Here is a 55,587-nt window from a genome sequence, read left to right as displayed (position 1 = left end):
TTGTCCTTGAGCGTTAAACCCGCGGTATCTTATGTCGGTGGCGACAACACCCGGATAGGCGATGGTGACGCCCACGCCGTGCGGCGCCATCTCGACACGCAAGGATTCGAAAAATCCGGTCATCGCGAACTTGGTGGCGCTGTAGGCCGTGCGGCCAGGCACGCCCACCAGCCCGGCCAGGCTGGAGACGGCCACGATCAGGCCGCGGCTGGCCTTGAGGTGAGGCAGGGCGGCGCGGGTGCACCAGGCGCTGCCCCACAGGTTGATGCGCATCAGGTGTTCGTACCAGTCCATGTCCTGCACTTCGTCGAGCAGGGCGTGGGCCGACATGCCAGCGTTGTTGACCAGCACGTCGATGCGGCCGTAGCGTGCCACGGTGTCGGCGATCAACCCTTCGCAGTCCGCCTGCTGGCCCACGTCGGTGGGGCGCACCAGCACATGCGCGCCATGGGCCTCGCAGGCGCGGGCCACCTCGGCGAGCTTGTCCTGGCTGCGGGCGGCCAGGACCAGTGCCGCGGTGGCGCCATCGCGTGCGGCGATCTGGCGGGCCAGTTCGGCGCCGATGCCGTCAGAGGCACCGGTGATGATGGTGACGTGTTGGTTCATGGTGTTCTGGATGCATCAGGGAGATGAAGCGCGTTGACATGTTCTGAACCTCATACCGATACGCAGGCGGCCCACCACGCGGCGAGGTCCAGCAGCAGGTCGGCGCGAAAGTACCATGCAAACGTGCCGGCCAGTATCAGCAGCAGCACGAGGTGCAGCAAATGGCGCTTGATGCGACTCATCGCATGACGCGCATCAGGCCAGCGCCTCACCCAGCCGCCCCTTGGGAGGCTGGTGCTCGCGCACGGGCAGGTTGAGCACGGCGGCCGTCACGCCCAGGGCGATGGCGATCCACCAGACCACCTGGTAGCTGCCGGTCAGGTCATACAGATGGCCGGCCAGCCACACGCCGCAGAACGAGCCCAGCTGGTGCGACAGGAACACCACGGCGCCCAGCATGGACAGGTGGCGCACGCCCAGCATCTGCGCCACGATGGCGTTGGTTGGCGGCACGGTGGACAGCCACAGCACGCCCATGGTGGCGGCGAACAGGCCCACGCTCAGGGCGCTGGGCGGCACGGCGATGAACGCCACCATGGCCACGGCCCGCAGCGCATAGATGCCGGCCAGCAGGTAGGGCTTGGACCAGCGCTGCCCCAACTGGCCAATGCCATAGGTGCCGAAGATGTTGAACAGGCCAATGAGCGCCAGCGCCGTGGTGGCCACGTGGGCGGGCAGGGCGTGGTCCTTGAGGTAGCTGGGCAGGTGCACGCCGATGAAGGCCAGCTGGAAGCCGCAGACAAAATAGCCTGCCGTGAGCAACTGGTAGCTGGGGTGGGCCAGTGCTTCGCGCAGGGCGCCCAGGGCCGACATCGGGCCTTGCGGGTCAATGGCAACGGTCACACCCGGCTGCGCGGGCGCCGCCGACGGGCGCGGTGCGGGCCGGTCGGCGCGCAGGCCCCACCCCAGCGGCACGATCAGCAAGGCCGTGCCCGCCAGCACCCACAGGGCGGTCTGCCAGCCCACGCCCGAGATCAGCGTGCTGGAGAGGGGCACCATCAGGAACTGGCCGAAGGAGCCGGCCGCGGCCGTGATGCCCATGGCCCAGGAGCGTTGCTGAGCGCTCACGTGGCGTCCGATCACGCCATAGACCACGGCATAGGTGCTGCACGCCTGGGCGCAGCCGATCAGCACGCCGGTGCTCAGTGTGAACAGGCCCAGGTGCGTGCTGGTGGCCATGCCCAGCAGGCCGGCCGCATAGAGCAGGGCCCCCAACCACAAGGGTGCGGTGGCGCCTCGGCGATCGGCCCACCAACCCACCAGAGGGCCGGAGAGGCCCCACACCAGGTTCTGGATGGCAAGCGCGAAGGAGAAGGATTCCCGACTCCAGCCGCGCTCCATGCAGATGGGTTGCAGCCACAGGCCGAAGCCATGGCGGATGCCCATCGACAAGGTTACGACAAAGGCGCCGCAGAACAGCAACTGCCACAGGGGCAGGATGGGCGACAGGGGCGCGGGTGCGTGCACCTGCGAGGGGGTGGGCTGGCTCAAGGGGGCTCCGTCAGGATGTGGATCTGACTGGGATTCCCGGACGTGCGCCCGAATGCAATGCCTGGTAAATCTGGTGATCGGTGGGCGAGGGCGTCAGACCTGCATGTTCATGATATCGGTATACGCCTGAACCAGCTTGTTGCGCACCTGAACGGCCGACTGGAAACCGAGTTGCGCCTTCTGCATGGCGATCATGGTTTCTTCCAGGCTGACGGTGGGGTTGTCGAACTGCACCTCGCGCTGCATGGAGGTGGCCTGGTTCTGCGCCTGGCTCACGCCCTTGAGCGCGCTCGAGAACGCGGTCTGGAAGCTGGGGCCGTCCACCTTGGCACCCGCATTGCCTGCCGCCTCCAGGCGTGTCTTGGCCTGCACCCGCTGTGCCACGTCGGCCATGCCGGCGCGGGACGCGGCCTGGGCGAAATCGAAAGGCTTAAGTTTCAGGTCCATGGTGTCGATACCGCTGAAGACGACAAGGTGTGATGGATCTCACCACGATTGGCATCCTAGCCGGGGTGACCCGTGTCCGATGGTGCGAAGTGGTCCCCATTTGACTGGCTGTTCCCGGCACTTTTTACCGCCGGCTTCCCAATAATGGGCCCCGTACTTGAAGGGTTTGCGGCATCGTGTGATCTCGATGCGCGGCCCTCGCGCAGATCAGCTCATGGATGTCACCGTCGCTCAAGCTCAGAACCTGACTTCGCCAGCTCCCGGCTCGGCGGCCGAGGCCGCGCCCCTGGGATTTGTCCAGCGTGTCCAGTCCCTGCCCATGCAGCGCAAGCTGATGCTGGGCGGTGGCATCGCGGCCCTGCTGGCCATCCTCGTGGCCATGACGATGTGGAGCAACCAGGCAGAGTACCGCGTGCTGTACAACAACCTGTCCGACAAGGACGGGGGGGCCATCCTGGCCCAGTTGCAGCAAATGAATGTGCCCTACAAGTACACCGACGGCGGCGCCGCCATCATGGTGCCCTCCGACAAGGTGCACGATGTGCGCCTGAAGCTGGCCTCGGCCGGCCTGCCCAAGGGCTCGGTGGCCGGCTACGAGCTGATGGAAACCCAGCGTTTCGGGGTGACACAGTTCCAGGAGCGCCTGAACTTCCAGCGCGGCCTCGAAGGCGAGCTGACGCGCTCCATCCAGACCCTGTCGGGCGTGGAATCTGCCCGCGTGCACCTGGCCCTGCCCAACCAGAACGGATTCTTCCGGGAGCAGCAGAAGGCCTCGGCCTCGGTGATCCTGAGCATGTACGCTGGCCGCACCCTGGACAAGGGACAAGTGGCGGGCATCGTGCACCTGGTGTCCTCCAGCGTGCCGGAGATGTCGCCCAAGTCGGTGAGCGTGGTGGACCAGAGCGGTTCGCTGCTGTCGGGGCAGGCCGAAGGCGCCAACGTGGACCAGGCCGGCCTGGATGCCCAGCAGCTTCAATATGTTCGCCAGATGGAAACCGGTTTCACGCAGCGCATCCGCGACCTGCTCGAGCCCGTGGTCGGCAAGGACAACCTGCGGGCGCAGGTGACGGCCGACCTGGATTTTTCACAGGTTGAATCGACGGCCGAAGAGTTCAAGCCGAACCAGACGCCCACCAGCGCCGCCGTGCGCAGCCAGCAGACCAGCGAGCAGAACAGCGGCGCTGGCGGCTCGAACGCCCAGCCCACCGGTGTGCCCGGCGCGATGAGCAACCAGCCGCCCACCCCGGCCACGGCCCCGGTCAATGGCGCCTCGCAGCCGCTGCAGGGCACCCAGGCCAACGGCGCTGCTGGCGCAGGTGGCTCCAGCCGCCGCGATGCGGTCACCAACTACGAGGTCGACAAGACCGTCCGCGTGACGCGCAACCCCTCGGGCAGCATCAAGCGCCTGAACGCCGCGGTGGTGATCAACAACATCACCAAGACGGATGCCAAGGGCAAGACCACCACGACGCCGCTGAGCCAGGAAGATCTGGATAAACTCACGGCCCTTGTGAAGGAAGGCATTGGCTTCAACGAGCAGCGCGGCGATTCCGTGAAGGTGATCAACACCCCATTCCAGTTGGTGAAAGAAGAAACGGCCGACACGCCGTTCTGGAAGGACCCGAGCACACAGGAGTGGATGCGTTCGCTGCTGGTGCCTGGTGCCATGACCCTGCTGGCCCTGATCGTGGTGTTCGGCGCCATTCGCCCTGCCATCAACGCGGCCAAGCCCCCCAAGGATGAATCGAAGTCCAGACTGAATGCTGTGGTGGATGACGAGCAGCAACTGCCCGGTCTGGAAAGTGCCAGCGAGGTGCTGCCCGCGCTCGAAGCGCCCAGCGGCCCCGACCGCCGCCTGGAAGCCGCACGCCAACTGGCCAAGGACAACCCCGTCGCGATGGCTGGCATCGTGCGCGGCTGGGTGAACAAGGAATGACGCCGCATCATGGATGAGCAAGGACTAGAAGACGCCGCCATCTTGCTGATGTCCCTCGGCGAGGACGAAGCCGCCGAGGTCTTCAAGCAACTTGAGCCCAAGGAGGTTCAGAGCCTGGGCGAGACCATCGCGCGCCTCAAGACCGTGACACGCGAGCGCGTGGACTCGGTCTTGTCCCGTTTTGCCAAAGAAGCGGCCGAAGTCGGGTCCCTGGTGTCCGACACCGACGAATACGTCAAGGCCGTGCTGCGCCGCGCCCTGGGCGAGGAGAAGGCCAACCTGCTGATCGATCGCATCATCCAGACCAGCGATGTGGCGGGCATCGAAAGCCTGAAGTGGATGGACCCGGCCTCGGTGGCCGAACTGCTGCGCAACGAGCACCCGCAGATCGTGGCCGCGATCCTGGTGCACCTGGATCCGGACCTGGCCTCCGGTGCCCTCAAGTACTTCAGCGATCGCCACCGCAACGAGGTGATGATCCGCATCGCCACGCTGGACGGCATCCAGCCGACCGCTTTGCGTGACCTGAACGAAGTGATGTCGCGCGTGCTGGCCGGGGGCACCCAGGTGCGCCGCCAGTCGCTGGGCGGTGTCAAGCCCGCGGCCGAGATCATCAACCTGATGGGCTCTTCGGTGGAGACCTCGGTGCTGGACTACATCCGCGAGGCCGATGGCGACCTGGCCCAGAAGATCATGGACAACATGTTCGTGTTCGACGATCTGGCCAAGCTGGACGACAAGGGCTTCCAGGCCCTGCTCAAGGAAGTGCAGACCGAATCGCTCATCATCGCGCTCAAGGGCGCCTCGACGGACATCCGCGACAAGGTGTTCCGCAACATGTCCAGCCGTGCTGCTGAAACGCTGCGCGAAGACCTGGATTCGCGTGGCCCCGTCAAGTTGTCCGAGGTCGAGGGCGAGCAGAAGGAAATGCTGAAGATCGTCCGCCGCCTGGCCGATGAAGGCCAGATCGTGCTGGCCAGCGGAGGCGACGATGAGTACGTCTAACAAGACGCAGCCGCCTCGCGGTGGAGCGCCGTCCGGTGCCGACGGCGGGGCCGGTGCAGGCGGGCAGGCAGGTGCGCCCAACAGTTACACCCGTTTCATCCCGCGCGAAGAACTGCGCGGGTTTTCCGCCTGGGCGCCCGAATCTTTCGAAGACCCGAGCGTGAGCAAGTCGGCGCCGGGGCAATCGCCGGCCGGTGGTGGTGTGCACAAGGCGCCCTTCGCCGTGCGCGCTGGCGTGGCCGGGGCCCAAGGGCAGGGCGCGGCCCGCACCGAGCCCCCCGGCCCGGTCGGTGGCGTGCCTGGCCAGGCACCCGCGCCTGCCAAGGCGCCCGAGCCTGAGCCTGCCCCGGTGGACATGGACGCGGTGGTGCGCGATTCACGCCAGGCCGGCTACCAGGATGGTTACCGCGACGGCCTGTCTGCCCTGGAGAGCTACAAGCAGACCCAGGCGGCGCAGATGGCCGCCTTCATGAGCGACCAGGTGGGCGCGTTGGTGAACGACCTGCACGCCCGGCTGGAGTCGCTGGAGCAACAGCTTTCGGGCCGCATCGCCGGCGTGGCGCTGGAGCTGGCCCGCCAGGTGGTGCGCAGCGAGATCACCCAGCGCCCGGAGCTGGTGCTGTCGGTGGCCGATGACGCCATGACCACCTTGCTGGCCTCGGCCCGCCAGGTGGTGCTGCGCCTGAACCCTGAAGACCATGCACTGGCCCAGGGGGCCCTGGAAGAGGTGCTGCAAGCCCGCGGCGCCCGCATGGTGGCAGACCCCCACGTCAGCCAGGGCGGGTGTATCGTGGAATCGGACATCGCCGTGGTCGACGCGACGGTGGAGGCCCGCTGGCGCAAGGTGGCTGCGGCCATGGGCGTGGCCACCGAATGGGATGGCAGTTTCACGCCTGGTGCCGATGCCGACGCCCAGAGTCAGTGGCTGGACGACATGGATCCGTTGAGCAGCACCGGCAACTGACGGAACGAACACCATGAACATGCCCCTGCAGACCCGGCGTGACGTTTCCATGGACAAGTGGAAGCGTTTCCTGGAAGACTTGGATGCCTGCGCCGCGGCCCCACAGCCTCTTGAGAACCAGGGCAAGCTGGTGCGCGTGGCCGGACTGGTGCTGGAGGCCGCTGGCCTGCGCCTGCCCGTGGGCGCCGTCTGCGAGATCCACTCCGAGATGCGCCTGGAGGCCACGCCTGTGCTGGCCGAGGTGGTGGGTTTTGCGGGTGACCGTGCCTACCTGATGCCCACAGCAGAGGTGCATGGCCTGGCCAGCGGCGCCCGCGTGGTGCCACGTGCCTTGCCCATCAACCCGCCGCTGCTGGGGCGGCCCAGCCACCCCTGGCGCCGCAGCGAAGACCGCACCCGCCATTTGCCCATTGGCAGCGGCCTGCTGGGCCGTGTGGTGGATGCGCAGGGCGAGCCGCTGGACAAGCGGGGCCCGCTGACCCACACGCGCAGCGAGCCCCTGGTGCGCCGCTCGATCAACGCGATGGAACGTGACCCGGTGCGCCTGCCGCTGGACACGGGCGTGCGCGCCATCAATGCCATGCTCACCGTGGGCCGCGGCCAGCGCATCGGCCTGTTCGCCGGCTCCGGCGTGGGCAAGAGCGTGCTGATGGGCATGATGGCCCGCTACACCCAGGCCGATGTCATCGTTGTCGGGCTGATCGGCGAACGGGGCCGCGAGGTCAAGGAGTTCATCGAGGACATCCTGGGCGAAGAGGGCCTGGCCCGCTCCGTCGTGGTGGCGGCGCCCGCCGATGCGCCGCCGCTGACCCGCATGCAGGGTGCCGCTTACGCCACGGCCGTGGCTGAGCACTTTCGCGATGAAGGACTGCACGTGCTGCTGCTGATGGATTCCCTCACGCGGTATGCCATGGCACAGCGTGAAATCGCGCTGGCCATTGGCGAGCCTCCTGCCACCAAGGGCTACCCACCGTCGTGCTTTGCCAAGCTGCCGCAACTGGTCGAGCGCAGCGGCAACGGCCTGAATGGCCATGGCTCGATCACGGCCTTCTACACGGTGCTGTCCGAGGGTGACGACCAGCAGGATCCGATCGCGGATGCGGCCCGTGCCATCCTGGACGGCCACATCGTGCTTTCGCGGGATCTGGCCGAAGCCGGCCACTTCCCGGCCATCGACATCGAGCGTTCCGCATCGCGGGTGATGAACAACGTGGCCTCGCATGAGCACCTCGATGCGTCCAGGCGATTCCGCCAGCTGTGGTCACGCTACAGCAAGGCACGAGACCTGATCCAGCTGGGCGCCTACACCCCTGGGGGCGACCCGGAGCTGGATCTGGCGGTGAAAGTCCACCCCTACATGGTGGGCATGCTTCAACAAGACATGCATACACCCGCTACTTTGACCGACAGTGTGGGACAGTTGCGTGCCATCGTACAGGGGTGAAGAAAAGCCTATTGCCGCTTGATCGGAGCCTATCGTGAGCACCTCTCAGCAACCCTTGATGACCCTGCTGGGGCAGGCCGAAGAGGCCCGTGATGCCGCGCTCGCGCAGTTCGAGCTCAGCCGCAAGGCGCATGAAGGCTCACGCCAGCAACTGCAATCCCTGCAGGATTTCCGTGACCAGTACCAGAGCCGCTGGCAGACGCAGTTCCGCCAGGCCGGCGGCATGGAGATCATGCGCTGCTACCAGGATTTCATGGCCCGGCTGGGCGATGCGGTCGACGACCAGCGCAGGCGCAGCGAGCAGTTCAACCTGTCCATGGAGCGTTGCCGCGCCGAGCTGATCGAACGCGAGCGCAAGGTGGCCGCGGTGACGCAGTTGCTGGAGCGCCGTGAAAAAGAACAGCTTCAGAAGGAAGTGCGCCGCGAGCAGAAGGCCACCGACGAGCTGGCAGCCCGGCTGATGGCCTCGGCTCCCCCCGGCCCGATGTCGGCCAAGAGCAACCTGCCGCCGTCCTCTCACTGACAACGAACAGACAAGCGAGAACACCGATGAGCACCAATCTACAGAATCTGCCCTCCCTGCTGAACAAGCCGGGCTCGCAGACGTCGGGCGCGACCTCCGGTGTCGCGGGCGGCTCGCTGGCCGATGTGCTGGGCAAGGGCTCGGGCAACGACAGCCAGACCTTCGCCAAGCTGATGTCCCAATACCAGAACCCGCAAGCCAGCGTCCAGGGCAGCCTGTCTGCCGGGGTGGGGGCCCAGGCCAACGCCGCGGCACAAGCCCTGCGTGCCAAGGCTGCTGCGGCACAGAGCACCGCCCATCTGCAGCAGAGGCAGCAGCCGCCCACGCCGGCCAAGCCTGAAACCCAGGCCCAGCCTGCCAAGCAGGCCCAGAAGACCAACACGCAGCAGAACAAGCCGAACAACGAGGCACGCGCCAAGCCCAAGCAGGCCGATGGGGCCGAGAGGCAGCAATCAGCCAAGGCAGACCAGGCGGGCAAGGCCGACCAGGTGGATGCCAAGGGCGAGGCAGATCACGGCAAGGACGACGTGAAGTTCTCCACCGCCCAGGGTGAGGGTAGTGCCCAGGTGCGCGAGTTGCAGCCTCCTGCCGATGTGGCGACCTCCGACCCGGCCTCGATGATGGCCTGGTTGGCCTCCTTGTCGCAAAGCGGTGACGCGGCCCAGGCCACGCAGGCCGATGGCGCCCTCACCGAAGGTGGTGCCGGTGCCGCCAAGCCGTCCGATGCGGCGGGGGCTGGCGCAGGCAAGGGTGGCCCGGGGGCGCTGCCCACCGGCACGGCCGCCCTGACCACGCAGTTGCTGGGGCAGCAGCAGGCGCTCAAGGGTGATCCCAAGATGATGGCGGCCGAGGGCCAGGGTGCGACCGCCGCGATCGCGGCCCAGGATGCCTCTTCTCCGCTGGAGTTCAATGCCCTGATGGCCCGTGAGCTGGCCCGTCCGGCCGGTGCAGGCGCCTCGGCCACCGAGTCGACCGCACATGCCTCCGCCACGCTGCCGACGCCGGTCGACAGCCCCGATTTCAAGAATGCCCTGGCCGAGCGCGTGGGCATGTGGGTGTCGGGCACCCCCGCCAATGGCCAGATGACGGCCGAACTGCGGCTGAACCCGGAGGACATGGGCCCCGTGCACATCCGCATCGTGATGGACGGCCAGAACGCCCAGGTGGACTTTGCCGCGGCCCACGCCGAGACGCGCCAGGCCCTCGAAGCCAGCCTGCCAGCCCTTTCCAGCGCGCTGGAAGACGCCGGGCTGAGCCTGTCGGGTGGCGGTGTGTCCGATCAGGGGGCCAGCCAGGCCTGGGCCCAGCAGCAACAAGGGCAGGGCGAGGGGCAGCCACGCGCCATGGCCTGGTCCGGCCGTGGCCTGGGCGCCGAGCAGGCCGACATGGACGCACAAGCTGGCCTGGCGCCCATGCCCCGGCCTGCCGCGCGTCCGGGCGGGTTGGACCTCTACGCCTGATCCAGATCGCCAGGCGTCCGGAGGAATCAACCGGCATTAAGGGCGGCTTATTCGCACATTGCAAAAAGCTCCGCCTCGGAATAATCGAGGCACAGACTGAAACGGAGATTCATGCATGGCCGCCGCCCCCGCCCCCGCCGCTGATGCCGCCCCCAAGGGCGGCTCCAAGAAACTGATCATCATCATCGTGGCCGTGCTGCTCCTGGTGGTGGTCGGTGGTGGTGCTGCGGCCGTGCTGCTGATGAAGAAGAACACCCATGCCGAAGCCGGCGAAGAGGGTGACGAAGAGCACGAAGCCCCCGCCGAGAAGGCCAAGCCCAAGGAGCACAAGGCCGACGGCCACCCGCCCACCTTCGTGCCGCTGGATCCCTTCACCGTGAACCTGTCCGACAAGGATGCCGACCGCTATGCGCAGGTGGGCATCAACCTGCAGGTGGAAGACCCCAAGCTGGGCGACGAGATCAAGAACTACATGCCGGCCATCCGCAACGGCATCCTGCTGATCCTGTCGCACAAGAGCAGCGAAGACCTTCTCAGCCCCGAGGGCAAGCAGAAGCTGGCCGAAGAGATCCGCCGGGAAACCGCGCGCGCCATGGGCTACGAAGTGCCTGATCCCGACGAGGAAGAGGACACTGCGGAAGACGAAGCGCCGAAGAAGAAAAAGAAGAAGAAAAAGAAGGTCGAGGTGTACAACCCTATCGTGCATGTGCACTATTCGAACTTCATCGTTCAGTGATGCGGCCGACGCGCAGTAGAGTGAGTCGCCATGAATCAGCAAATCCTCTCGCAAGATGAAGTCGATGCCCTGTTGCAGGGCATCACCGGTGAAAGCCAGAAGCTGGAGCAGGACGATGCGCCGGTCGAGGGCATCCGCGACTACAACCTGGCCAGCCAGGAGCGTATCGTTCGTGGGCGCATGCCCACGATGGAGATCATCAACGAGCGTTTTGCCCGCAACATCCGCATCGGCCTGTTCAACCTGATTCGCCGCTCGCCCGAAGTGTCCGTGGGCGGCATCAAGGTGCAGAAGTACAGCGCCTTCCTGCGCGAGATCGTGGTGCCCACCAACTTCAACATCATGGCCATCCGCCCTTTGCGCGGTTCGGGCCTGGTGGTGTGTGACCCGACCCTGGTATTTGCCGTGATCGATGCCTTGTTCGGCGGAGCCGGCAAGTTCCACACCCGGATCGAAGGCCGTGATTTCTCTCCCACCGAGCAGCGCATCATCCAGCGCCTCATTGAAGTCATCACTGTCGAGTACAAGAAGGCGTGGAAGGGCATCTACCCGGTCGAGCTGGAGTACCAGCGCTCGGAGATGCAGCCTCAGTTCGCCACCATCGCCACGCCCAGCGAGATCGTGGTGTGCACCTCGTTCACGCTGGAGATCGGCGAGACCAGCGGCACCGTCCACATCTGCATCCCCTACGCCGCGCTGGAGCCCATTCGCGACATCCTGTATTCGTCCATCCAGGGTGATTCGGCCGAGCCTGACCGCCGCTGGGTCAAGCTGCTGCAACAGCAGATCCAGTCGGCCGAGGTCGAGGTGGTGGCCGAACTGGCCAAGGCCCCGGCCACCGTCGAACAACTGCTGTCCTTCAAGCCAGGCGACTTCATCGAGCTGGATCTGAACCAGCTGCTGGAGGCCAAGGTCGACGGCGTACCCATCTTCGAGTGCTATTACGGCACCTCTAACGGCAAATACGCCTTGAGGGTCGAAAAACTGCTCACCCACAACACCGCCGACATGGGTTGGCTGGGAGAAAAGAATGTCTGACACCGCCGCCGAATTTCCGCCCGACGAAGCCAAGGGCAATGAGGAGCAGGACGCGATGGCCGCGGAATGGGAAGCTGCATTGGCTCAACAGTCCTCATCGTCGGGCACCGCGTCCGAAGTGACCGATGCCGCCCCCCAGATGACGCCCGCCACTTTCGCGAACTTCTCGCCTGCGCCTGCCAACCCGGCCGGCAACGACCTGAACATGATCCTGGACATCCCCGTGCAGCTCACGGTGGAACTGGGTCGCACGCGCATCCCCATCAAGAACATCCTGCAACTGGCACAGGGGTCGGTGGTGGAGCTCGATGCCATGGCCGGCGAACCGATGGACGTGCTGGTCAACGGCTTCCTGATCGCGCAGGGCGAGGTGGTGGTGGTAAACGACAAGTTCGGTATCCGCCTGACCGACATCGTCACGCCGTCCGAGCGCATGCGTCGCCTGAGCAAGGGCAACTGAGCCAAGGACACGACCCATGCAATCCACCGGACTGATGGTGTTCTGGCTGCTCATCGTGCTGGCACTGATCCCCGTGTCGCTTTGGCTGCTCAAGCGCTCCGGCATGGCCACGGGGCTGCAAGGCGAGGGCGCTGCTGCAGTGCTCAAGCCTGTCGCCCAGGTGAGCCTGGGCAATGGTCAACGCGTCGTGACCATCGAGGTCAACAGCGGCGAGCAACGCACCTGGCTCGTGCTGGGTGTGACGGGCCAGCAGATCAACACCTTGCACACGATGGATGCGCCGGCCGCGCAGCCTGGCGCGAACAATGTTCGGCCCCTGCCGCCTTTCGCCCAGTTGCTGCGCCGAGTGGCCGATCGGCAGGGGGCGTCGTCAAGCGCAACCGGCTCGCCACAAGATCCGCGCGCCTGAAGGCGCGCTACCCATCGCAAAACCAGGTTCCCCCCATGTCGATATCGGCACGTTGTTGCTCAAACCAAAGCTCCAGGGTTCTGCGCCTGGGTGCCCTGGTGTTGCTGTCCACCCTGCTGCCGGCCCTGGCCTGGGCCCAGGCGGGCGGACAGATCACCCCGGCCCCGTCGGGTGGCCTGCCCTTGATGGTGGGGCAGGGCGCCTCGGGCAACAGCTACTCGGTGCCCATCCAGACCCTGCTCTTCTTCACGGCGCTGAGCTTCTTGCCGGCCGCCGTGCTGATGATGACGGGCTTCACCCGCATCGTGATCGTACTGAGCCTGACCCGGCAGGCCCTGGGTGCCCAGACGGCGCCGCCCAACCAGGTCATCGTGGGCCTGTCGCTGTTCCTGACCCTGTTCGTCATGGGGCCGACCATCGACAAGGTCTACAAGGAAGCCTACGAGCCCTTTGCCGCCAACCAGATCAGCTTCAATGAGGCGCTGGACCGTGGGCAGGGCCCGTTCCGCGAGTTCATGGGCAAGCAGACACGCCAGTCGGACCTGATGCTGTTCTCCAAGCTGGCCAAGTACGAGGGCAAGATCACGCCCCAGGACGTGCCCTTTCGGGTGCTGGTGCCTGCCTTCGTCACCAGCGAGCTGAAGTCGGCCTTCCAGATCGCCTTCCTCATCTTCATCCCCTTCCTGGTCATCGACATGGTCGTGGCCAGCGTGCTGATGAGCCTGGGCATGATGATGCTGTCACCTGTGATGGTGGCGTTGCCCTTCAAGCTGATGCTGTTCGTGCTGGCCGATGGCTGGAACCTGCTGCTGGGCTCTCTGGCCGCCAGCTTTGCCACCTGAACCACGCAAGACCATGGATCCGCAACAAGTCCTCACCATTGGCCGCGACGGCCTGCTGACCCTGCTGATGGTCTGCGCCCCCATCCTGCTCGTGGTGCTGGGTGTGGGCCTGGTGATCAGCATCCTGCAGGCGGCCACTCAGATTCACGAACAGACCTTGTCCTTCGTGCCCAAGCTGCTGGCTGCTTTCGCCATGTTGGGCCTGGCCGGCCCCTGGATGATCAGCACGCTGGTGGATCTGATCCGCACGACGCTGGAATCCATTCCCAGCGTCGTGGGCTGAGCACGGCCCATGGTCACCTTCAGCGAGGCCCAGGTCATGGCGTGGATCTCGCCGTGGCTGTGGCCTTTCTTCAGGGTGCTGGGCCTGTTCACGGCCGCGCCGGTGTTCTCGATGCGCACGGTGCCGCGGCGGGTGCGCGTGGGCCTGGCCATCCTGATCGTGCTGTGCGCCCAGCCCTCCTTGCCCGAGATGCCGGTGATCCCGCTGGATTCGCCCATCGCGCTGATGGTGGTGCTGCAGCAGTTGCTGATCGGCGTGACCATCGGTTTTGCGGCCCGCGTGATCTTCGCGGCCATCGAGTTCGCCGGTGAAATCATCGGTCTACAGATGGGCTTGAACTTCGCGGCCTTCTTCGATCCGATGTCCGGTTCTCAGGCCACCGCCGTCAGCCGCTTCTACGGCACCATCGCGGCCTGGCTTTTCGTGGTGATGAACGGCCACCTGCTGCTGACCTCGGCCGTGGTGGGCAGCTTCACGGTCTTTCCGATCGCGCCCGAGCCGCTGGCCTTCATCCGTACCTTGCAGCCGCAGGTGTGGGGTGCCGAGGTCTTCCGCCTGGGCTTGTGGGTGTCCCTGCCCATCGTGGCCATGCTCACCCTGGTGAACATCGTGATGGGCCTGATCGCCCGCGTTGCGCCCCAGATGAACATCTTCTCGGTGGGCTTTCCAATGTCCATCGGCGTGGGCATCACCGGGCTGTGGCTCACCCTGCCGATGATGCAGGCGCCGTTCACGGCGGCGCTGGAGCGCATGCTGGGCTTTTTCCGGTAGGTGCGCGGGCTGCGCGGGCATGAAAAAACGGGCCCGTGGGCCCGTTTTTCATCTGGGTGCCGCGCGATCAGGCTTGCCCGGATCCGCTGCGCACCTTCACGCGGCGGCGGGCAGCCACCGTACCCAGGATGATCAGGCCGCCAGCCAGCATCGCCTGTGTGCTGGGTTCGGGCACGGCGGTGGGGATGCTGAACTTGGCGATGTAGGCCCCGCCACCGCCAAAGGTGCCGCTGAGCAAGCCACCCGCGATCCCGCTGACCGTGGCGGTGTAAGTACCGGCATTCAGCGAGCCGCTCCAGAACAGCGACTGGGCGGGGTCATACCCCGCCGCCTTCAGGGTGAGCGCGTAGGCCGCCGTGGCCGGGTCGCTGTAAAGGTTGATGCCCAGTTGTGCGGCAGTCTTGCCGGAGCCGACCAGGATGTTGGTGCTGTCGAACAGGCTGACCTGCACGCCATGGGTGCCTACCCACAAGGCAGAAATATCCAGCGGGTTGTAGGGCAGCACCCAGATGAACGAGTCGGTGGTGGCCGCTACCGAGAAACTGAACGTGTCGGAGAATGCGCCGGCACCCTGGATGATCGGATCCGTCTTGTAGTACGGCTCGGCGGTGGGCGTGTCCACGGTGTAATTGGCGGCCAAAGCGCTGGAGGCAAGGGCCAGCGCGCCCAGGCCGGCCGCGAGGGGCCGTGCGATCGTCTTTAGCATGGGATGCTCCGAAGGTGCTGCAGCTTGTAAGTTGGTATAACCAACACCGTTAAATTAACACATTCGTAAAAACCTGTATCCATCGATATGGTGGGACCAGGTGCCTACAATCCCGGCCCATGGCCACGAAACCTCTGTCTGCTCCCAACGCCGGTTACGGCGAATCGTCCATCCGCGTTCTCAAGGGCCTGGAGCCCGTCAAGCAGCGCCCGGGCATGTACACCCGCACGGACAATCCGCTGCACATCATCCAGGAGGTGATCGACAACGCCGCCGACGAGGCCCTCGCAGGTTTTGGCAAGCGCATCGCGGTCACCCTGCACACGGATGGATCGATCAGCGTCGAGGACGAGGGGCGGGGCATCCCGTTCGGCATGCACCCTGAAGAAGGCGTGTCCGTGGTTGAGATCGTGTTCACCCGCCTGCACGCGGGGGGCAAATTCGACAAGGGTTCGGGCGGTGCCTACAGCTTCTCCGGCGGCCTTCATGGCGTGGGTGTGAGCGTGACGAATGCGCTGTCCACGCGACTGCAGGTGACGGTGTGGCGCGACAAGCAGGTGGCGCAACTGGCCTTCGGTGGCGGTGACGTGATCGAGCCGGTCACAGTGCGGCCCGCAGCCAGCGGCGACCGCAAGAACGGCACGGCCGTGCGTGCCTGGCCCGATCCCAAGTACTTTGAAAGCGCAGAGCTGCCCAAGGGCGAGCTGGTGCACATGCTGCGCAGCAAGGCCGTGCTGATGCCCGGCGTGACCATCACGCTCACGCACGAGAAAACCGGCGAGACGCAGACCTGGCTGTACAAAGGCGGCCTGCGCGACTACTTGACGCAGACGCTCAATGCCGACCCGGTGATTCCGCTGTTTGAAGGCGAACAGTACGCCAGTGGCAGCGAGACGGAGAACTTCGCAGAGGGCGAGGGCGCGGCCTGGTGCGTGGCCTTCACGGAAGAAGGCGCGCCGATGCGCGAGAGCTATGTCAATCTGATTCCCACGGTGGCCGGCGGCACCCATGAATCGGGCTTGAAGGACGGGCTGTTCCAGGCTGTGAAGGGCTTCATCGAGATGCACGCGCTCAGTCCCAAGGGTGTGAAACTGATGCCCGACGATGTGTTCTCGCGCGCCAGCTTCGTGCTGAGCGCCAAGGTGCTCGACCCTCAGTTCCAGGGCCAGACCAAGGAACGCCTGAACAGCCGTGATGCGCTCCGCCTGGTCAGCACCTACGTGAAGCCGGCGCTCGAGCTGTGGCTGAACCAGCATGTGGATCACGGCAAGAAGCTGGCGGATCTGGTCATCAAGCAGGCGCAGGCGCGGCAGCGCGCTGGCCAGAAGGTGGAAAAGAAGAAGGGTTCCGGCGTGGCCGTGCTGCCCGGCAAGCTCACCGATTGCGAGAGCCGCGACATCAGCCTGAACGAAGTCTTCCTGGTCGAGGGCGATTCAGCAGGTGGCAGTGCCAAGATGGGCCGTGACAAGGAAACTCAGGCCATCCTGCCGCTGCGCGGCAAGGTGCTCAATGCCTGGGAAGTCGAGCGGGATCTGCTCTTCAAGAACAACGAGATCCACGACATCTCTGTGGCCATCGGTGTTGATCCACATGGCCCGAACGACACACCGGACCTGTCCGGCCTGCGCTACGGCAAGGTCTGCATCTTGTCGGACGCCGACGTGGACGGCTCGCACATCCAGGTGCTGCTGCTGACGCTGTTCTTCCGCCACTTCCCCAAGCTGATCGAAACCGGCCACATCTACGTGGCGCGCCCGCCGCTCTACCGTGTGGATGCGCCTGCGCGGGGCAAAAAGCCTGCAGCCAAGATCTATGCGCTGGACGATGGTGAATTGCACGCCATCCTGGACAAGCTTCGCAAGGAAGGCTGCCGCGAAGGCGCCTGGAGCATCGGCCGCTTCAAGGGCCTGGGCGAGATGAACGCCGAGCAGCTGTGGGACACCACGCTGAATCCCGAGACGCGCCGGTTGTTGCCGGTGGCCTATGGCGAGCCGGGTTTCGAATCCACCGAAGGTTCGTTCAACAAGCTGATGGGCAAGGGTGAGGCTGCCTCGCGCCGCGAGCTGATGGAGCTGCACGGCGACGCGGTCGAGATCGACATCTGACCGGGGCGGGCTGGCGCCGCACGTAGGCGCTGGCCTACAGCACGGCGGGTGCTGTGCTGATGTCGGGGGGAGATGGGCAAGCCTACAGTGTGGACTGTCGTCCACCAAGGAGCCGATCATGATTCAGAAGTCAGCCAGCGTGCACTGGGAAGGCCAGGGCAAGGCCGGGCAGGGCCAGATCTCCACCGAGACCGGTGCCCTTAAAAACCACCCCTATGGCTTCGGGTCGCGCTTCGAGGATGACCGCAAAGGCAGCAATCCTGAAGAGTTGCTGGGCGCAGCACACGCCGCCTGCTTCACGATGGCGTTTTCGTTCGCCTGTGCCGCCAAGGGCTTTGACACGCGCCAGGCAGACACCAAGGCCACCGTGCATCTCAACAAGGTGGGCGATGGCTATCGCATCGACCGGATTGATCTGGAACTCAACGCTCGCATCCCGGGCATCGACGCACAGACGTTCCAGCAATTGGCGGTGCAGGCCAAGAACACGTGCCCGCTGTCACGGGCCCTGGCTTCGGTTCCGCAGATCACCCTGATTGCCAACTTGCTGGCCGACGAGTGAGGCGGCATGGCTGAATGGCCATGGTTGGCTCTTCATGTAGGTCATAGCGCAGCGTGGAGCCGATGGTGCTCCTGAAGGTACTGCAATCGAGCGAGCAGGCTAGCTTCGAGGGCATCCGCATGTCCTCGGACCAGTTCGTCAACCGGTGCATGCCGGGACATCATGACCTTCTCCGCGACGCCAGCAAGTTCATTCCGCTGGCGCGCACGCGGACCCGGACGGTTCGCTCAGCAGTGGACATGTCTGCGTACGCCCGCATGGTGGATGACTCCGGCGCTTGACCGTGCCAGGGGGGCGCAGTGGGTGGTCGCCGTAACAGGCAAAATACGCCTGCCCGCGAGAGGGCCCCCAGGCGGCATCATTGCCGCCGCCCCCCGAGGGATGATCAACTTGGGGTGGCCCGGCGTTTCCTCATGAGCCGACATCCATGTCCGAACAAACGACACTTGAATTCTCACAGCCGCCCAGCGATGGTGGCGAGTCCCTGACCCTGTCGCACTACGCCGAGCGTGCCTACCTGGAGTACGCGCTGAGCGTGGTCAAGGGCCGCGCCCTGCCCGATGTGTGCGATGGCCAGAAGCCCGTGCAGCGCCGCATCCTGTACGCGATGGACCGCATGGGCCTGGGCTTCTCCGGTACCAGTGGTCCCAAGCCGGTCAAGAGCGCCCGTGTGGTGGGCGATGTGCTGGGCAAATACCACCCGCACGGCGACACGGCCGCCTACGATGCCATGGTGCGCATGGCGCAGGATTTCGCGCTGCGCTACCCGCTGATCGACGGCCAGGGCAACTTCGGCAGCCGCGATGGCGACGGGGCTGCCGCGATGCGTTATACCGAGGCGCGCCTGGCCCCCATCGCCCGGCTATTGCTCGACGAGATCGACATGGGCACGGTCGATTTCATCGCCAACTACGATGGCTCGGCCGAAGAGCCGCGCCAACTGCCCGCTCGCCTGCCCTTCGTGCTGCTCAACGGCGCCAGCGGCATCGCCGTGGGCCTGGCCACCGAGATTCCCAGCCACAACCTGCGCGAGGTGGCCGCGGCGGCCGTGGCATTGATCAAGAACGACAAGCTGCCCGACGAAGAGTTGTATGGCCTGGTGCAGGGCCCCGATTTTCCGGGCGGCGGCCAGATCATCTCCAGCCCGCAGGACATCCAGGATGCCTACCGCACGGGCCGCGGCAGCCTGAAGGTGCGCGCCCGCTGGAAGATCGAGGACCTGGCGCGTGGCCAGTGGCAACTGGTCGTCACCGAGCTGCCGCATGGCACCAGCAGCCAGAAGGTGCTTGAAGAGATCGAGGAGCTGACCAACCCCAAGATCAAGACTGGCAAGAAGGCGCTGACAGCCGACCAGACCCAGCTCAAGACCACGATGCTGTCGGTGTTGGATGCGGTGCGTGACGAATCCAGCAAGGATGCCGCCGTGCGCCTGGTGTTCGAGCCCAAGACGCGCACCATCAGCCAGCAGGAGCTGATCACCACCTTGCTGGCGCACACCAGCCTGGAGAGCTCGGCCTCTGTCAACATGACCATGGTGGGCGCCGACGGCAAGCCCACGCAGAAGGGCCTGCGCCAGATCCTGCTGGAGTGGACGGGGTTCCGCATGCAGACGGTCACGCGCCGCACGCGTCACCGCCTGGGCAAGGTGCTCGACCGCATCCACATCCTTGAAGGCCGGCAGCTGGTGCTGCTCAACATCGATGAAGTGATCCGAATCATCCGCGAGAGCGATGAGCCCAAGCCCGCGCTGATCGAGGCCTTCAAGCTCAGCGAGCGCCAGGCCGACGACATCCTCGACATCCGCCTGCGCCAGCTGGCCCGGCTGGAGGCGATCAAGATCGAGCAGGAGCTGTCCGAGCTGCGTACCGAACAAGGCAAGCTCGAAGAGATCCTGGGCAACCCCGCCACGCTCAAGCGCACGGTGATCAAGGAAATCGAGGCTGATGCCAAGCAGTATGGCGATGAACGCCGCACCCTGATCCAGGCCGAGAAGCGCGCCGTGGCCGAGGTGAAGGTGATCGACGAGCCCGTAACCGTGGTGATCAGCCTGAAAGGCTGGGTGCGCGCACGCACGGGCCATGGCCATGACGCGGCCAGCTTCGCCTTCAAGGCGGGTGATGGCCTGTACGGTACCTTCGAGTGCCGCACGGTCGATCCCATGATCGTGGTGGGCACCAATGGCCGTGTCTATAGCGTTCCCGTGAGCAGCCTGCCGGGTGCGCGTGGCGATGGACAGCCCATCACCACGATGATCGAGCTTGAATCGGGCACGCAACCGCTGCATTACCTGGCGGGCAACCCCGAACAGGTCCTGCTGCTGGCCAACACCGCGGGCTTCGGCCTGATGGCCAAGCTGGGTGATCTGGTGACACGCCAGAAGGGCGGCAAGGGCTTCCTCACGCTGGACGAAGGCAGCGTGGTGCTGGCCCCGGTGCTGGTGCAGGCGAAAGACACCCAGGTGGCCTGCCTGGCGCAAGACGGCCGTTTGCTGGTGTTCAGCCTGGACGAGCTCAAGCTGCAGTCCAACGGCGGTCGTGGTCTGACCCTGATGGACGTCGATGCCCAGAAGTCGCCGCTCGTGTCGGTGGCCACGGTGCACAACGGTGTGCGCGTGATCGGCTCCGGCCGCGGCGGCAAGCCCAAGGAAGAAGACGTGCGCAACAGTGCTTACACGGCCCACATCGGCAAGCGCGCCCGCAAGGGCAAGCAGGTCGATGGGCTGCAGAAGGTGATGCGCGTGGTCCCGATCACTGGCTGAGGCAAGCATCCGGAGATCCGGGTGTTTGGCGATCCCTCGCCCTAGGGGGGCGGTCGCTGGCGTGCGTTGGTATAAAGCCCTCTTTCCAGATCATTCAGGGGATGCCATGCGCACGTCTTTACGCTTATCGGCCTCGTTCTGGGCCTTGTTGACCACGTCCCTGGCTGCGCATGCCGACGCCCAGTTCACCTGGGGCGCGACGGCTGAAGAGAGCGCTTCCGGCACCTACAACTACCTCCAGGCCGAGTCCCCGTACACTGACTTCTCCACGGGTGGCACGCGTGGCGTGATCTCGGGCCAGGTATCAGCCACCGTCGATGCGTGGGCCAACCCAGGCACGGGGCTGTTCAAGGCCATCACCTCCGCCACCACGGGGGCAGGTGGCATCAACGACATCGCCGAGTCGTACGCCCGCCTGGATGTGACGGACACGATCCGTCTGAGCGGCCCTGGCGCAACCGCCACGCTGACCATCACGATGGACTACGACACGGTGATCTCGGGGCTCGGGCTCAACGGCAGCCAGACCGCTGGTGATCCTCCGCGCTTCCAGCAGACCCAGTCAAGCCGGGCCGTGTTTCTCAGCTACGAGAAGATCAACCCGGATTACGATCCCACGGCCACCTGCATCGACTACGGCTCGGAAGGCACCTGGTGCCCTCCAGAGGCTCAGCAAACCTTGACCATTGATGAGGCCGCGGGCAAGGAGGTCTTCCGCGAGTGGGCCCTGGGCGGACCGAACGGCAGCTACTCCAACGGCGATGCGGTCAATGGCCGCACCAGCGGCCAGGTCACGCTGACCCTGGAGGTGCCCACCGACACGGACATCTCGCTGCTGTTCCAGCTCTACAACGGATCACGGTGCTTCCGCCTGGCCGGATGCTCCGTGACCACCGATGCGAGCCATTCCGACTACCTGGGCATTTCCCTGGCCGATGGCTACAGCTTCACATCCTCAAGCGGTTATCGCTACCTGGGCCTTGCCGCTGCCGTGCCCGAGCCGTCGTCTTGGGCCCTGACCTTGACAGGACTGGCCGCGGTTGGCTGGTGGGCACGTCGCCGCCGCGCTGCTGTCACGCCCGCACCACGGTGACCGAGCATTGCGCCTCGGCCACCACCTGGGCGCTCACGCTGCCCAGGTAGCGCCGCAGGCTGGAGTTGCCGCGTGCGCCCATCACGATGTGGTCCACCTGGTTCTTGGTGGCGAAGTCCACGATGGCCACGGCCGTGTCGGGTGATTCGAGCACGTGAAAGGTCAACCGCTGTTCGTCCATGGCCAGCGCCTGCTGCAATGGCCTTGCCCAGTGGCGTATGGCCACCAGTTGCTTGACGTGCAGGCTGTGGCCCTCGTCATCGGTCAGCTTGTCCATGCCGACGCGGTTGATCTTCATCACGCTGACGCAGGCCAGGCGTGCGCCGGGCTCGATCATCAGGATGCGCCGGACGGTCGCCAGCAACTTGGCATCCAGCGCAGGCGTTGAATTGCGCACCCCGATGGCGACCATGATGATGGGGCTGCGCTCCAACTGCTTGGCCACCGAAGTCTCGGGGGCAGGCTCATGGCCAATGGCCTTGAACCAACGCCTTAGTTTGCCCAGCCTGCCGGTGGTGCGCACTTTCTCTGCGCGTGGGGTCAGGGGGATCTGAGCCGGGTTCTGCAGATCCAGAGCCAACTGGGCTGCGCTCTGGTAGCGCCGTTCGGGGCTCACTTCCAGGCAGCGCAGCACCACCTCCTGGAACCAGGCGGGCAAGCTGGGCACCAGCGCCCTGGGCGGCACCGGCTCGGTGTACAAGCGCTTGCGCAAGCCCGACACGCTGCTGGGCTGGCCGAAGGGTCGCTCGCCGGTGGCCAGGTGGTACATCAGCACCCCCAGGGCAAACAGGTCGCTGCGCGGGTCGTTGCGCACGAACTGCACCTGCTCGGGTGACATGTAGGGACCGGTGCCCATCGGCAACTCGAACTCTTCTTCCAAGAGGTCGGGCAACTGGTCGTGGCGTGACAACCCGAAATCCACCAGCACAGCCTCTCCGCTGTCGCGGAACATGATGTTGCTGGGCTTGATGTCGAGATGCACCACATGCTGGGCATGCACGGCGTGCAGGGCCTGGGCCACTCTTGCACCGATGCGGGCCACCTCGTCAACGGGCAGTGGTGCCATGTCAAAACGCGGCTTGAGCGTGTCGCCTGCCACGTGCTCCATCACGATGTAGGGCTGGCGGGTGAAATCGCCTCTTGCGACGTAGCATGGGACATGAGGGCCGGTCAGGCGCGGCATGATCATCTGCTCGACCTCGAAGCCGACGATGGTGGCCGGGTCCTCGCCGCCCTTGAAGCGGGGCACCTTCATGATCAGGGGCAGGCCTTGCTCTTCAGCGGGCACGGGCCCGATGCGTCGCACGGACCACAGCGTGGCCATGCCGCCCTGGTGCAGGCGTTCGATCAGCTCGAAGTCATCAAGCTGCATGCCCGCCTCCAGGCGAAGCCTGGGGCCTTGCGATTCACCGGCCATGGTGCAGTCGGTGCGCCATCATCTCGGGCAGGCCCGCCTGGATGATGCGCTGGGCAGCCTCTTCATGGTCATAGGGTACCCGCTGGAAGGTCAGTGAGTCCTGCTCGTCGTCGTAGAGCGCATAGCAGGCGGCGGGGTTGCCGTCCCGTGGCTGCCCCACCGAGCCGGGGATGGCCAACCAGCGCCGGGCCCGCGAGAGGGGGATGGCAACGCCTGGCACCGGCTCGAACTCACCGGCCTTGCCGGTGCCCGACAGGTGATACAGGCGAGGCTCGTGCATGTGACCGCAGAACACCAGGTGCGCCTCGGTGGCGTACAGGCTGCGCATGGCCTCCATGCGCCCGTGGATGTAGCCCCATTCGGCCGGGGCGTGTGCGTTGGCATGTGCTGCCAGGCAATCCCCGAAGGAGGCCATCAGGGGCAGGCTGGAAAGAAAGGCGCACTGTTCGGCGCTCACCCGCTGGCGCGTCCAGTTCAGGCTGAGCTGGACCTGGCCATGCATGCCCTCGTGAGCACCCACCACCACCGCATCATCGTGGTTGCCTCGCACCGCCACGGCGCCTTCGGCCACCCGCTGCTGCACGAACTCGATCGTCCAGCCAGGGTCGGCGCCGTAGTCCACATAGTCGCCCAGCAGCACGAGCCGGTCGAAGCCCTCCGCCTGCGCATGCTCCCAGACAGCCTCTGTGGCTTGGCGGTTGGCGTGCAGGTCAGAAAACAGGGCGAACTTCATGGCAGGGGACACGAGCGGTGTGGTCCGCCAGTGTAGACATGCCTGAGGTCAGCCGTGCGGTGAAGGGTGGTGCAGCCTCAGATCGTCTCCCAGTCGCCCTCCGGCACCGGCTGCTGCGCACGCGCGTCGGTCACGGCGGGCTGCGCACGGTTGGGGGCCAGGGCCTTGGGCCGCGCCGCCTGTGGCCGGCTGACGGGAGCTGGTGCGAGCAACGGGGGCTCATGGTGGCCGCTGCTGGCCTGCTTGGCCTGCCGTCGCAGCGCCACTGCATCGGGCATGGCCTGTTGCTGATGGGCATCGATGCGGAACACCTGCACCGTGGACGACACCACCTGGGCGCGGCTGGCCAGGGCCATGGACGAGGCCGAGATCTGCTCCACCGCTGCCGCGTTCTGCTGCGTGATGGTGTCCAGCTGCGCGATGGCGCTGTTGATCTGCGAAATGCCGGTGAGCTGTTCGCTGGCCCCGTGGCTGATCACCTCGACCAGCGAGCCGACCTGCTCGACCGACTTCAGCGCCTCGGCCATGGTCGACTTGGCGGTTTCCGTCAGGCGGCTGCCGGCGCTGATCTTCTCAGCCGAATCGGTGATGAGCTGCTTGACCTCCTTGGCTGCCGAGGCGGTGCGTTGCGCCAGGGCCCGCACCTCGGAGGCCACGACCGCGAAGCCACGCCCCTGCTCGCCGGCCCGGGCGGCTTCCACCGCAGCATTGAGCGCCAGGATGTTGGTCTGGAACGCGATGCTGTCGATGACCTGGATGATTTCGTTGATGCGCCGGGAGGAGTCCTCGATCGCCGCCATCATCTGCGTCACGTCGTCCACGGCGGCGCTGCTGCGCTGCGTGACGGCGGTGGTCTCGTGCGCGAGCGACGCGGCCTGCCTGGCCGTGTCGGAGGTGGTGCGCACGGTGCCGGTGATCTGCTCCATCGAGGCCGCGGTTTGCTGCAGGTTGCTGGCCTGCGTTTCGGTGCGGGCGGACAAGTCCTGGTTGCCGGAGGCGATCTCTTCCGTGGCCACCATCATCTGGTTGACCTCGTTGCGGGCATCGCGAACGATGGAGCGCAGGTTCACGTTGAGCTGGTTGAGCGACTGCGCGAGCTTGCCCACCAGGCCCTTGCCACCCGATTCGATGTCGGCGGTGAGGTCGCCGGCAGCCATGCGATTGGCGCGTACCAGCAAGCCTTCGAGCGGCTTGAGCATCAACGTGCGGATGACCAGGCTGGCGATCACGCCCAGCGCGACGACCAGCAGCGCCCCGATCAGCACTTCGATCACATTGAGCTCGGACAGGCCGCCAGCCGACACCGCGCCTGCCGCGTAGGCCACCACGGCCGTCAGCAGGCTGATCAGCATCATCTGGCCCAGCAGGCCCAGCCGGGTGCCTTCACGCAGCTTGCCCAGTGCATCGGAGCGCACCACGTGGCCGCTGTCCAGCCGGTGGAGCAGGCTGCCGCTTTCCTTCTCCGCGCGCATGGTGGTGTAGAGCTGCTCTGCCGCCTGTACATCAGCTCGGGCGGGTTGCGTGCGCACCGACATGTAGCCCATGGGTCGGTCGTTTTCCATCAAAGGGGTGACGTTGGCCTTGACCCAGTAGAAGCTGCCGTCCTTGCGGCGGTTCTTGACCATGCCCGACCACGGCTGCCCCGAGGCGATGGTGGACCACATGTCGCGGAAGGCTTCTTCCGGCATGTCGGGGTGGCGGATCATGTTGTGGGGCTGGCCCAGCAGTTCTTCGCGCGTGTAGCCACTGACCAGGATGAACGCGGGGTTGCAGTAATTGATGCGCCCCTTGAGGTCTGTGGTCGATACCAGTGTTTCACCAGGCGGAAAGGGATACTCGTGCTGAGACACGGGCAAATTGACGCGCATAGGGCCTCCTGAACATCGTTGACATGACGCAGGGTTTACGGCGTGTGTCGTCCCTGCTGCGACCTGCCTATTAAAAGGCACCTTTGGAAGATAGGGCTTCCGGACAATGGGTATTGTGTGCTGGATTGCCATGAAAAGGTGGCAATTTCGGAGATTCAAAACCAGGTTCATCTCCCGGCTTTAAAGCTCGTTCACAATACTAGAGTGGTTGCTTGGCAACTTCCATCGCAATTTCTATCGCAATTGCACACCCAACGTGAAGACCCCAGAACAAGAAGCGGTGCTGCGCTCCATCCGCAAACTGATCGATTTTTGGCGCATTTCCCCTGAGGAACTCGAATTTGAGGCATCCGGCATGCCGTCGGTTCTGCCCGAAGTCGTGATGCCCGCCGGGCCGAAATACCGCCACCCGGTGTCAGGCGATACCTGGGATGGTCAAGGCTCACAGCCTGAATGGTTGAAAGAGGCCTTGACCCGGGGCGGCTACACCGTCGATGAATTGCGCTGTGCCAGTCCTGAATCATTCAGGCTCGAGCATTGATCGCGCGCCCGCCGCATCACTTTGAGAACCCTTGACCCGGGGTTTTACAAATCGTCACACCCTGCCGTGCGCCAGGGTGGGGTGAAATACGCTTTTTTGACGGTGTGGTAAGCCCCGGGCATCAGGGGTTCGGGTCTGTATGCGCTACAAAAATGACCGATCGATCCTGGCTTGGTGGACCATCCTGGGCTTGGGCCTGGGATTGATCGTTCTGTCGGCCTTGCTGTGGGTCACTCAAGGGAGTCCGGAGGCCCGACACCGAGCCCTGGAACGTGATCTTGAACGGCTGGCCCCGATCGTGTCCGAGCTCAGTTCGGGAATGGTGCCCGACGCGGAAATGCTGCAGCGGGTCGATGACAGCGGACTGGCGCCGCTGCTCCAGGCCCTGATGGATGCTTCCCGGCGACGCCAGCAGGCGCTGCATGCCTACCAGACGCAGATCGAAGCCGTGGGCTTGGGCGACGGGCTGACGCCGTCGACCCTGGTGGTGCCATCCGGGCGCCACAGCGTTCGCCAGAAACTCGATCAACTGCGTACCGCGCTCGACGACCTGAATCGCCAGAACATCGCCATCCAGTCCCGGCTGGACGAATCCCTGGCGCAATGGCTGGCGCAGGCGCCCGGTTGGGACGAGCCCGAGAGGCGCCAGGCCCTGCTGCACACGTCGGCCGGCGCGCAGTCCACGATGGAGGCCTTCTTCGAGGTGGAGCGCGGCATCGTGGCGCAGGTGGACGGTTTGCTGGCGCATCTGGACAAAGTGGGCTCGGGCGTGACGCTCGAGAATGGCGTCCAGCAGGAGCTGGTGTTCAGCAAGTCGGCCGATCTGGGGTTCTACCGGGCCACCTTGCTCAAGCTGGGCGAACTCGGGCGCCAGGAGCAGCAGTTGCTGGCCCAGGCCCAGCAGACGGGCGGCCAGCATGCACGGCAAGTGGCCCACTGGCTGACAGCAGCCTCTGCGCATGCTGCTCGCTGATCAACTGGCACGGCGGGCTCATTGCTCAATCTGAGCGACAGGGCTGCTCAACCATCGCCCAGATCCGGGAACAAGGCCTTCTTGATGATGGCGTGCACACCAAGATTGCCATCGACCACCTGGGTGATGCCGAAGTCCACGCCCACGGACATCAGCGAGACGGCCTCGTCCTCACTGAGCGCGTGGGCCTGCATCAGGTAGTGGCGCGCCTTGCGGAAGGCGTCCAGCATGGCCGCGTCCAGCGATGACTTCTGGTAGACCTGGGTCTGCGCCTGCGGGCCCAGCTCGGCGAAGTGATCAGGAAAGCTGAAGCCGTGCAGCACCCATTCGTCGGGCGTTTCCAGGAAGGGGTAGTGCAGGTCGGCCATGAAGCTGCCCGCCAGTTCGGCCTTCTTGTGCAGCACCAGCTGGAACACGCCGGTCAGCGAGCATTCGATGGCGGTACCGCATACCTCTGAATCGCCCTGCGAGGCATGCGGATCACCCACCGAGAACAAGGCGCCCTCGGCCGACACCGGCAAGAAAAGCTGTGTGCCCTTGCCGGCGCGCCAGTTGTCCAGGTTGCCGCCGAAGTAGCCGGGTGGCACCGAATCAACCAGGCCCTGCTCGCGCGGGGCCACGGCCAGCACACCGAAGTGCGGCCGAATGGGCACGCGCACCTTGGCCAGCACGCCGTGGTTCTTCGTCACCGTGGCCGGGTCCACCAGCACGCCGGGGTAGTCGATGGTGTCGTGGCGCACGCCGAACGGGTCGGTCTGGGGTGTCCAGCGGTAGTTGTAGACGGCCTTGGCGTGCGGGTGCTCGGGAGACGGGTCGATCTCGTAGATGGTGACGACCTCGCGCTGCTTGGGCTCGGTCAGCATGTCCTTGTAATGGAAGCCCCACCAGGCCGCGGCGTTGCTGCCGAAGATGCGGCCATGGTGGTTGGGGTGGCAGCTGGCGCGCGGCACGATGTCCAGGATGCGCACCTCCAGCACATCGCCAGGCTCGGCCCCATGCACGTAGATGGGGCCGGTGCAGATGTGCACGCCAAAGCCTTCACCGGCACCACGCCCGTAGATGGAGGCGTCCATGGGGCCGGCGCCACGACGGTCCACGGCTTTTTTCTCGGCCGTCCAGTGGAAGACGCTTTCGGCGCCCGGGTCGCCATCGATCATGCGTTCGCGGTCGTCGCTGGCGTGCTGGGTGAGTGTCTCGATGGTGACGATGTCGCCCGAGCGCACGGACAGCACCGGCTTGATGCCACGGCCGAAGTAGCCCCAGTGCACGGTCTTGTCGGACACCGGCACGTAGTAGTGGTTGGGCAGGGGCTCGCCTGGCGACGCGGCCGTGCTTTGCAGCGGCGCGGCACGCTTGGGCGACAGGGCCAGGGCCGTCGCGTATCGGGCGTGGTCGCTCAGCACGTTCTGGAACTGATGGCGGCGCGCGTCGCTGCCTTGTTCATCGGTGGGCGGCAGCGCAGCCGGGGCCTTGGCAGTGTCACGCAACGCGGGTCTGGGCGCGGGCGGCTGGGCTGGTCGGCCTCGGCGCAAGCTGTCATCGGCCTCTTTGGGTGGTTCGGCCCGGTAGGCCTTGGGCGTCTGGCCGTAGCGCGTGCTGAAGGCCCTGCTGAAATGCGCGGCGTCCTTGAAGCCCCAGCGGAAGCACAGCTCCGAGATGGTGATGTGGGCCAGTGACGGGTTGGCCAGGTCCAGCCGGCAACGCTCCAGCCGGCGTGATTTGAGGTAGTCGCTGAAGGTGGTCGAGCCCACCTGGAACAGCTTCTGGATGTAGCGGATGGACAGGTCCTCCAGCCGCCCGATGTCGTCGATCTGCAGTTCGGCATCGCCCAGGTGCGATTCGATGGCGCGGCACACGCGGCGCAGGTGGCCCAACTGCACGGAAGTGCTGTCTTCCGTCTGCCCGGCCTGGGCGCGGTGCTCCTGGCGCGACAGGCAGGCCACCAGCAGTTCTGTCAACGTGGCCTCCAGCGGCGGCAATTCGTTTCGGCCCAGGTGCTCCAGCTCATCTGCGATGGAGCGTGTGAGGGTGAGGCAGACCGCGCCCACCCCGCTGCGCGTGTCGATCTTGTTGAGCTCCTGGCCGCAGGTGCGCACCAGGCGCAGGATGAAGCTGGCCGACTCCAGCCGTGCGATCACGGCACGGAAGTCGGTGTGGAGCTCCACGCGCCAGGCGCGAGTCGGGTCCAGCACGATGATGTCGCCGGGCGAGAGGGCGATGCTCTCGTTGGCGTCGGCCACCAGGCCGCTGCCGTCCAGCAGGGTCAGCACCAGCACGGCATGGCCGTAGCGGCGCGCGTTGGCCGGGTGGGGCAGAAGCACCTGCGGCGACGAACTCAGCTTGGCGAAGACCGAGTCCAGCGCCGAGGTGCTGGTGGACACGTGCCCGTCCAGGGCCGGCTGGGATCGCCCGCCGGGGGCGCTGCTCAGCAGCACCTTCTCCAGCACCTCCGACCAGGCCGCCTGGCGCAGGTTGTCCGGAAAGGCGCTGGTCGAGAAGCGGCGCAGGTCGTTGAGCATCATGCGCTCCTTGCAAGCGATCCGTGTGCCAGCAGGAAAGGGCTCAGGTGCCGCGCGCCGGGAAGATGCTCTTCTTGACCAGGGCGTGCACCCCCCAGTTGCCGTCGACCACCTGCGTGATGCCGAAGTCCACCGCGATGGACATCAGCGAGATGGCTTCGTCCTCGCTGAGGTTTTGCGTGGTCATCAGGAAGTGGCGCATCTTGTGATACGCGTCGCGCAGGGCCTTGTCGACGGATGATTTGCCGTAGATGTCTTGCTGCGCGCCGGGGCCCAGTTCGGCCAGGTAGTTGGCATAGCTGAAGCCATGCAGCAGCCATTCGTCCTGTGTTTCCAGCAGCGGGTAGTTCAGCTCGGCCAGGGGGGTGCCGGGCAGGCTGGCCTTCTTGTGCAGGATCAGCTGGAAGGTGCCGGTCAGCGAGCACTCGATGGCCGTGCCGCACAGTTCCGAGTCGCCCTGCGAGGCGTGCGGATCGCCCACGGAGAACATCGCGCCCTTCACGGCCACGGGGTAGTAGATGGTCGCGCCCTTGCCGATGCGCCAGTTGTCGATGTTGCCGCCGGTGTAGTTGGGCGGGATGGAGGTGACGAACTCGGCCTCGGCCGGGGCCACGCCCATGGTGCCGAAGTGCGGCCGCACCGGGATGCGGATGTTCTTGAGCACGTTCTCGTTCTTGGTGATGGTGCGGTGGTCCACCGGCACACCGGGGTAGTCGATGGTGGGGTGCACGACGCCGAAGGGGTCGGTCTGCGGCGTCCACTTGTAGTTGTAGACGGCGCGGGCCCAGTTGCGCTCGCCCGTGGCGTCCACCTCGTAGATGGTGACGACCTCGCGCTTCTTGGGCTCGGTCAGCGTGTCGCCGTAATGGAAGCCCCAGTTGGCGGCGGCGTTACTGCCGAACGAGCGGCCCTTGTACAGCGGGTTGGCGCTGGGACGGGGCACGCAGTCGATGATGCGCACCTCCAGGATGTCGCCGGGCTCGGCGCCCTTGATGTAGACGGGGCCGGTGCAGATGTGGACGCCCTCGCCGCCACCCGCGCCCACCTTGGCGTCCATCGGGCCGGCGCCGCGGCGGTTCACGCCCTTCTTCTTGCTGTCCCAGTGGAAGACGCTCTCGGCGCCAGCGTCGCCCTTGACCATGCGCTCGGCATCGTCGTTGGCGTGGTGGGTGAGCGTTTCGATGGTGACGAAATCACCGGATTCCACCTCGACCACCGGCTTGGCCGACTTGCTGAAGTAGCCCCACAGGATGGTGTTGGCGCTGGCAGGGATGTAGTAGTGGCTGGTCATGCCCGACCCGGGCTTGGCGCTTTGCGCGAAGGCGCTGGGCGTCATCGACGCGGTCAGCGCGCCGGCCGACACGGCGGCACCGCTGGCGGCCATCGCGTCGCGCAGGAAGGAACGACGCGCAACCTTGAACTCTTCCTTGATCTCTTTTTCGGCTTCGGGCGTGACGCCGTGGGTGCAACCTGGGCCGCAGATGTGGCTGGACATGGGGTGTAAACCTTGTGATGCAGTGGATGTGAAGGCATGAGCACCCCCGCAGCCCTTGGCGACAAGGTCTGTGCATGGAGAAAAAGAATGGGTGGGGTGCCGGGAAATTATTGGAGCCAGGGCCTGGATCGGGCTTGTCTGGCGACGCACAAATGCTTGCGCCGGGCGTGGGCGCAGCGCTTGCGATACATTCGCTGTCCATGAACGTGCGCCCGCCCGAATCCCCCCCGTTGTCGATCCTGATGTACCACCAGATCGGCCGTTACCCACGGCCGGACGCGCACCGGGCGCTGTTCTGTCACATCGACCGCTTCCGCAGCCAGCTGCGCTACCTGAAGTTCGCCGGTTTCAAGGTGCTGAGCCTGGAAGAAGCCCGCCGCTGCCTGTTCGAGGGCGAGCCGCTGCCCAAGCGCTCCGTGGTGATCACGGTGGACGACGGTTACGACGATTTCCGCGAGTTCGCCTGGCCAGCCCTCAAGGAATACGACTGCCCGGCCACGGTGTTTTTGGTGAGTTCATTGATCGGCAAGGCGGCCGACTGGCTCACCGACCGGCCGGAACTGCCGAAGTTGATGGATGGCGCGGCGATCCGCGAACTGCACCGCGAGGGCGCGCATTTCGGCTCGCATGCGATGACGCACCCGCGGTTGTCGAAATTGTCGCCCGAGGCGCAGCGCGAAGAGATATTCGGCAGCAAGGCGGCGCTGGAGGATCTGCTGGGCGCCGCGGTACCGGATTTCTGCTATCCCTATGGCGATTACGACCAGCGCTCACGCGACCTGGTCGAAGAGGCGGGCTACCGCACGGGCCTGACCTGCATCCGTGGATCGGCCAACACCTCGCACAACCCGTTCGAGCTCACACGCAAGGCGATCTCCTATGGAGACAACCTGGTCGGGTTCGGGTGGAAGGTGCACTTCAAGCACGAGCGCAAGGGCTGACTGCAGCAGCAGAGGTGGCGGCCCCGACAGGAATCGAACCTGTACTTGACCCTTAGGAGGGGTCCGTGATATCCATTTCACCACGGAGCCGGCACGGCCGTGATTGTGCCTCAGGTCTGACCCAGGTCTGAGGCCTCACATCACACCAGGGCCGTTACCAGGCCCTTGATGCCATTGGCCAGGGTGATCATCTCCTTCGCCTCGGCCACGATGGTGGCCTTGTCGAGCTTCTGGATCGTGGTCTTGTCGTCGATGGTCAGGCGATGACGCTTTCGTACTCGTCCAGAGTCCAGCGCGCAGCTTCTTCCAGGCGCTTCATGGCGGCCGAAGGCACCTCGGAAACGGACAGCAGCCCCTTGGTGGTGACGTCGATCTGCACGTCGACCCGGTAGGCGAGAATCACCAGGTACTTGAGGTTGGGCTTCTTGCGGATCAGGTCGACCACATAGAACTTGTGGGTCATCACCTTGGTCTTGGCCCGCCGAATTAGAAGGGTGGTTCACCCCTAAAGAGGGATTTGCAAAAAAACGTGCGCTGCAGACAATGGCGGGATGCCCCGTTCTTCTCGAATTCATCTGCTGATCCTGAGCCTCACCTTGGGCACGCTTGCCGCTGTGCTGCTCTGGGGCATTCTTCAGCTGGCGCCCGATGATTCGATGATGGCCACGCCCACCAGCCCCGCGCTGGCCAGCCTTTACCACCCGCTTCAGTGACTCCGCGGATCTCGCCCGCTTGACTGGGCTGCGGCGCTTCAGTCCGCCGCCGACACCAGCCGCAGGTGCGTGATCTCGGAGGGCGCGCCAAAACGCTTGGGCGGCCCCCAGTAGCCGGTGCCCCGGCTCACATAGATCGACAGTTCGCGCAGGCGGTGAAGGCCAGCCGTGTAAGGCTGCTGCATGGGCACGAAGAGGTTCCAGGGCCAGAACTGGCCGCCATGGGTGTGCCCCGACAACTGCAGGTCGAACCCTGCCTCGACAGCCAGGGTAGCGCTGCGGGGCTGGTGTGCCAGCAGCACCTTCACGCCCGCATGCGCCGGTGCATTGGCCAGGGCCTTGGCAGGATCGCTGCGGTGCGCCGGGTCGAAGTGGTGCGCGCCATGGTCGGCCACGCCCGCCAGCACCAGGGCTGCGCCGTTTCGCTCCAGCACCACGTGCTCGTTGAGCAGCACCGCCACGTCCAGACGGCGCAACTCGTCGATCCAGGCATGGACGCCGGAGTAGTACTCATGGTTGCCCGTGACGAAGAAGCTGCCGTGGCGTGAGCGCAGCGCGGCCAGCGGAGCCACGTGCTCGGCCAGTTCCGCCACGCTGCCATCGACCAGATCACCCGTGATGGCCACGGCGTCGGCCTGCAGCGCATTGACACGGTCCACGATGGCCTGTAGATAGCCTCGGCGGATCGTCGGGCCCACATGGATGTCGCTGATCTGCGCAATGGTGAAGCCGTGCAGGGCCTGGGGCAGGCCGGCGATGGGCACGTCCACCCGGACGACGCCCGCGGTACGGCGCGCGTTCAGGAAGCCGAGCAGGCTGGCCAGCAGGGCGAGGAGCGGAACGGCCTGCGCCGACAGCGAAGCAAATGGCGCCAGGAGGGCCCGGCCGGGCCAGCCCGATGTCATCCACTGGATCCCGTGCGCCAGCCCCAGCAGCAGATCCCGCCCCAGCGTGAGCACGAACAGCGATGAGAACAAGCCCATGAACAGCAGACCGCTCCAGGACACCCAGGCCTTGGCGCGGCGGTCGCGCAGGCGGAAGGCGACCAGGGAGAGGGGCACCAGCAGGGCCGAGGCTGTCAGCACGGCACCCAGGCCCCAAAATCCCCAGAGGGGCAAGTATGGCGCCAGGCGCCAGCCCACGTAGGCATGGACGAGGGCTGACAGCGCGAAGAGAAAACCAAGGCTCATGGGCGCAGCAGATGGTGGCGCCCGCCAGCTTTGCAAGGGCTGATCAGGCCGCCTTCAGCATGCCCTTGGTCTCGATGAAGCTGACCACCTCGGCCAGGCCGTCGCGGGTCTTCAGATTGGTCATGGCGAAGGGACGGGTGGGGCGCATGCGCTTCGTGTCGGCCTGCATGATGTCCAGGTTGGCGCCCACGTGCGGAGCCAGGTCCGTCTTGTTGATGACGAACAGGTCGCTCTTGGTGATGCCGGGGCCGCCCTTGCGCGGGATCTTCTCGCCGGCCGCCACATCGATCACGTAGATGGTCAGGTCGCTCAGCTCGGGGCTGAATGTGGCGGCCAGGTTGTCGCCGCCCGATTCGATGAAGACGATGTCGGCGTTGGGGTACTTGGCCAGCATGCGGTCTACGGCCTCCAGGTTGATGGAGGCGTCTTCGCGGATGGCGGTGTGCGGACAGCCGCCGGTTTCCACGCCCATGATGCGGTCGGGGTCGAGCGCGCCGGCCACGGTCAGCAGGCGCTGGTCTTCCTTGGTGTAGATGTCGTTGGTGATGACGACCAGGTCGTACTGCTCGCGCATGGTCTTGCAGAGCATCTCGAGCAGGGTGGTCTTGCCGGAGCCGACGGGGCCGCCCACGCCCACGCGCAGGGGCGGAAGCTTCTTGGTACGGCCGGCGATGTTGTGCAGGTTGCTGCTCATGATCTGAAGAGGCGTGAGTACTGGGTTTCGTGCTGGCTGCTGAGGATGGCCAGCATGGGGGTGAAGGCCTGGCGCTCGCTGTCGTGCAGCGCCATGGCGTGGTCGATGGCGAACGGGATGGCGTCGACCAGGGATTGCAGGATGCGCTGGCCGGCGCTCTGGCCCAGCGGTACGGCCTTGATGGCGGCCTGGGCCATGTTCTCGGCCCAGCCGAAGGTGAAGCTGACCAGGGCCTCACGCACGGAAGCTGCGCTGGCGGGGCCGCCTGCGGGCAGGCACTGGGCCACGGCCAGTGCGAAGGCGATGGGCCACGTGGGGGCGGGGGGCAGGGTGGCGCAGGCGATCAGGCGTGGGTCAGCGTCTGCCGCGGGGGCTTGATGCGCTGTGCGGGCGGGGGCCTGTGTGCCATCCAGGCGGCGGTTGCGCAGCCATTCCACCAGCGAGCGGCCCATCTGCTCGGCCTGCAGGCGCAACTCGCTGGTCTCGCGGGTCTGGATCACCCACTGGTTCAGCTCGGCGATGCGCGCCAGATCATGGCGCTGCCAGGCGGGCACTGCCCGGGCCAGCACGGCCAAATCGGCACGGGCCAGGCTCAGGTGCAACTGGTCACGCAACCAGGCGCTGGCACTGGCTTCGTCCTGCACCAGGCCCCGGTCGATGGCGGCTTCCAGCCCTTCGGAATAGCTGAAGCCGCCCACCGGCAGGGCAGGCGAGGCCAGCCACATCAGTTGCAGCCGCGTCGCATCGGTGACCGGCGGTGCGGTGCGGCGCTGGCGGTGGGACAGAACGCGAGGCATGGGCTTATGGGGTGCTGGAGCGCCGACAGGGCGAAGTGGTTTCAATGGTCGTGGTTGCAGCCGGGGCCATGCACGTGCGGGGCCGGCGCAGCCTTCACGGCAATGCCAATCGGCTTGCCCCTTGCCGGTGCTGCATCTTGAGGCGCATGGTCATGATCATGCGAGTGGTCGTGTGGCTTTTCATGGGTGTGCCCGTGATCGCCGTGCCCATGGTGCTCGTGCCCATGTGCATGGCCATGGCCGCCGGCCGCATAGGCGCCGCCTTCGGGCTCGAACGCCGCCTGTGTCTCATTCACGGTCAGGTGCATGGCGCGCAGCATGTCGGCCAGCACATGGTCGGGTTCGATCTTCAGGTGGTCGGGCTTGAGCTCGATCTGCACGTGACGGTTGCCCAGGTGATAGGCCGCACGCACCAGGTCGAAGGGGCTGCCGTGTTCGGCACAGGGTGTGATCACCAGCACGGGTTGCGGCGCGGCCAGCACGCGAACCATGGAGCCGTCCTCGGCCACCAGCACGTCGCCACCGCGAACCAGTGTGCCGCGGGGCAGGAACACGCCGAGGGTGCGGCCGGCGCTGTCGGTGGCATCGAAACGGCTTTTCTGGCGCACGTCCCAGTCGAGTTCGATGGTGGCGGCGCGCTTGAGCAGCACGGAGGCCAAGCCCTGGCCTTGGGGGAGGATCTTGTTGACGGTCAGCATGTCGAACTCATTTCAGTGCCTGTGCGGAGCCCGCCAGTGTAAGGACAGGGTCTTTGTGCTGCGGCGATCATGGCTTCATCACCCTTCACCATCCACATGAGCAGATCCATGGAACGCTCCGAGAGCGGCGCTGGTCGCTGCAATGTTGGCACGGCGGGTTGGCCCTTGCCGCCACCCATGCGCGAGGCGTTCGGCCCTGGGGCCAGCCTTCTGGAGCGCTACGCCACCCGCATGACCGGGGTGGAGATCAACTCCAGCTTCTACCGCCCGCACCAGCCGGCCACGTATGCACGCTGGGCCGCGGCCGTGCCGGGGGGCTTTCGCTTCTCGGTCAAGTTGCCCAAGGCCATCACACACGAGCGCCGGCTGGCGGAGGCCGAGCCCCTGCTGGATGACTTCCTGTCGCAGGCAGGGCACCTGGGAGACAAGCTGGGCTGCGTGCTGGTGCAACTGCCACCGTCCCTCGCCTTGAACGAGGCGCAGGCCGCACACTTCTTCTCGGCCCTGCGTCAGCGGCATGAGGGCGCGGTGGTGCTGGAGCCACGGCATCGCACCTGGTTCAGTGATGCCGGCCGGGCGCTGCTGGCGAGCCATGGCATTGGATTGGTTCGCGCCGATCCGCTGCCGTGCGTCGATGCAGGCTGGCCGCTCGAACAATGCACGCCCGTGGGCGGCACGGTGTACTACCGGTTGCACGGTTCGCCCCGCATGTACTACTCGGCCTATGAGGAGCCCTGTTTGCAGACGCTGGCGCGGCGCATGGCCGGCGATGCCCGGCAGGCTGAATCGGTCTGGTGCATTTTCGACAACACGGCCGAGGGCGCGGCCACGGCCGATGCGCTGAGGCTGCTGGGAATGCTTGAACTGCAGAGCCATGCGCCAGCGGCTCAGAACAGGAAGTAGCGTTGCGCCATCGGCAGTTCGGTGGCCGGCTCGCAGGTCAGCAACTGCCCGTCGGCGCGCACGTGGTAGGTCTGCGCGTCGATCTCCATCCTGGGCATGTAGTTGTTGAGCACCATGTCCTTCTTGCTGACGCTTCGGTTGCCCTTGACGGCAGACACCTGCTTCTTCAAACCGTACTGCTCATGCATGCCCGCGGCGATGGCGGCCTGGCTCATGAAGGTGATGGACGAGCGCGACAGCGCCCCTCCATAGCTGCCGAACATGGGCCTGAAGTGCACCGGCTGCGGCGTGGGGATGGAGGCGTTGGGATCGCCCATGGCCGCCGCGGCGATGAAGCCGCCTTTCAGGATCAGGCTGGGCTTGACGCCGAAGAAGCCGGGGCGCCACAGCACCAGGTCGGCCCACTTGCCCACCTCGATGCTGCCGATCTCATGTGAGACGCCGTGCGACAGGGCCGGGTTGATCGTGTACTTGGCCACATAGCGCTTGACGCGCGTGTTGTCGTGGCGGTTGGTGTCGCCCGGCAGGCTGCCGCGCTGGGCCTTCATCTTGTGGGCGGTCTGCCAGGTGCGCATGATCACCTCGCCCACACGGCCCATGGCCTGCGAGTCGGAGCTGAACATGCTGATGGCGCCCAGGTCGTGCAGCACGTCTTCGGCGGCGATGGTCTCGCGGCGGATGCGGCTTTCGGCGAAGGCCAGATCCTCGGCGATGGAGGCATCGAGGTGGTGGCACACCATCAGCATGTCGAGGTGCTCGTCGACCGTGTTGACCGTGTAGGGCATGGTCGGGTTGGTCGACGAGGGCAGGAAGTTGGCCTCGCCCACCACGCGCATGATGTCGGGCGCATGGCCGCCGCCGGCGCCTTCGGTGTGGAAGGCGCACAGGGTGCGGCCCTTGGTGGCGGCCATCGTGTCTTCCACGAAGCCCGACTCATTGAGCGTGTCGGAGTGGATGGACACCTGCGTGTCGGTCTCTTCGGCCACGCCCAGGCAGCAGTCGATGGCCGAGGGCGTGGTGCCCCAGTCCTCGTGCAGCTTCAGGCCGATCACGCCGGCATCGATCTGCTGGCGCAGGGCGCCGGGCTGGCTGGCGTTGCCCTTGCCCAGGAAGCCCAGGTTCATCGGAAAGGCCTCGGCCGCCTTGAGCATCATCGCGATGTTGTCGGGGCCGGGCGTGCAGGTGGTGGCGAAGGTGCCGGTGGCCGGGCCGGTGCCGCCGCCGAACATCGAGGTCACGCCGCTGTTGAGTGCCTCTTCGATCTGCTGCGGGCAGATGAAGTGGATGTGCGTGTCGATGCCGCCGGCCGTGACGATCATGCCCTCGGCCGCGATGATCTCGGTGCCGGGGCCGATGACGATGTCCACGCCGGGCTGCACATCGGGGTTGCCGGCCTTGCCGATCTTGACGATGCGGCCTGCCTTGATGCCGATGTCGGCCTTGACGATGCCCCAGTGGTCGATGATGACGGCGTTGGTGAGCACGCAATCGTGGGCGTCCATGGGGCCGGGGCCGTTGAGGCGCTGGCTCTGGCCCATGCCGTCGCGGATGGTCTTGCCGCCGCCGAACTTCACTTCTTCGCCGTAGCCGCCGGCCTGCAGGGTGTAGTCCTTCTCGATCTCGATGACGAGGTTGGTGTCGGCCAGGCGCAGGCGGTCGCCCACGGTGGGGCCGAACATCTCGGCGTAGGCCCTTCGCTGGATCGTTGCCATGGGGTGGTTTGTCCTTCGGATCAGAGTTGGCCTTGGATCAGGCCGCGAAAGCCATGGACCACGCGGTCGCCGGCGTAGTCGACCAGCTCGACGGTGCGCTGCTGGCCTGGTTCGAAACGCACGGCGGTGCCTGAGGCGATGTTCAGGCGCATGCCTCGCGAGGCTTCACGGTCGAAGCCCAGGGCCGCGTTGGTTTCGAAGAAGTGGTAGTGCGAGCCGACCTGGATGGGGCGGTCGCCGGTGTTGTCCACCACCAGGGTCAGGGTGCGGCGGCCAGGGTTCAGGTCGTGGTCCGGGCCGTCGGTGAGCAGTTCGCCGGGGATCATGGGAGGGCTCCTGCTGTGGGTGTCAGAACGCTGCGGCGAGGGCGGGCGTGAGCAGGGTGGCGCCGAAGGCGGCCACGCCCAGGCCTGCGGCACGAGGCGCCCAGAGGCTCGCGGTGGCCTGGTCACGGCGGCGCAGCGCCATGCCCATGGTCAGGCCGACAGCATGGAGCGCCGCGGTCGACAACACCATGCCCGTCAAGGCTGCGGCTGCCTGACCGCCCGCCAGTTCAGCCCCGTGGGCCAGGCCGTGGAACAGCGCGAACAGGGCCACGAGCGCACCGCCCGCCAGTGTGGGCAGCGCCGTGCGGGTGCAGACCAGCAGGCCCATCACCAGAAGCGAGGCAGCGATCATGGGTTCGATGCCCGGCAGGCTCAGGCCACCCAGCCCGAGCAAGGCGCCCAGCAGCAGGGTGGCAGCGAAGGCGGCGGGTGCGGCCGACATCGACGAGGCGGCACGGCCGGCTCGGGCGGGGGCGGCGGTCAACGCGCTCCACAGCCCCACGCTCACCATGGCGGCCAGGTGGTCCAGGCCGGTCAGTGGGTGCAGGGCACCCTGGAAGAAGCTGCCGGCGGCGCCGGCGCCATGCACGTGCCCAAGGTCGCCGGTGTGCGCCAGCACTGCGGTGGAAGCCAGCCCGGTGGCAGCGGTGACGGTGGCCATGATGGTGCGTCGGATCAATGTCTTGCGCATGGTTGGGGTTCCGAAGAGGGTGTCTGGATTCAGTAAGGGAAGATGAGGCGACTGCATGGCGGTTCGGAGTGCACTTAATTGGTGCATGTGTGGGCCGCCATCTCGTTCATGCAATGGGTTGGTGCACTGTCACCAATTTGGTGCCATCCGGGAAGGTGGCCTCGATCTGGATCTCCGGGATCATTTCGGCCACGCCGTCCATCACATCGGCACGGCTCAGCACCGTCTTGCCGTCGCTCATCAGCGCGGCGACGCTCTTGCCGTCGCGGGCGCCTTCCATGATGGCTGCGCTGATCAGCGCGATGGCCTCGGGGTAGTTGAGCTTCAAGCCGCGGGCCTTGCGGCGCTCGGCCAGCAGGGCGGCCGTGAAGATCAGCAGCTTGTCTTTTTCGCGTGGGGTCAGATCCATTGCGTTTTTCTCTGTGCGAAGCAGGGGGCAGCGGCACCGAATTTGCGATGATGGCGCGGCTCGAACCTCCATCATGCAAGACCCAGACCAAAACCGTCCAGAGGCGGCTTCCCTTTCGCAACAGGCCACCGGCCGCACGTCTGCGGACGACCCATCAGGTGGCCAGGCCCTGCAACGGGTGGTCAAGGTGCGCCGCGACTACAACAGCTGGGTGGCCAGCGAGACGCTGGAGGATTACGCGCTGCGTTTCACGCCGCGTTCGGCCCGCCGCTGGAGCGGCATGCGGGTGGCCAACACGGCTTTCGGGGCGGCCTCCTTCCTGGTGTTGGAGGCGATCGGCGCAGCCCTGCTGGTGGAGCATGGCTTCATCAATGCCTTCTGGGCCATCCTGGCCACCGGACTGATCATCCTGCTGGCCGGTTGGCCCATCAGCGTGTACGCGGCCCGCCATGGCGTGGACATGGACCTGCTGACGCGCGGTGCGGGCTTCGGCTACATCGGGTCGACCATCACCTCGCTGATCTACGCGTCCTTCACCTTCATCTTCTTTGCGCTGGAAGCCGCGGTGATGGCCTATGCGCTCGAGTTGGCTTTCGACATCCCACCAGCCTGGGGCTACCTGGTGTGCGCGGTGGTGGTGATCCCGCTGGTGACCTACGGCGTGACCATGATCAGCCGGCTGCAGGTGCTCACCCAGCCGCTGTGGCTGGCGATGCTGATCCTGCCCTACATCTATGTGTTCCGCGAGCACCCGGGCATCCTTCATGACCTGGCCGCGTTCGGCGGGCCATCGGGCCAGCTGAGCAGCTTCAACCTGGTGGCCTTCGGATCGGCCATGACGGTGGGCATCGCCCTGATCACGCAGATGGGCGAGCAGGCGGACTATCTGCGCTTCATGCCCGAGCAGCGTCCGGGCAACAAGGGCCGCTGGGCCTGGTGGGCGGCGGTGTTCGTGGGCGGGCCCGGCTGGGTGATCCCTGGCGTGCTCAAGATGCTGGGCGGAGCCTTGCTGGCCTACCTGGCCATCAGCTTCTCGGTGCCCGTGGAACGTGCGCTCGATCCGAATCAGATGTACCTGATCGCCTACGAAAAGGTGTTCCACAACCTGAGCTGGGCGGTGGCGGCCACGGCGCTGTTCGTGGTGGTGTCCCAACTCAAGATCAACGTGACCAATGCCTATGCGGGTTCGCTGGCCTGGTCCAATTTCTTCGCGCGGGTGACGCATAGCCACCCGGGGAGGGTGGTGTGGATGGTGTTCAACACCCTGATCGCGTTGCTGCTGATGGAGCTCAATGTGTTCCAGGCCATGGGCAAGGTGCTGGGGCTGTACTCCAACATCGCCATCGCCTGGATGATGGCGGTGGTGGCGGACCTGGTCATCAACAAGCCCATGGGCTGGTCGCCACCGGGCATCGAGTTCAAGCGCGCCTACCTGTACGACATCAACCCGGTGGGCGTGGGCGCGATGGGGGCGGCGTCCTTCCTGTCGGTGCTGGCGCACCTGGGCTGGCTGGGCGATGTGGCGCAGGCGTTCTCAGCCCTGATCGCGCTGGTGACGGCGCTGCTGGTGTCTCCGCTGATCGCCTGGGCCACGAAAGGGCGCTATTACCTGGCGCGCGCACCGCACAACCAGACGGCCGGGCCGCTGACAGGGTGGATGCCGTCCGAGCCGCCGCCGGTGGCCACGCAGGACGAAGGCCGCCCGCTGGGCAAGGTGATTCGCCTGCGCGCCTTGTACCGCTGCACGGTGTGCGAGCGTGAATACGAATCCGACGACATGGCCACCTGCCCGGCCTACCAGGGCTTCATCTGCTCGCTGTGCTGCTCGCTGGACGCCCGCTGCCAGGATCTGTGCAAGCCTCAGGCGCGCTGGTCGGTGCAGTGGCGCGCGGTGGGCCAGAAACTGTTGCCGGCCGCGGTGTGGCGCCGGCTGGACACCGAGCTGGGGCATTTCCTGCTGCTGATGTCGGTCATCACGCCCTTGCTGGCGCTGCTGTTCGTGCTGATCTTCCAGCACGAGTGGCGCACCCTGGCCGGCGACAACCCCTTGCTGGGGGCTACGCTGGCCGACACCTTGCGCAATGGCTTCGTCAAGGCCTTCGCGGCCTTGCTGCTGATCTCGGGCGTGGTGGGCTGGTGGCTGGTGCTGGCACACAAGAGCCGCAAGGTGGCGCAGGAAGAATCCAACCGTCAGACCCACCTGCTGGTGCGAGAGATCGAACTGCACCGCCGCACCGATGAAAAGCTGCAGCAGGCCAAGCAGGTTGCCGAGCAGGCCAACCAGGCCAAGAGCCGCTACATCTCCACCATCAGCCACGAGCTGCGCACGCCGCTCAACGGCATCCTGGGCTATGCCCAGTTGCTCGATGAAGACCTGCGGCTGCCCGAACATGTCAAGCATGCGGTGGGCGTGATCAAGCGGGGAGGCGACCATCTGCTCTCGCTGGTCGAAGGCACGCTGGACATCGCCCGCATCGAAAGCGGCAAGCTCACGCTGGATTCCAAGCCTGTGCGCCTGGACGAGCTGCTGCGCCAGATCACCGGGCTGATCGAGCACGAGGCCCGGGCCAAGCACCTGCGCTTCGTGGCCGATCTTGACCCGGCCCTGCCCGAGGCCGTGCGGGCCGACGAGCGCCGCGTGCGCCAGATCCTGATCAACGTGCTGGGCAATGCCGTCAAGTTCACGACCACCGGCCAGGTGATCTTCAAGGTGCGCTATGCCCGCGAGATCGCGCAGGTGGACATCACCGACACCGGTCCGGGCATCGCGCAGGCCGAACTGGACAAGATCTTCGAGCCCTTTGCGCGCGGGTCGTCCGCCGCGGGCAACGCGGCCAGCGGCACGGGCCTGGGGCTGACCATCAGCAAGATGCTGACCGACCTGATGGGCGGCGAGATGAGCGTGACCAGCACCCTGGGGCAGGGCACCACCTTCCGCATCCGCCTGTTCCTGCCGCAGGTGCGGGTGGCCGGTGAGCGCTCACTGGTGGTGTCGCGCGGGCAGCGCACCGGCTACGTGGGCGAGCGCCGCCGCATCTGGGTGGTCGACAACGAAGAGGCCGATCGCGGCCTGCTGGTGCGCATCCTGGAGCCGCTGGGCTTCGAGGTGACGCCGTTTGCCTCGGGGGTGGACTGCCTGGCCAGTCTGCGCGTGTGCCCACCCGCGCAGCAGCCGCATGCGCTGTTCATGGACCTGGCCATGCCGGGGCTGGACGGGTGGGCCACGCTGAGGGCCATCCAGGCCGAGGCGCTGAGCAGTGCGCCCGCGGCCATCGTGTCGGCCAATGCCTTCGACAAGGCCCTGGACAACGATGTGGGCATCACACCGGATGACTTCATCGTCAAGCCCGTGCGCGTGGCCGAGCTGCTGGACTGGCTGGGGCGGCGCCTGGCCTTGCAGTGGATCGAGGTTGAACGGCCTGACCGGCCGGGCGCAGGGGGGGCAGCCCCGGATGCGCCGGTGGAAGACGGATCCCTTCCCTCGTCAGAGGCCTTGCGCATGCTGGAAGACCAGGTCCACACCGGCTACATCCGCGGCGTGCACAAGGTGCTGGACCAGATTGCTGCGGCCGAGCCCCAGTGCGAGCCTTTCGTGCAGCGCCTGCGCGGCATGGCCAAGCAGTTCCAATTGGATGCCATGGCCGAGGTGCTGCGCGAGGCGCGGGAAAGTCGCGAGGGCATGCCCGAAGGCGATGCGCCGCCCGTGCAGGCACAATCCGGGACCTGACACCCCGCCTGACCGCATCCGCCGCACCGCCACCATGTTCGACCGACTCGACCGAAGCCGCACCGATGTCGTGCTCATCGTCGACGATGTGCCGGACAACCTGTCTCTGCTGCACGATGCGCTGGACGAAGAAGGCTACACCGTGCTGGTGGCCACGCACGGCGAGGCCGCGTTGCAACGCGCCACGCAGGCCGTGCCCGACATCATCCTGCTCGATGCGCTGATGCCGGGCATGGATGGCTTCGAGGTGGCACGGCGCCTGAAGGCTCTGCCGGAGACCAGCCACATCCCCATCGTCTTCATGACGGGCCTGAGTGAGACGGAGCACGTCGTGGCGGCCTTTCAGGCCGGCGGCGTGGATTACGTGGTCAAGCCGATCCGCCCGCGGGAGGTGCTGGCCCGCATCGAGGCCCACATGCAGAGTGCGCGGCAGGCCCGACAGGCCCGCAACGCGCTCGACGCCTTTGGGCATGCCTCGCTCACGGTGCGCGTGAGCGATGGCCGCGTGCTGTGGCAGACGCCCCTGGCGCGCAAGCTGCTGCAAAGCTATTTCGACACGCCAGAATCCGTCGCGCCGTCCGAACTGGCCGACTGGTTGCGCCAGGTGGTGCCCAGGCCGGGGGCGGATGGCGCCATGCCGCCGCCCGTGGCACCGCCACCCACCTGGGCCGTGAACCGGGGTGGCAGCCGCCTGAGCTTCGCGCTGCACGAGCCCTCGGGCGACGACGAGTGGCTGCTGGTGATGCAGGAAAGCTCAGACCAGGCGGCCATCGACGCGCTCACGCTGGAGTTCAAGCTCACTGCGCGTGAAGGCGAGGTGCTGTACTGGGTGGTGCGGGGCAAGACCAACCGCGACATCGGCGACATCCTGGGCAGCAGCCCGGCCACGGTCAAGAAGCAGCTGGAGCATGTGTTTGCCAAGCTGGGCGTGGAGACGCGCACGGCCGCGGCAGGCCTGGCCATGAGCCGGGTGGCGCAGCTCAAGATGCGTTGAAGGCCATGGAGCCGCCATGACGACCGCCGTCCCCGACATCTCCATCGCCATCCCCGCGCATGACGAAGAGCGCCACATTGGCCGCTGCGTCGAAAGCGTGATGCTGTCTGCGCAGCGCGCAAGGGTGCACGCCGAGGTTGTGGTGGCGCTGAACCGTTGCACCGACCGCACTCAGTCCATTGCCGAATCGCTGGGCGCACGTTGCGTGGCCGAGGACCGCAAATGCATCGCAGCCGTGCGCAACGCGGCCGTGCGTGGTGGCACGGCCAGCGCCCTGGCCACCATCGATGCCGACAGCTGGATGCAGCCCCACACCATGGGCGAACTGATGCGCCACGTGCATGACCCCGGCTACATCGGTGGTGGCGCGGCGATCTGGCCGGAACGTTGGTCGGCGGGCATCGTCGTCAGCGCCCTGATGGTGCTGCCGTATGTGATCGACAAGGGCGTGTCGGCCGGCATGTTCTGGTGCCTGCGCGACACCTTCGAAGCCCTGGGCGGGTTTGACGAGACCATGGTCAGCGTGGAGGACCTGGATTTCGCCATCAGGCTCAAGGTCCTGGGCAAGGCGCGCGGCCAGCGTTACGGCACGCTCTGGCGCGGCGGCATCATCACCTCGTGCCGCAAGTTCGACATCTTCGGTGACTGGTACCTGGTGCGCAACCCGAGCCTGATCCGTCGAATCTTCACCGGGCACGACCGCAAGGCGGCCGACCTGTACTACTACGACGTGGACCGCAAGCGCTGAACGCGGGCCTCACATCGGCTTGAACAGGTGGGCGTAGCTGCGGCTGACCGCCAGGCGCTCTGGTCTCCCTCTGAGGAACAGATGGATGCGCCCAGTGTCCTCACGGACCACGCGCTCGATCAGGGCGGTGCGCACCACGGTGCCTCGGTGGATCTGCATGAACTGGGCTGTGTCCAACCGGGGCGTCAGTTCGCGCAGCGGCGTGCGGATCAGCAGAGAGCGCTCGGCCGTGACCACTCGCACATATTTGTCCTCGGCGTCAAAGTAGTGGACGTCCGCCACGGACACCAGGTGCACGGTGGAGCCCATGCCGGCCTGGATCATCGTGAGCGCGGGTTCGGCCGGGCGCAGGTTGAGCAAGGTGGTCACCGGGGCCAGCGCGATGGCATCCGTGCTGGCCTGGCGTTCGGCCAGGCGCTGCACGAGGCGCTGGCAGGTCGACGCCAGGCGCTCGGGTTGCACGGGCTTGAGCACGTAGTCCACCGCGGCCCGCTCGAAGGCGTCCACCGCATAACGGTCGAACGCCGTCACGAAAACGATCAAGGGCAGCACATTGCCGGGTGGCCACTCATCGACGATGCACTCCGCCGCGTCCAGCCCGTTGCGCTCGGGCATGCGGATGTCCATGAAAACGATGTCGGGGTGGTGCGTGCGCGCGGCCTCCACGGCCGAGTCGCCGTCGTGCACCACGGTGCAGATGTGCAGCTCCGGCCACAGCTTGGCGAGTGTCTTGACCAGGCCGCGGGCCAACAGCGGTTCGTCTTCGGCGATCAGGGCGGATGGTGCGTTCGTCATGACGTGGGCGTGATGTCGCTGGTCATCAAGGGAAGTCGGAGCGTGACCCTGGTGAGGTCCTGAGCCGGCAGGTGGCGGAGGGTGACGCTGGCGTCCTCGCCATACAAGGCACTGAGGCGGTCGCGCACACAGTGCAGGCCGAAGCCGCTTCCCGTTGGCCATGTGAGGGCGGGCGGATCCGCTGTTACCTGATCGGTGGTGCCGGAATTGCTAACCTGAAGGACCAGATCGCTGCCTTGCATCTCGGCGATCACCTGCAGGGTGCCTCCGTCCTTGCGGGGCTCCAGGCCGTGCTTGATGGCGTTCTCCACCAAGGGCTGCAGCAGCATGGCGGGCACCCGGGCATCACGCAAGCCCTCGGGCAGCGTGAGCTGCGCCTGTAGGCGATCGCCCATACGGAAGTGCATCAGTGAGAGGTAGTCTGACGTGAGCCTGAACTCTTCGGCCAGGCCATGCACGCTGGCGCGGCTGCCCGACAGGGTCGATCGCAGGAAATCGATGAGGTGTGCCAGCATCGAGCGGGCCTGGGCGGGGTTCTCGTCGATCAGCTCATACAGGTTGGACAGGGTGTTGAACAGCATGTGCGGATCCAGCTGGGAGCGCAGCATGTCCAGCTGCGCCTGGGCGCTCAGCTTGCGAGCCATCTGCTCGCGTGTCCGGCTCAGGGTGTTGCGGTCATGGAAGTACTCGAACACGTAGATCACCAGGGTGCCGTAGAACGTGTCGAAGAAGGTGACGCCGAAAGACGGTGTCACCTGCGGCAGCCAGGCGCCCAGCGGGGAGGCCAACAGACCCGTGAAGGCGGTCTGTGCCAGCGTCGCGGATACCGCGATGGCCAGCACCGATGCGCCCACCAGTTGCCACCGGGCACTCACTGGAAGCGCTTGGTAGACACCCTGGTGCGCATGGCGTTCGGCGGCATCAGGCAGGCGACGCCAGGCACGGCGGGCCATGGTAAGCATGGTGGTGCCGTTGACGATCAGACCGAACAGGCCGATGCAGTGCATCCACACGAAGTAATAAGGCAGGCCCATCACCTGCGTGAGCTTGGTGTCCAGCGTTTCGGTGGCATGCATGGACAGGGCCCCCACGACCACCAGCACCTCGTTGACGACGAGCAGGCGCAGCATGACCTGACGCCAGTGCAGGTTGGGGGGGTACAGATCGGGCGTGTGCGACATGGGTGTGGTCAACGGTAGCTGATGCGGGTGCGCTCGGGCATGTCAGGCGGTGGATGGCAGATCCACGGTGCGAATGGTGCCTGCGCCGGCGCCAGTGCCATGACGCGTTTTCCCCAGGCGCTGGGCCGTCCGTTCACCGGCGGCAACAGCGGTTTGCGCTGCCTGGTCTGCGCTTCATCGCGCGCTTCCCATGCCATGTGGATGGCTGCCTAGAGTCGCATCCCGATGTCCACCGGTCTCATCAGCCGGCCAACCAGGAAGGGGATCCGACATGACGACCACATTGACAAGGCGCGGCCTGACGGCCGCCAGCCTCATTCTTTCGGCGCTGTGCACCGCCCATGCCCAGACCGGGCCTGTGGTGCGGGTGGCCGAGGGCGATCTGCTAGGCCTGTCGCAAGACGGGCTGAACCAGTTCCGGGGCATACGCTATGCCAGCCCGCCGGTGGGGCCTTTGCGCTGGGTGGCGCCCCAAGCCCCACAAGCCTGGTCCGGCGTGCGGGATGCCACGCAGTTCGGCGCGTCCTGCCCTCAGGCGCCGGAGCCGTTCGCGGACAATTTGTCGAACAGCGAGGATTGCCTAAGCCTCAATGTGTACGCCCCCGCGGCGCCCGTGACGCCCGGTGGCAAGCCGCGGCCCGTCATCGTGTGGATACCCGGCGGTGGCGCCGTACTGGGTTCTGCCCGGCAGTACGACGCCAGCTACCTGGCCAACAAGACCCAGGCCGTGGTTGTGACCATGAACTACCGCCTCGGCGCGCTGGGTTATCTGTGGACCTCCGGCATGGTGGGGGAGAAGAAGGGGCACAATTTCTCGATCCAGGATCAGCAGGCTGCCTTGCGCTGGGTGCAGCGCAACATTGCTGCCTTCCATGGCGACCCGAAGAACGTCACCCTGTCTGGTGAATCGGTGGGGTCGATCTCCGCGTCCCTTCACCTGGTGTCGCCCACCGCTGCAGGCCTGTTCCACCGTGTGCTGATGGCCAGCGGGATCGTGCCGCCGGCCATCGACCCCTCGGCCAAGGCCGCCGCGAAGGGCGATGCCTTTGCCCAGACCATCGGATGCCCCCCCGGGCCTGGGCAGATGGCCTGCCTGCGTGCCACACCGGTCGACGCCATCCTGCGCGCATCACCGACCTACGCCGACATCGGCAGGGCAGGGGACCTGTACTGGAAAAGCTTCATCGACGGCGAGGTGGTCACGGACAACATCTTTTCGGCCATCTCGAAAGGGCAGTTCAACCGGGTGCCGATCATCGTGGGTTCGACACGCGATGAAGGGCGCGGGTTCATCCCCCTGGGTTATGACCTGGACGGCACGGCCATGACCGAAGCCGAATACGTCGCGGCGGTCAAGGCCTTCATCGGCCCGGTGGTTCAACCGGTGATCACCCAATGGCTCTACCCCTCGGCCAGGCTCGGCAACCCGTCGCTGGCGTTCTCGCAGTTCCTCACCGACTCGGGATTCGCCTGCCAGGCCAACGAGGTGTCGCAGCGGGCGTCCACCTACGTGCCGGTCTACACCTACGAATTCGCCGACCGCACGGCCCCCGAGTACGTGCCCTCGCCGTTCATGGCCTCCGGCGCCTTCCATGCCGCGGACCTGCTGTACTGGTTCCAGACCCCGGTGGGCGCAGCGCCGCTCACCTTGAATGCGGCGCAGCTCCGTTTGTCGGACCAGATGATCAGGTACTGGAAACGCTTCGCTGAAACGGGCGACCCCAATGTCCGTGATGGGTCTGCCGATCCGGCCTGGCCCAGGTACAACAAGCTCAGCACGCCTTATCTGACCCTGGTGCCCGATGCGATCACGGTGCAGGATTGGGGTGCCTTCCAGCGTGCCCATCAGTGCGGCACGTGGTCGACACTCTATGTGCTCAGGGCGCTGGGCCTGTCCTGAGTCGGTGACAGCTCAGAGCCTGGGGATCTCCAGAGCCTGGGGCTCATGGCCCTGTGCGACCAGCCAGTCGCGCAGGGCCAGCCCCGTGGCAGCGGGCCAATAACGTGCCCGGGCTGGCTCAATGCGCTTGTAGTCGGCCAGCTCGTCGCCCAGCACGATGCTGCCTTCGGCCGGGACGTGGTAGGCGATGATGATCTGGTTCATGCGCTCGAAGCGGTAGTGCCCGATGAAGTTCACGCCCGTGGCCTGCAGGCTCAGCTCTTCTTGCACCTCGCGGGCGATGGCTTCTTCGGGGCTGGGGTCGGTCTTTTCCAGGAAGCCGGTGATCAGCGCATAGAAGGGCGCTGCCCAGGCCTTGTTGCGCGCCAGGATGATGTGGCCCTCGTGCTCGACCACGGCCGCCACCACGGGCGTCGGGTTGTCCCAGTGGGTGTAGCCGCAGGCGTCATCAGGGCAGGCGTTGCGTGTGACACCCAGGTCAAGCCTGGGCTGCAGGGGCTTGGCGCATTGCGGGCAGTAGGCGAAGGCCATGGTTGGTTCCTCAACGTGGATGCGGACGGGGCATTTTCATCAGGGCGCGCTGGATGCGGCTGGAGCAGGCGGCCAAAGTGTCCTGGTGAGGGGCGGGCAGGGTAGCCCACCGCGCATCGAACTGTGCCAGAGCATCCTGAAAGACGGCGTGGGCGCCTGCAAACGCGATCTCGTTGCCACCCTCGTCGGATTCGACCGTGATCACGCAGGCCCTGAAGGCATGGCTAAGCCGGCGAGTGATTTCCAACGTCTGGGTCGTGTCGGCCTGGACGTTGGCCACCAGCATGCCCCGCGGCGCCAGGGACGCGCGGCAGTGCTGGTAGAAGCGACGTGAGCACAGCACCTCCGGCAATCCGTTGCCGTCGAACCCGTCCACCAGGATGAGATCGTAGGTGCGCGGTGGACCAGCCATGAAGGCCGCACCATCGGCGCAGATGATGCGCAAGCGTTCGCTGTCGGGCGGGATGTGGAAGTCATCGCGCAGCTCGATCACGCCCGGGTTGATCTCGACGGTCGTCAGGTCTGCCCCGGGCAGATGGCGGTGCAGGTACTTCAGCATCGAGCCGCCTCCCAGGCCGATCATCAGCACTGACACGGGCGCAGGCTCGAACAGCAGGAAGCCCATCATCGCGCGGGTGTAGTCCAGCACCAGTTCGTCAGGGGCTTCCAGCCGCATGCAGCTCTGGATCAGCGAGGTTTCGAAGCTCAGCGAGACGGTCTGGCGGTTGGTGTGGAGGCGAGGCGATTCGGTCACGGCGTGGCCAGTGTAGGGGATAGGCCGGGGAGGGGGCATCGACGGACCATCGATACGCCATCGATACGCCATCGATACGCCATGTGGCGTATTCCGCTTTTGCGGCCCCCTGGGCACACTGAATCCATCCGATCGACAAGGTCTCCAGCAGGGGCCCGAAGCGACCGGGGACAAGCACACACCCCACTTGCGTTCAACCACCGCTTCAAAGGAGCGTCCTCTCATGAACATTTCCCGTCGCAGCGCCGTCCAATCGCTGTCCGCCGTCGCCCTGGGCGTGGCCGGCCTCGCATTCAGCACCATGGCTCAAGCCGCCGACACCATCAAGGTCGGCGTGCTGCACTCGCTGTCGGGCACCATGGCCATCTCGGAAACGGTGCTCAAGGACACCGTGCTGATGGCCATCGACGAGATCAACGCCAAGGGCGGCCTGCTGGGCAAGAAGCTCGAGCCCGTCGTGGTGGACCCGGCCTCCAACTGGCCCCTGTTCGCCGAGAAGGCCAAGCAGCTGCTGACGCAGGACAAGGTGGCCGTGACCTTCGGTTGCTGGACTTCCGTGTCGCGCAAGTCGGTGCTGCCGGTCTACAAGGAAAACAACGGCCTGCTGTTCTACCCGGTGCAGTACGAGGGTGAAGAGCTTGAGAAGAACGTGTTCTACACCGGCGCCGCGCCCAACCAGCAGGCCATTCCCGCCGTGGAATACCTGATGAGCAAGGACGGCGGCTCGGCCAAGCGCTTCGTGCTGCTGGGTACCGACTACGTGTACCCTCGCACCACCAACAAGATCCTGCGCGCCTTCCTGAAGTCCAAGGGCGTGGCCGATGCCGACATCATGGAGGAGTACACCCCCTTCGGCCATTCGGATTACCAGACCATCATCGCCAAGATCAAGAAGTTCTCGTCCGAAGGCAAGAAGACGGCCGTGGTCTCCACCATCAACGGTGACTCCAACGTGCCCTTCTACAAGGAACTGGGCAACCAGGGCCTGAAGGCCAAGGACGTGCCCGTGGTCGCCTTCTCCGTGGGTGAGGAAGAGCTGCGTGGTGTGGACACCAAGCCCCTGGTCGGCCACCTGGCCGCCTGGAACTACTTCATGAGCATCAAGAACCCGACCAACGCCGAGTTCATCAAGAAGTGGACGGCCTACGCCAAGGCCAAGAACATCCCCGGCCACAAGGACAAGCCCCTGACCAATGACCCGATGGAAGCCACCTACATCGGCATCAACATGTGGGCCCAGGCTGTCAAGAAGGCCGGCACCACCGACACCGACAAGGTGATCGCGGCCATGGCTGGCCAGACCTTCCCGGCCCCGGGCGGCTTCATGTCCAAGATGGACGAGAAGAACCACCACCTGCACAAGCCGGTGTTCATCGGTGAAGTCAAGGCCGACGGCCAGTTCAAGGTGGTCTGGAAGACCTCTGGCCCGGTCAAGGCCCAGCCCTGGAGCCCCTTCATCGCCGGCAACGACAAGAAGAAGGACGAGCCGGAAAACTGATCTCGCCCCGGAAAGCGAGCGAGTGCCCGTCCTCGTGCGGGCCCTGTCCAGGCATGTTGGCCTGGCCGGGCCCAGACGGGCTGAACCTTGAAGCAGAGCGGTTCGCCCCCCGGGGGGATCCCCAGGGGGCGCTTTTTTTTGAGCCGCAGATCACAAGACAGGAAGAACCTGTGAAATACGATGTACTGAGCATCACCACCCGCAGCTTGCTGGCCGCCATCGCGTTGACCGGCGGGCTGTTCTGGCAAGGTGCCGCGCACGCGCTCACGGCCGAAGAGGCCCACGCCGTGTCCGCCGGCGAGAACGACGACCGCATTGCCGCCCTGCAGAAGCTGCAGGCCAAGAGCGATCCGGCCCTGACCACGCTGCTGGAGGCCCTGATGGCCGACAGCGTGAAGGTGGCGGGCCAGAAGGTCTACATCGTCGATGGTGAGGAAGCGAAAGACGCGACCACCGGCCAGCCGGTGCCACTGCCCGCCGACGCGGAAGACGTCGTCAACAACAACCGCATGAGCAGCGAGATCGAGGCTGCGCTGGCCGCCGGCAAGCTGGCATCGCCCGATGCTTCGGTGCGTTCCGAAGCCATCGATTCTCTGGCCAATGCCGCCGACGAATCCAAACTGCCCGTGATCGACAAGGCCCTGGCCTCGGAAACCGATGCCAGGCTCAAGGCGCGCCTGGCCTCCGTGCGTGCCAAGGCCATGCTGGCCGCCACCGACCCCGCCCGCCGCATCGAGGCGGCCGAGGCCCTGGGCGAACAGGCCAACCCGGAGGCCCGCGCCATGCTGATGGAGCGCCTGGCCGATGGCAGCGAAAGCGATGCCAAGGTGCAGAGCGCGCTGCGCGCCGCGCTGGATGCGGTCAACCGCAAACTGGCCTGGGGCGAGCACGCGGGCGTGGTCTTCACCGGCATCAGCCTGGGGTCGATCCTGCTGCTGGCCGCGCTGGGCCTGGCCATCACCTACGGCCTGATGGGCGTGATCAACATGGCCCACGGCGAACTGATGATGATCGGTGCCTACGCCACCTACGTGGTGCAGAACCTGTTCCGCCATTACCTGCCGGGTGCCTTCGACTGGTACATCCTGATGGCCATCCCGGCGGCCTTTCTGGCCTCGGCCCTGGTGGGTGCGGTGCTCGAGCGCAGCGTGTTCCGCTTCCTGTACGGCCGCCCGCTGGAGACGCTGCTGGCGTCATGGGGCATCAGCCTGGTGCTGATGCAGGCCGTGCGCAGCCTGTTCGGTGCCCAGAACGTGCAGGTCGAGAACCCCGGTTGGCTGTCGGGCGGCTACGACATCCTGAGCAACCTCACGCTGCCCTACAACCGCCTGGCCATCATCGTGTTCGCGGCGCTGGTGCTGATCGGCATGACCCTGCTGATCGCCAAGACCCGCATGGGCCTGTTCGTGCGCAGCGTGACGCAGAACCGCCCAATGGCCTCGTGCATGGGGGTGAACACGGCCCGCGTGGACACCATGGCCTTCTCGCTGGGGGCGGGCATTGCCGGCCTGGCGGGCTGCGCGCTCTCGCAGATCGGCAACGTCGGCCCCGACCTCGGCCAGAACTACATCGTGGATTCGTTCATGGTGGTGGTGCTGGGCGGCGTGGGCCAGATCGCCGGCACCGTGTATGCGGCCCTGGGCCTGGGTGTGATCAACAAGTTCCTGGAAGGCTGGACCGGCGCCGTGCTGGCCAAGATCTTCGTGCTGGTGATCGTGGTGGTCTTCATCCAGAAGCGTCCGCAAGGTCTCTTCGCGATGAAGGGCCGCAGTGCCGAAGCCTGACGCAAGGAAAACAATCAAATGAGTGCTGTGATGACTTCTCCGAGCCTGACGCTGGCGGTGCCGACGGTGCCCAACAGCGCGCTGGGCCCCAAGGGCTGGACGGCCGTGATTGCTGCGGTGATCACCGTGGTGGTGCTGGCGCCGGTGCTGAATCTGCTGGTACCGGCGAACAGCGTGTTCCACCTGTCCGACTATGCCCTGTCCCTGATCGCCAAGATCATGTGCTATGCCATCTGCGCGCTGGCCATGGACCTGATCTGGGGCTACACCGGCATCCTGTCGCTGGGCCACGGGCTGTTTTTCGCGCTGGGCGGGTACGCCATGGGCATGTACCTGATGCGCCAGATCGGCCGAGACGGCAGCTACAAGAGCGATCTGCCGGATTTCATGGTGTTCCTGGACTGGAAGGAGGTGCCCTGGCACTGGACCTTCAGCGAATCCTTCATCGCCCAGATGATCCTGGTGGTGCTGGTGCCTGGCCTGCTGGCCTTCGTGTTCGGCTTCTTCGCCTTCCGCTCGCGCATCAAGGGCGTGTACTTCTCGATCATCACGCAGGCGATGACGTTCGCTGCCATGCTGTTCTTCTTCCGCAACGAGACGGGCTTCGGCGGCAACAACGGCTTCACCGATTTCAAGCGCATCCTGGGCATCACCATCGCCCAGCCTTCGACCCGCATGGCGCTGTTCGTGATCACAGGGCTCACGCTGATCGGCTTCTACCTGATGGCGCGCTGGCTGGTGAACACCAAGTTCGGCCGCGTGCTGCAGGCCATCCGCGACGCCGAGAACCGCGTCATGTTCTGTGGCTACAACCCGCTGGCCTACAAGCTGGCCATCTGGACGCTGTCGGCCATGATGTGCGGCATCGCCGGTGCGCTGTACGTGCCGCAGGTGGGCATCATCAACCCGAGCGAGATGTCGGCAGCCGCCGGCATCGAGATGGCGATCTGGGCGGCTGTGGGCGGCCGGGCCACGCTGATCGGCCCGATCATCGGCGCGTTCTTCGTCAACGGGGCCAAGAGCTGGTTCACCGTGGCCTTCCCGGAGTTCTGGCTGTATTTCCTGGGCCTGTTGTTCATCCTGGTCACGCTGTTCCTGCCGCAAGGCATCGTGGGCGGCGTCAAGAAACTGCTCAACAAGAACAACGCCGAGGTGAAGGCATGACCCCTGATCTGATGGAAGAAGGCACGGCCACGCTGGGCCGTGCCAAGGGCCTCTCCGCGCCCGGCGGCGAATCCGGCGGTCGCGAAGCCTCTTACGGCCGCGTGGTCGAGCCCGGCCAACTGGATGTGGCTCATGGCTCCATCCTGTACCTGGACGACATCTCGGTCAGCTTCGATGGCTTCAAGGCCCTCAACAAGCTCAGCCTGGACATCTCCGTGGGTGAGATGCGCTGCATCATCGGCCCCAACGGCG

General features: G+C 65.9%; 52 protein-coding genes, 1 tRNA gene and 2 pseudogenes (1 of these 55 only partly in view). 31 read left to right on the top strand and 24 right to left on the bottom strand.

The features are described 5' to 3' along the window. From EIP75_RS02435 to fliE, 4 genes are all read right to left on the bottom strand, one after another. Positions 1 to 606, bottom strand: the 5' portion of a protein-coding gene (locus EIP75_RS02435) for an SDR family oxidoreductase (RefSeq protein WP_125241650.1). It extends 207 nt beyond the left edge of the window; 606 of the gene's 813 nt are visible here — the first part of the coding sequence; its start codon is at positions 604 to 606; its stop codon lies beyond the left edge, outside the window. Between the two features lie 50 nt (positions 607 to 656). Beyond that, a complete protein-coding gene (locus tag EIP75_RS24820) occupies positions 657 to 788 on the bottom strand; it encodes a hypothetical protein (protein ID WP_274379797.1) in 132 nt (43 codons plus the stop codon). A 13-nt stretch (positions 789 to 801) separates the two neighbouring features. Continuing rightward, positions 802 to 2,097: an MFS transporter gene (locus EIP75_RS02430; protein WP_233584643.1), complete on the bottom strand. Its 1,296-nt coding sequence runs from the start codon at positions 2,095 to 2,097 to the stop codon at positions 802 to 804. 93 nt (positions 2,098 to 2,190) lie between these two features. After that, entirely contained in the window at positions 2,191 to 2,544 is a 354-nt protein-coding gene (fliE, locus tag EIP75_RS02425) for a flagellar hook-basal body complex protein FliE (protein WP_125241649.1), read from the bottom strand. Positions 2,545 to 2,758: 214 nt separating this feature from the next. Between fliE and fliF the strand changes: the two genes are divergently transcribed. The 13 genes from fliF to fliR all read left to right on the top strand — a co-directional run bounded on the left by fliF (position 2,759) and on the right by fliR (position 14,415). Next, positions 2,759 to 4,480 carry a flagellar basal-body MS-ring/collar protein FliF gene (fliF, locus tag EIP75_RS02420; protein WP_125241648.1) on the top strand — a complete coding sequence of 574 codons (1,722 nt, stop codon included), beginning with the start codon at positions 2,759 to 2,761 and terminating at the stop codon, positions 4,478 to 4,480. A gap of 9 nt (positions 4,481 to 4,489) precedes the next feature. Further along, the gene (gene fliG, locus EIP75_RS02415; protein ID WP_125241647.1) at positions 4,490 to 5,485 is read left to right on the top strand and encodes a flagellar motor switch protein FliG; all 996 of its coding nucleotides are present in this window, start codon (positions 4,490 to 4,492) and stop codon (positions 5,483 to 5,485) included. Then, on the top strand, positions 5,472 to 6,449 hold the full coding sequence (locus EIP75_RS02410; protein ID WP_125241646.1) for a FliH/SctL family protein: 978 nt from the start codon (positions 5,472 to 5,474) through the stop codon (positions 6,447 to 6,449). Before fliG ends, EIP75_RS02410 begins: the two co-directional genes overlap by 14 nt. A gap of 13 nt (positions 6,450 to 6,462) precedes the next feature. Beyond that, entirely contained in the window at positions 6,463 to 7,893 is a 1,431-nt protein-coding gene (gene fliI, locus EIP75_RS02405) for a flagellar protein export ATPase FliI (protein WP_420797138.1), read from the top strand. 34 nt (positions 7,894 to 7,927) lie between these two features. Further along, positions 7,928 to 8,416: a flagellar export protein FliJ gene (fliJ, locus tag EIP75_RS02400; RefSeq protein WP_125241645.1), complete on the top strand. Its 489-nt coding sequence runs from the start codon at positions 7,928 to 7,930 to the stop codon at positions 8,414 to 8,416. A gap of 26 nt (positions 8,417 to 8,442) precedes the next feature. Next, positions 8,443 to 9,876 carry a flagellar hook-length control protein FliK gene (locus EIP75_RS02395; RefSeq protein ID WP_125241644.1) on the top strand — a complete coding sequence of 478 codons (1,434 nt, stop codon included), beginning with the start codon at positions 8,443 to 8,445 and terminating at the stop codon, positions 9,874 to 9,876. 115 nt (positions 9,877 to 9,991) lie between these two features. Further along, complete coding sequence (locus EIP75_RS02390) at positions 9,992 to 10,612, top strand: flagellar basal body-associated FliL family protein (RefSeq protein ID WP_125241643.1); 621 nt, start codon at positions 9,992 to 9,994, stop codon at positions 10,610 to 10,612. 30 nt (positions 10,613 to 10,642) lie between these two features. Continuing rightward, on the top strand, positions 10,643 to 11,650 hold the full coding sequence (gene fliM / locus EIP75_RS02385) for a flagellar motor switch protein FliM (protein ID WP_125241642.1): 1,008 nt from the start codon (positions 10,643 to 10,645) through the stop codon (positions 11,648 to 11,650). Positions 11,651 to 11,705: 55 nt separating this feature from the next. Further along, on the top strand, positions 11,706 to 12,110 hold the full coding sequence (fliN, locus tag EIP75_RS02380) for a flagellar motor switch protein FliN (RefSeq protein ID WP_420797144.1): 405 nt from the start codon (positions 11,706 to 11,708) through the stop codon (positions 12,108 to 12,110). A gap of 16 nt (positions 12,111 to 12,126) precedes the next feature. Continuing rightward, positions 12,127 to 12,519 carry a FliO/MopB family protein gene (locus tag EIP75_RS02375; protein ID WP_125241640.1) on the top strand — a complete coding sequence of 131 codons (393 nt, stop codon included), beginning with the start codon at positions 12,127 to 12,129 and terminating at the stop codon, positions 12,517 to 12,519. A gap of 35 nt (positions 12,520 to 12,554) precedes the next feature. After that, positions 12,555 to 13,361 (top strand): flagellar type III secretion system pore protein FliP, encoded by an 807-nt coding sequence (gene fliP, locus EIP75_RS02370; RefSeq protein WP_125241639.1) that lies wholly within the window; start codon positions 12,555 to 12,557, stop codon positions 13,359 to 13,361. Between the two features lie 13 nt (positions 13,362 to 13,374). Further along, complete coding sequence (gene fliQ, locus EIP75_RS02365) at positions 13,375 to 13,644, top strand: flagellar biosynthesis protein FliQ (RefSeq protein ID WP_125241638.1); 270 nt, start codon at positions 13,375 to 13,377, stop codon at positions 13,642 to 13,644. A 9-nt stretch (positions 13,645 to 13,653) separates the two neighbouring features. Next, positions 13,654 to 14,415 (top strand): flagellar biosynthetic protein FliR, encoded by a 762-nt coding sequence (gene fliR / locus EIP75_RS02360; protein ID WP_125241637.1) that lies wholly within the window; start codon positions 13,654 to 13,656, stop codon positions 14,413 to 14,415. 67 nt (positions 14,416 to 14,482) lie between these two features. On the opposite strand, the gene EIP75_RS02355 is transcribed toward fliR, so the two are convergent. Further along, entirely contained in the window at positions 14,483 to 15,121 is a 639-nt protein-coding gene (locus EIP75_RS02355; protein ID WP_125241636.1) for a PEP-CTERM sorting domain-containing protein, read from the bottom strand. 119 nt (positions 15,122 to 15,240) lie between these two features. Here EIP75_RS02355 and EIP75_RS02350 point away from each other — a divergent pair, with 119 nt between their 5' ends. From EIP75_RS02350 to EIP75_RS02330, 5 genes are all read left to right on the top strand, one after another. Continuing rightward, a complete protein-coding gene (locus EIP75_RS02350; RefSeq protein ID WP_125241635.1) occupies positions 15,241 to 17,226 on the top strand; it encodes a DNA topoisomerase IV subunit B in 1,986 nt (661 codons plus the stop codon). Positions 17,227 to 17,344: 118 nt separating this feature from the next. Next, complete coding sequence (locus EIP75_RS02345) at positions 17,345 to 17,788, top strand: OsmC family protein (RefSeq protein WP_125241634.1); 444 nt, start codon at positions 17,345 to 17,347, stop codon at positions 17,786 to 17,788. A gap of 62 nt (positions 17,789 to 17,850) precedes the next feature. Then, positions 17,851 to 18,069 (top strand): hypothetical protein, encoded by a 219-nt coding sequence (locus EIP75_RS02340; protein WP_125241633.1) that lies wholly within the window; start codon positions 17,851 to 17,853, stop codon positions 18,067 to 18,069. 146 nt (positions 18,070 to 18,215) lie between these two features. Next, on the top strand, positions 18,216 to 20,546 hold the full coding sequence (gene parC / locus EIP75_RS02335; RefSeq protein WP_125241632.1) for a DNA topoisomerase IV subunit A: 2,331 nt from the start codon (positions 18,216 to 18,218) through the stop codon (positions 20,544 to 20,546). A 106-nt stretch (positions 20,547 to 20,652) separates the two neighbouring features. Then, complete coding sequence (locus EIP75_RS02330) at positions 20,653 to 21,639, top strand: PEP-CTERM sorting domain-containing protein (protein ID WP_125241631.1); 987 nt, start codon at positions 20,653 to 20,655, stop codon at positions 21,637 to 21,639. Here the strand turns inward: EIP75_RS02330 and EIP75_RS02325 are convergent. The 3 genes from EIP75_RS02325 to EIP75_RS02315 form a co-directional block, all read right to left on the bottom strand. Continuing rightward, on the bottom strand, positions 21,620 to 23,011 hold the full coding sequence (locus EIP75_RS02325; protein WP_233584642.1) for a bifunctional serine/threonine-protein kinase/universal stress protein: 1,392 nt from the start codon (positions 23,009 to 23,011) through the stop codon (positions 21,620 to 21,622). The two genes, EIP75_RS02330 and EIP75_RS02325, sit on opposite strands and share 20 nt — an antisense overlap. 34 nt (positions 23,012 to 23,045) lie before the next feature. Then, positions 23,046 to 23,789: a metallophosphoesterase family protein gene (locus tag EIP75_RS02320; RefSeq protein WP_125241629.1), complete on the bottom strand. Its 744-nt coding sequence runs from the start codon at positions 23,787 to 23,789 to the stop codon at positions 23,046 to 23,048. A gap of 77 nt (positions 23,790 to 23,866) precedes the next feature. Next, a complete protein-coding gene (locus tag EIP75_RS02315) occupies positions 23,867 to 25,657 on the bottom strand; it encodes a methyl-accepting chemotaxis protein (protein WP_125241628.1) in 1,791 nt (596 codons plus the stop codon). A gap of 256 nt (positions 25,658 to 25,913) precedes the next feature. Here EIP75_RS02315 and EIP75_RS02310 point away from each other — a divergent pair, with 256 nt between their 5' ends. Next, a complete protein-coding gene (locus EIP75_RS02310; protein WP_233584641.1) occupies positions 25,914 to 26,198 on the top strand; it encodes an H-NS histone family protein in 285 nt (94 codons plus the stop codon). Between the two features lie 139 nt (positions 26,199 to 26,337). After that, positions 26,338 to 27,171, top strand: a complete 834-nt coding sequence (locus EIP75_RS02305; RefSeq protein ID WP_125241626.1) for a hypothetical protein — start codon at positions 26,338 to 26,340, stop codon at positions 27,169 to 27,171. A 47-nt stretch (positions 27,172 to 27,218) separates the two neighbouring features. Here the strand turns inward: EIP75_RS02305 and EIP75_RS02300 are convergent, their stop codons facing one another. Both EIP75_RS02300 and EIP75_RS02295 read right to left on the bottom strand, forming a co-directional pair. Beyond that, positions 27,219 to 29,690 carry an acetamidase/formamidase family protein gene (locus EIP75_RS02300; RefSeq protein WP_125241920.1) on the bottom strand — a complete coding sequence of 824 codons (2,472 nt, stop codon included), beginning with the start codon at positions 29,688 to 29,690 and terminating at the stop codon, positions 27,219 to 27,221. 43 nt (positions 29,691 to 29,733) lie between these two features. Continuing rightward, positions 29,734 to 31,128, bottom strand: a pseudogene (locus tag EIP75_RS02295) (acetamidase/formamidase family protein); the annotation flags it as partial. A gap of 257 nt (positions 31,129 to 31,385) precedes the next feature. Here EIP75_RS02295 and EIP75_RS02290 point away from each other — a divergent pair. Beyond that, on the top strand, positions 31,386 to 32,126 hold the full coding sequence (locus EIP75_RS02290; protein ID WP_125241624.1) for a polysaccharide deacetylase family protein: 741 nt from the start codon (positions 31,386 to 31,388) through the stop codon (positions 32,124 to 32,126). 15 nt (positions 32,127 to 32,141) lie between these two features. On the opposite strand, the gene EIP75_RS02285 is transcribed toward EIP75_RS02290, so the two are convergent. Together EIP75_RS02285 and EIP75_RS02280 are read right to left on the bottom strand one after the other, a co-directional pair. After that, a tRNA-Arg gene (locus EIP75_RS02285) sits at positions 32,142 to 32,216 on the bottom strand. A gap of 166 nt (positions 32,217 to 32,382) precedes the next feature. Beyond that, the gene (locus EIP75_RS02280) at positions 32,383 to 32,589 is read right to left on the bottom strand and encodes a hypothetical protein (RefSeq protein WP_125241623.1); all 207 of its coding nucleotides are present in this window, start codon (positions 32,587 to 32,589) and stop codon (positions 32,383 to 32,385) included. Positions 32,590 to 32,677: 88 nt separating this feature from the next. Here EIP75_RS02280 and EIP75_RS24020 point away from each other — a divergent pair, with 88 nt between their 5' ends. Continuing rightward, positions 32,678 to 32,839 carry a hypothetical protein gene (locus EIP75_RS24020; RefSeq protein ID WP_158622719.1) on the top strand — a complete coding sequence of 54 codons (162 nt, stop codon included), beginning with the start codon at positions 32,678 to 32,680 and terminating at the stop codon, positions 32,837 to 32,839. Positions 32,840 to 32,877: 38 nt separating this feature from the next. Here EIP75_RS24020 and EIP75_RS02275 read toward each other — a convergent pair whose 3' ends face one another. The 4 genes from EIP75_RS02275 to ureE are packed head-to-tail and all read right to left on the bottom strand — an operon-like array spanning position 32,878 to position 36,218. Continuing rightward, on the bottom strand, positions 32,878 to 34,029 hold the full coding sequence (locus EIP75_RS02275) for a metallophosphoesterase (protein WP_125241622.1): 1,152 nt from the start codon (positions 34,027 to 34,029) through the stop codon (positions 32,878 to 32,880). Positions 34,030 to 34,072: 43 nt separating this feature from the next. Next, entirely contained in the window at positions 34,073 to 34,723 is a 651-nt protein-coding gene (gene ureG, locus EIP75_RS02270) for an urease accessory protein UreG (RefSeq protein WP_125241621.1), read from the bottom strand. Beyond that, a complete protein-coding gene (locus EIP75_RS02265; RefSeq protein WP_125241620.1) occupies positions 34,720 to 35,520 on the bottom strand; it encodes an urease accessory protein UreF in 801 nt (266 codons plus the stop codon). The genes ureG and EIP75_RS02265 overlap by 4 nt, the downstream gene beginning before the upstream one ends. Positions 35,521 to 35,561: 41 nt before the next feature. Next, a complete protein-coding gene (gene ureE / locus EIP75_RS02260; RefSeq protein WP_125241619.1) occupies positions 35,562 to 36,218 on the bottom strand; it encodes an urease accessory protein UreE in 657 nt (218 codons plus the stop codon). A gap of 108 nt (positions 36,219 to 36,326) precedes the next feature. Between ureE and EIP75_RS02255 the strand changes: the two genes are divergently transcribed. Continuing rightward, the gene (locus tag EIP75_RS02255; RefSeq protein ID WP_199758466.1) at positions 36,327 to 37,121 is read left to right on the top strand and encodes a DUF72 domain-containing protein; all 795 of its coding nucleotides are present in this window, start codon (positions 36,327 to 36,329) and stop codon (positions 37,119 to 37,121) included. On the opposite strand, the gene ureC is transcribed toward EIP75_RS02255, so the two are convergent. From ureC to ureA, 4 genes are all read right to left on the bottom strand, one after another. After that, on the bottom strand, positions 37,106 to 38,833 hold the full coding sequence (gene ureC / locus EIP75_RS02250; RefSeq protein WP_125241617.1) for an urease subunit alpha: 1,728 nt from the start codon (positions 38,831 to 38,833) through the stop codon (positions 37,106 to 37,108). The two genes, EIP75_RS02255 and ureC, sit on opposite strands and share 16 nt — an antisense overlap. Positions 38,834 to 38,853: 20 nt before the next feature. Beyond that, positions 38,854 to 39,159, bottom strand: coding sequence for an urease subunit beta (locus EIP75_RS02245; protein WP_125241616.1), 306 nt, complete (start codon positions 39,157 to 39,159; stop codon positions 38,854 to 38,856). A gap of 22 nt (positions 39,160 to 39,181) precedes the next feature. Then, on the bottom strand, positions 39,182 to 39,850 hold the full coding sequence (locus EIP75_RS02240; RefSeq protein ID WP_125241615.1) for a HupE/UreJ family protein: 669 nt from the start codon (positions 39,848 to 39,850) through the stop codon (positions 39,182 to 39,184). Positions 39,851 to 39,956: 106 nt separating this feature from the next. Beyond that, the gene (gene ureA / locus EIP75_RS02235) at positions 39,957 to 40,259 is read right to left on the bottom strand and encodes an urease subunit gamma (RefSeq protein WP_125241614.1); all 303 of its coding nucleotides are present in this window, start codon (positions 40,257 to 40,259) and stop codon (positions 39,957 to 39,959) included. A 73-nt stretch (positions 40,260 to 40,332) separates the two neighbouring features. On the opposite strand from ureA, the gene EIP75_RS02230 reads away from it, so the two are divergent. From EIP75_RS02230 to EIP75_RS02220, 3 genes are read left to right on the top strand one after another with little or no spacing between them, the layout of a single operon-like run. Beyond that, the gene (locus EIP75_RS02230; protein ID WP_125241613.1) at positions 40,333 to 43,986 is read left to right on the top strand and encodes a hybrid sensor histidine kinase/response regulator; all 3,654 of its coding nucleotides are present in this window, start codon (positions 40,333 to 40,335) and stop codon (positions 43,984 to 43,986) included. 34 nt (positions 43,987 to 44,020) lie between these two features. Continuing rightward, a complete protein-coding gene (locus tag EIP75_RS02225) occupies positions 44,021 to 44,980 on the top strand; it encodes a response regulator transcription factor (RefSeq protein ID WP_125241612.1) in 960 nt (319 codons plus the stop codon). Positions 44,981 to 44,996: 16 nt separating this feature from the next. After that, positions 44,997 to 45,728, top strand: coding sequence for a glycosyltransferase family 2 protein (locus EIP75_RS02220; protein ID WP_125241611.1), 732 nt, complete (start codon positions 44,997 to 44,999; stop codon positions 45,726 to 45,728). A 9-nt stretch (positions 45,729 to 45,737) separates the two neighbouring features. Here EIP75_RS02220 and EIP75_RS02215 read toward each other — a convergent pair whose 3' ends face one another. Beyond that, positions 45,738 to 46,523 carry a LytR/AlgR family response regulator transcription factor gene (locus tag EIP75_RS02215; RefSeq protein ID WP_125241610.1) on the bottom strand — a complete coding sequence of 262 codons (786 nt, stop codon included), beginning with the start codon at positions 46,521 to 46,523 and terminating at the stop codon, positions 45,738 to 45,740. Then, positions 46,520 to 47,704 (bottom strand): sensor histidine kinase, encoded by a 1,185-nt coding sequence (locus EIP75_RS02210; protein WP_125241609.1) that lies wholly within the window; start codon positions 47,702 to 47,704, stop codon positions 46,520 to 46,522. The genes EIP75_RS02215 and EIP75_RS02210 overlap by 4 nt, the downstream gene beginning before the upstream one ends. A gap of 271 nt (positions 47,705 to 47,975) precedes the next feature. Here EIP75_RS02210 and EIP75_RS02205 point away from each other — a divergent pair, with 271 nt between their 5' ends. After that, positions 47,976 to 49,604, top strand: coding sequence for a carboxylesterase/lipase family protein (locus EIP75_RS02205; protein ID WP_158622718.1), 1,629 nt, complete (start codon positions 47,976 to 47,978; stop codon positions 49,602 to 49,604). A gap of 12 nt (positions 49,605 to 49,616) precedes the next feature. Here EIP75_RS02205 and EIP75_RS02200 read toward each other — a convergent pair whose 3' ends face one another. Further along, positions 49,617 to 50,135: an NUDIX domain-containing protein gene (locus EIP75_RS02200; RefSeq protein ID WP_125241607.1), complete on the bottom strand. Its 519-nt coding sequence runs from the start codon at positions 50,133 to 50,135 to the stop codon at positions 49,617 to 49,619. A 10-nt stretch (positions 50,136 to 50,145) separates the two neighbouring features. Then, positions 50,146 to 50,889 (bottom strand): fused MFS/spermidine synthase, encoded by a 744-nt coding sequence (locus EIP75_RS02195; protein ID WP_158622717.1) that lies wholly within the window; start codon positions 50,887 to 50,889, stop codon positions 50,146 to 50,148. Between the two features lie 223 nt (positions 50,890 to 51,112). On the opposite strand from EIP75_RS02195, the gene urtA reads away from it, so the two are divergent. The 4 genes and pseudogenes from urtA to EIP75_RS02175 all read left to right on the top strand — a co-directional run. Beyond that, positions 51,113 to 52,387 carry an urea ABC transporter substrate-binding protein gene (gene urtA, locus EIP75_RS02190; RefSeq protein WP_199758465.1) on the top strand — a complete coding sequence of 425 codons (1,275 nt, stop codon included), beginning with the start codon at positions 51,113 to 51,115 and terminating at the stop codon, positions 52,385 to 52,387. Between the two features lie 206 nt (positions 52,388 to 52,593). Next, positions 52,594 to 54,171 carry an urea ABC transporter permease subunit UrtB gene (gene urtB, locus EIP75_RS02185; protein WP_233584659.1) on the top strand — a complete coding sequence of 526 codons (1,578 nt, stop codon included), beginning with the start codon at positions 52,594 to 52,596 and terminating at the stop codon, positions 54,169 to 54,171. Positions 54,172 to 54,201: 30 nt separating this feature from the next. After that, positions 54,202 to 55,335 carry an urea ABC transporter permease subunit UrtC gene (urtC, locus tag EIP75_RS02180; protein ID WP_420797137.1) on the top strand — a complete coding sequence of 378 codons (1,134 nt, stop codon included), beginning with the start codon at positions 54,202 to 54,204 and terminating at the stop codon, positions 55,333 to 55,335. Beyond that, positions 55,332 to 55,587 (top strand): annotated as a pseudogene (locus EIP75_RS02175) (ABC transporter ATP-binding protein); the annotation flags it as partial. The gene urtC and the pseudogene EIP75_RS02175, both read left to right, overlap by 4 nt.

It is taken from the genome of Aquabacterium soli (assembly GCF_003933735.1).
In the GTDB taxonomy this organism is placed as follows: Bacteria; Pseudomonadota; Gammaproteobacteria; order Burkholderiales; family Burkholderiaceae_C; genus Aquabacterium; species Aquabacterium soli.
This window is presented reverse-complemented; position numbering and strand designations above follow the sequence as displayed.

Coding starts and splice junctions, on each gene's coding strand:
- EIP75_RS02255 (WP_199758466.1), top strand. CDS start 36,327: ATGGAACGCTCCGAGAGCGGCGCTGGTCGCTGCAATGTTGGCACGGCG.
- EIP75_RS02395 (WP_125241644.1), top strand. CDS start 8,443: ATGAGCACCAATCTACAGAATCTGCCCTCCCTGCTGAACAAGCCGGGC.
- EIP75_RS02315 (WP_125241628.1), bottom strand. CDS start 25,657: ATGCGCGTCAATTTGCCCGTGTCTCAGCACGAGTATCCCTTTCCGCCT.
- fliM (WP_125241642.1), top strand. CDS start 10,643: ATGAATCAGCAAATCCTCTCGCAAGATGAAGTCGATGCCCTGTTGCAG.
- ureA (WP_125241614.1), bottom strand. CDS start 40,259: ATGGATCTGACCCCACGCGAAAAAGACAAGCTGCTGATCTTCACGGCC.
- EIP75_RS02275 (WP_125241622.1), bottom strand. CDS start 34,029: ATGAGCCTTGGTTTTCTCTTCGCGCTGTCAGCCCTCGTCCATGCCTAC.
- EIP75_RS02240 (WP_125241615.1), bottom strand. CDS start 39,850: ATGCGCAAGACATTGATCCGACGCACCATCATGGCCACCGTCACCGCT.
- EIP75_RS02375 (WP_125241640.1), top strand. CDS start 12,127: ATGCAATCCACCGGACTGATGGTGTTCTGGCTGCTCATCGTGCTGGCA.
- EIP75_RS02305 (WP_125241626.1), top strand. CDS start 26,338: ATGCGCTACAAAAATGACCGATCGATCCTGGCTTGGTGGACCATCCTG.
- ureG (WP_125241621.1), bottom strand. CDS start 34,723: ATGAGCAGCAACCTGCACAACATCGCCGGCCGTACCAAGAAGCTTCCG.
- EIP75_RS02225 (WP_125241612.1), top strand. CDS start 44,021: ATGTTCGACCGACTCGACCGAAGCCGCACCGATGTCGTGCTCATCGTC.
- EIP75_RS02230 (WP_125241613.1), top strand. CDS start 40,333: ATGCAAGACCCAGACCAAAACCGTCCAGAGGCGGCTTCCCTTTCGCAA.
- EIP75_RS02390 (WP_125241643.1), top strand. CDS start 9,992: ATGGCCGCCGCCCCCGCCCCCGCCGCTGATGCCGCCCCCAAGGGCGGC.
- urtC (WP_420797137.1), top strand. CDS start 54,202: ATGACTTCTCCGAGCCTGACGCTGGCGGTGCCGACGGTGCCCAACAGC.
- urtA (WP_199758465.1), top strand. CDS start 51,113: ATGAACATTTCCCGTCGCAGCGCCGTCCAATCGCTGTCCGCCGTCGCC.
- fliN (WP_420797144.1), top strand. CDS start 11,706: ATGGCCGCGGAATGGGAAGCTGCATTGGCTCAACAGTCCTCATCGTCG.
- ureC (WP_125241617.1), bottom strand. CDS start 38,833: ATGGCAACGATCCAGCGAAGGGCCTACGCCGAGATGTTCGGCCCCACC.
- fliI (WP_420797138.1), top strand. CDS start 6,463: ATGAACATGCCCCTGCAGACCCGGCGTGACGTTTCCATGGACAAGTGG.
- EIP75_RS02220 (WP_125241611.1), top strand. CDS start 44,997: ATGACGACCGCCGTCCCCGACATCTCCATCGCCATCCCCGCGCATGAC.
- fliR (WP_125241637.1), top strand. CDS start 13,654: ATGGTCACCTTCAGCGAGGCCCAGGTCATGGCGTGGATCTCGCCGTGG.
- EIP75_RS02265 (WP_125241620.1), bottom strand. CDS start 35,520: ATGCCTCGCGTTCTGTCCCACCGCCAGCGCCGCACCGCACCGCCGGTC.
- fliP (WP_125241639.1), top strand. CDS start 12,555: ATGTCGATATCGGCACGTTGTTGCTCAAACCAAAGCTCCAGGGTTCTG.
- EIP75_RS02330 (WP_125241631.1), top strand. CDS start 20,653: ATGCGCACGTCTTTACGCTTATCGGCCTCGTTCTGGGCCTTGTTGACC.
- EIP75_RS02355 (WP_125241636.1), bottom strand. CDS start 15,121: ATGCTAAAGACGATCGCACGGCCCCTCGCGGCCGGCCTGGGCGCGCTG.
- EIP75_RS24820 (WP_274379797.1), bottom strand. CDS start 788: ATGAGTCGCATCAAGCGCCATTTGCTGCACCTCGTGCTGCTGCTGATA.
- EIP75_RS02245 (WP_125241616.1), bottom strand. CDS start 39,159: ATGATCCCCGGCGAACTGCTCACCGACGGCCCGGACCACGACCTGAAC.
- EIP75_RS02290 (WP_125241624.1), top strand. CDS start 31,386: ATGAACGTGCGCCCGCCCGAATCCCCCCCGTTGTCGATCCTGATGTAC.
- EIP75_RS02215 (WP_125241610.1), bottom strand. CDS start 46,523: ATGACGAACGCACCATCCGCCCTGATCGCCGAAGACGAACCGCTGTTG.
- EIP75_RS02205 (WP_158622718.1), top strand. CDS start 47,976: ATGACGACCACATTGACAAGGCGCGGCCTGACGGCCGCCAGCCTCATT.
- EIP75_RS02345 (WP_125241634.1), top strand. CDS start 17,345: ATGATTCAGAAGTCAGCCAGCGTGCACTGGGAAGGCCAGGGCAAGGCC.
- EIP75_RS02300 (WP_125241920.1), bottom strand. CDS start 29,690: ATGCTCAACGACCTGCGCCGCTTCTCGACCAGCGCCTTTCCGGACAAC.
- EIP75_RS02200 (WP_125241607.1), bottom strand. CDS start 50,135: ATGGCCTTCGCCTACTGCCCGCAATGCGCCAAGCCCCTGCAGCCCAGG.
- EIP75_RS02410 (WP_125241646.1), top strand. CDS start 5,472: ATGAGTACGTCTAACAAGACGCAGCCGCCTCGCGGTGGAGCGCCGTCC.
- EIP75_RS02320 (WP_125241629.1), bottom strand. CDS start 23,789: ATGAAGTTCGCCCTGTTTTCTGACCTGCACGCCAACCGCCAAGCCACA.
- fliF (WP_125241648.1), top strand. CDS start 2,759: ATGGATGTCACCGTCGCTCAAGCTCAGAACCTGACTTCGCCAGCTCCC.
- fliE (WP_125241649.1), bottom strand. CDS start 2,544: ATGGACCTGAAACTTAAGCCTTTCGATTTCGCCCAGGCCGCGTCCCGC.
- ureE (WP_125241619.1), bottom strand. CDS start 36,218: ATGCTGACCGTCAACAAGATCCTCCCCCAAGGCCAGGGCTTGGCCTCC.
- EIP75_RS02350 (WP_125241635.1), top strand. CDS start 15,241: ATGGCCACGAAACCTCTGTCTGCTCCCAACGCCGGTTACGGCGAATCG.
- fliG (WP_125241647.1), top strand. CDS start 4,490: ATGGATGAGCAAGGACTAGAAGACGCCGCCATCTTGCTGATGTCCCTC.
- EIP75_RS24020 (WP_158622719.1), top strand. CDS start 32,678: ATGCCCCGTTCTTCTCGAATTCATCTGCTGATCCTGAGCCTCACCTTG.
- fliQ (WP_125241638.1), top strand. CDS start 13,375: ATGGATCCGCAACAAGTCCTCACCATTGGCCGCGACGGCCTGCTGACC.
- EIP75_RS02340 (WP_125241633.1), top strand. CDS start 17,851: ATGGTGCTCCTGAAGGTACTGCAATCGAGCGAGCAGGCTAGCTTCGAG.
- EIP75_RS02325 (WP_233584642.1), bottom strand. CDS start 23,011: ATGCAGCTTGATGACTTCGAGCTGATCGAACGCCTGCACCAGGGCGGC.
- EIP75_RS02280 (WP_125241623.1), bottom strand. CDS start 32,589: ATGACCCACAAGTTCTATGTGGTCGACCTGATCCGCAAGAAGCCCAAC.
- parC (WP_125241632.1), top strand. CDS start 18,216: ATGTCCGAACAAACGACACTTGAATTCTCACAGCCGCCCAGCGATGGT.
- EIP75_RS02210 (WP_125241609.1), bottom strand. CDS start 47,704: ATGTCGCACACGCCCGATCTGTACCCCCCCAACCTGCACTGGCGTCAG.